Genomic DNA, 57671 nt, shown 5'->3' with positions numbered 1-57671 from the left:
GAAAAACTAGAGAATAGCTTAAGTGTATTATTTTTACGCTTTGCTCGTCCTGTTGCAGAGGCACTGATTCGTTGTCCCCTTAAGAGTGATATTCGCCACAAAATTATCAAAAGTTTAGGAGTAGATATTGAAATTATTGATAACTACTATACGGGTGAAGAAATTGCATTTAAAGTCCTTAAAAAATATGCAAAACATGGTTCTGATTTGCTATTTAATCCTGAACTTCGGCAAGAAGTATTAGGAGTTAAAGAAGTAGCGCCACAAATTTCTGATCTATTAAAGCAAATCGTAGCAGATGTTTCTAATGAGCTAGAATTTCCACAAGAAAGAGAAGAAGCTGAAGCGGTAGTTTTTGAGGTACAACATGATATTAATGCGCTTGAGGAATATTTACGCTATGCAATTTTTGATGCAGCAGGTTTTGAGTCCTACTGTATTCAAGAATTAAAAGGTTTAATTGATAGTTTTAGAGATAAAAAAGGGACTTGGAATGGGGTTGCCATCAATGAATGGAGGCAAGGAAATTCACTTCTATTTGCTGAAATTCCTGATAACTTGAAGTCACAAGAATCGAATTTAGAAGTCAGTGAACGATTAAGACAATTATCCATTGCCTTAAAAAGAAATCATTCACTAGCGGGATTGTAGGCTGTATAATACGAGACAAAGAGGAAATATATAAATTCAACATTATTGTAATGCCATAAATTGTCAATTATCCCTATTTGCTGTTATCTAAAAATCTTCTTCTAACGCATTCCCATGATCGCGTAACCAATTTTTGGCAAGTTGATAATTTGGGACTTGGACGGCGACTATATTCCAAAATGTTGGAGTATGATTACTTTCTAACAGATGGGCTAATTCGTGAACAATCACATAATCTATGACAAACATGGGGGCTTTAATCAGTCGCCAGTTGAAATTTACGTTGTTCTTGGACGTACAGGAACCCCAACGATATTTGCTATCTGTGATTTTGGCTAGGTTAAACTCTACACCCATATATACTGCATGAAGTTGAACGCGAGGTAAAATCGTTTCTTTGGCTTGTTGGATGTACCAGTTCTTAAAAACTTCACCGCGCCGCTTTGCTTGTGCTTTGGGTACTAAAAATCGATTATTAATAAATTGAATTTCCTCACTACTTTCTGATAGTTCCAGTTGATAATTACGCCCCAAATAAGGCAAAGATTCACCATTAACTAATTCTTTCCCTGGTGGAGATAGGGGCGGATGATACTTTTGTTCGTGGTGGGTTTTTTCATAAAGCCATAGTTTTCTTGATTCTACAACTTCCTGAATTTTTTCGAGGTCTGTCCCCGTGGGTGCTTTAACAACAATAGAGCGATCTCGCTCAACCGTAATAGTTAGCTTTTTGCGTTTAGGAGAATAAACAATCTCGTAGTCAAGTTTCATTTTAGTTGAGTCAGTCTAGTTTAATCAGCGTATAAAATAGTATCATTATTTTTCTTGGCTAATTCCATTACTCGCGAAATAATATGCTTGTAATTTTGAACGATTTTGGGTAATTTTATAAAGTCAGATGATAAGAGGATTTTTTTAATCTCAGATTGGAGTTTATTAGAGGCGGGAATACTTTCCCAGAAACCTGTTAGTTGCAATTCTTGTTCGATTACTATGAACACTTGTTGAGTTAGTGCTACGTTCTGGGCAATTTGATTTTCATCTAGTTCTATATCGCCAAAACATTCACTTTTGAACATCCGAAAAAATGGCATTTGTTTTTTCTTGTGCAATCCATAAGTAGGCTCATTTTCGGCATTTTTAAGGCGCTGACGTAGTTTTTCTAACTCTGCGTAGATTGTCTGCCAGTTGTCTTTGAATTGTTCGAGGATTTGGGCAAGGGCGGCGGCAAAAGAGGCTTGTAGGTCGGGGTCATCATCTAGTTCGATATCAATGTGGTGACGAATAGCGTGTTCGACGACGGCAGCTTTGGTTTTAGTACGATCTCGCTTGCTGACTTCACGCTCAAAGTTATCATCTAAAATCGAAATCGGCTGAATTTTGAGATCGATACCTTGGGAAATTAGGTAAGCATCGGTAATTGCTCGTAGTTTTGCGGGGATGCCTTTCATACTCAGGCGAGAATCATGAAAGTGTCTTTCAGCTTGGATGTTGATGTTAGTTAATACCTGATAGTCAGACATAAACGCAAGGGCTTCTTTAGCCGGGAAAACTAAGTTAAGACTACGAGTAAATTGTTTGAATGCTAGAATAAACTCAAAGCGAATATCTTCATCATAAAAAAGATCAAAAAAGGCATCAACATCGGTTAGGTCAGTTAGTCCATTTTCGGCAAGCATTGACCTAATCGCCCGATGGTCTGTTTCTAATTGGCGTATTTCTGCTTCAGGAAAACTGAGGGTATCTTTGACTTCTTTTTGTTCGCGTTCGTCGTAGTTATCGAGTGCTTTTTTGAGGTGATGTCCCACGCCTACATAATCGACAACAAAGCCTTTTTCTTTATCCGCACCACTGACACGGTTAACACGGGCGATCGCCTGTAACAAACTATGAGCTTGAATGACTTTATCGAGATACATCACCTGTTCGATAGGGGCATTAAAGCCTGTCAATAGCATATTATTAACTATGACAATGCCGATTTCACCCGTAATCCCACTATCTTCGCTATCAAAGGGTAGTTTAAAGCTTTTGATCGTAGTCTTGTGTTTGGAAGAGTTAGAGTATGCTTTGAGGTGGGGTAGATCGTTGTGATTATCAGAAATAACTACATCAGTCTTGAGTTTTTTGAGGCGATCGAGGTTGAGATTATGGGGGTTAGATTGCTCTAATTGAGTAATATTATCGGCTAGGGCAAGATCGAGGTGAGTTTTATAGCGGACGGCGGCTTCGCGAGAGGTGGCTACGACTTGGGCTTTATAACCATTAGGAAAGATTGATTGCAGATAATGGGTAATGATATCCTTGGCTTTGGCGGCGATGGTTGATTCGGCTTCTAGGTAAGCATCGCGGGAACCATAGCCCAAGATTTGAAGGCGCTCGGTAAGGTTGTATTCGCTAAAAACATCTGCAAAGGTGTTATCCATACCTGTTTGATCTGGTACTTCGGCGTTATGGGTACGGCCTTCGTAAACTATTTCTAAAGTGACTTTATCGGCAATTGATTGACGCATGGTGTACCTGTCGATGTAATCGCCAAAAACATCCTCGGTTTTGTCGATGGGGGTTCCAGTGTAGCCGATGCGAGAGGCGTTAGGGATGGCTTTGTCGAGATTGGCTCCCAGGAGGCTATATTGCGATCGGTGTGCCTCGTCGGTCATTACTAGAATGTTGGTGCTGGGGTTGAGTTCGGGAAAAGTTTCCTCTAAATCACGTTCTTGGAATTTATGGATCATTGCCATGACGAGATCCGAGGAGTCGCTACGCAGGAGTTCCTTGAGTTTGGCAATACTGTCGGCGGGTTTGACGGTGAAACCGATGTTTTGACCTGTTTCTGCCAATTGTTGCTCTAATTGGGTGCGATCGGTGATAAATACTACTTTCCACTGGGAGAGGTTGGGATGGCGGTACATGGCTCTTACCATAAACATCATGGTGAGGGATTTGCCTGAGCCTTGGGTATGCCAAATTATGCCGCTACGCGATCGCGGGGTTGTGCCTTCTAGGAGGCGCTGCACGGCTTTTTTGACGGCGCGAAACTGTTGATAGCGCCCGACAATTTTGATGGTTTCGCCTTTGTCATTAACGGAGAAAAGGGTGAAATTACGAATGATTTCGAGGAGGTTATGATGGTCAAGCATTCCCGCCACGAGACGCTGCTGATCGTTGGGGCTACTGGCTCCATGAGGTAGGTCTTCAAGGGTGCGCGGGTAGGGATCTGCCCAACGATAAAAGTATTTTTCGATGTGGGTGGAAATGGTGCCAAATTTGGCTTCGTTACGACAGGTAACTATTAGAAACTGGTTATACCAAAACAGAGGAGCGCTACCTTCACCTTTGGCTCCGCGCTGTTCGCTATAGCGCATTAGTTGGTCTATTGCTTCGGGGATTGCGTCGTGTACTTTTGGGGATTTGCACTCAATGACGACGACGGGTAAGCCATTGAGAAATATGACAATATCGGGAATAATATGGTGTTCTGTGCCGAGAATGCGGATTTTGAATTGGCAAATGGCGATAAAGGAGTTATTGCTGGTATGGGCAAAGTCTATAAATTTGACGGTGGGGCTTTTTTCGCCTGTTTTGCGGTTTTCGGAGACGCTGGTATTTTCTTGGAGTAGGGTGAAGAAATGGCGGTTATTTTCGAGGAGGTTGTTACTGGGAAAGTTAGCGGTAAGTTGTTTAATGATTTCTTCGATTTGGTCTGTTTCGAGCCAAGGGTTAATTACCTGAAGTTGTTGGCGCAAAATTGGCAATAGGACGACTTCGGTGAAGTTTTCGCGATCGCTATCTTGGGGTTTTTGGTGTTTGTCGAGGTCGCGCACTTCCCAGCCTAAGCCATGTAATTGATCGAGTAATGGCTTTTCGACGTGGTTACGTTCATCGAGTTTGATCGCGGTTGGGGTTTTATCTGGTTGCATAGGGTTCATGGGATAAATTGAGTGGCTATGTCTACCAAATTACCTGTAAGTATTGCCAGTTTTGGATTTTTTCGTCTTTTGAAACTAAGGGCGCTTTGTGTACTAAGCTACTGGCGACAATTAAGCGATCTGAGGGATCGCCATGAAAGTCTCCGGGTAATCGGGTTGAAAGCACGGCAATCTCAGGAGTTAATGGCAGTAGTTTTACTTTGGGACGTTGCAGCGCTACATCGATCCAGACTTGCACATCCATTGATAACCCAATTCTCCCTTTTGATACTAGCATTGCCAATTCCCAACAACTGATCGCGGGAATGCCAATAATATCGGTTTTGTTAATAGCATCAAGGGCTTTTGTAGAAAGATTTATAGACTCATTTGTCCACCAAATCCAAGCGTGGGTATCTAAAATAATCATTGTTCGACATCCCAGGAGACATTAATGGGTGAAATCAAGTCATGCTCAAATATGACGCTACCTTTTAAGGGATTGACTTGGCTAAGGTTGGTAAGCGGTGGGTCAGTTCCTAATGGTTGTTTTAATGCCTGAATGATGCGATGCAAAATTTCAATATGGGCATCATCTACTGTGTCAATTTCAAGTTTTAACTGTTCGCGGTTAATCATGGGTATCTCCTAAAGTTTTGCTGTTTTGGGTGGGTTTAATCGTTTCAACGGTGAGGGTTTCGCGGGGTGGTGGTTACGTTCATCAAGTTTGATGGCTGCGGGTGTTTTATCGAGTTGCATTTGTTTTATTTCTCTCCATTTAGGTAAGCATCAATGTTTTCCGAAAAATCAGCAGGGGCAGAAATTTTAATTTCTCTGAGGCGTGAGAATAAAGAGGCATTGTTTTGTGGCGGTGTGGGTATATTTTCAGTGTTGTCTTCTTCTAAGACTATGACACGAATAATTTTGCCTTCCCATGTATGACTGTACTGGGTAGGAATGGTAACAATGCCGTTGTGGATGGTGGTTTTAAATTCAATGGCTTGCATAATTTAACCTTGATGTTGTTTGAGAATGCTCGGAGTCTTGATATGTCAAGCTTATCATAATGATTTGAGGGTATAGCGAACTCATAGGCTGGCTGGCTCCCTTTCTTTGAGGAGGTTGGTAACGCGGACTTTACCAGTTAGGAGGTCTTGCATAAGTCCAGTTTTTTGATGTTGAAGTTTGTTTAAACCACTTTTAAGATTTGATATTGAAGTATCAAAGTGTGACAGCATTTTAGAAATACGCTCTTGTTCCATTGGTTTAGGTAATGAAATTTTTAGAGGATGTATATCATTACGGTTTAGTGATGGAGAACCTGATTTAGTACCGAATCGTTCAAGCTCTAAATATAAAAACAGATAATAAATATATTTTTGATTGTTTCCAAAAAAATTAGTTACATACAGACTTGTATCGTGCGCCCAAAAATCTACATCAAGATAATAAACATTTCCTATAGAGCCTTTTCTTCCCACAACAACATTAGGACTATCTGATGTTTTAATATTATGAAACCCAATAACTCCAGATGATGCAATAACTGGATAGTCCCCAGCTATAAACTCAACTTCTCTAATATCATGTCCACGTTGTAAAGAGGCAATTTTCCCAATTGTTTCAACTTCCCACTCTATAGGAATACGCCCGATCGCGGAATCTTTAAACTCATGGGTGGCTTCGCTGCGGATGTTGCCATTTTCATCAATGCCTTTGGTGAGTAAGTCCTGCATCAGTCCCGTTTTGATGCGTTGCTGCTTGGCGATGATGGCTTCGGTTTGGGCGATAGCGCGATCGATTGTCGAGAGAATTTCAGCAATTTGTTCTTGTTCTTCTTCTAATTCTGGAAGAATTAGCTTGATTGACCTTAATGCAAACTGATTTAGCTTTGCTCTTGTTCCGCCAACAATAAACGGCTGAATATCCTTATGCTCTAAAGAATAAAAAATATAATCTTGAGAGTAACTTTGCTTTGCTCTTAGTATATGAGCGTGATTATTAACCCAACTTTTTCCAGATATTTTATAAGCGATTGGTCGTGTGGCAAATTCATCAAAACAACCGCCATCCTCAGCTATTAGAATTAATTCTTCATCAAAAATATAATCATCAATGTAACCCTGAAGACCATTTGCGCCATAGTAAGGAATATCTCCTATTCTGGTTTCACGTTCTTCTGCATTAATAGGAATCCTTTTGCTATCTAAAATTTCGCAACATTCTTCAATCGTTGCAACTTTCCATCCTTCTATATTCATCACGCCAAATCCCCCAACTTACTCAAAAACTCATTTAACTCCACCAAAGTCTCCTCTCGCTTCGCCTTGTAATGTTGATATGTATTCTCAGAAAGTTTATTCATAGAGAAAGAGCAATAGATTGGGTTGGCAAGTCCTGAATCTTTATCAACTGCTGGTCATTGGTTAATAATGTTGCCTCTAAGCTAAGAGTTGTCGCTACGATAATGGCATCAGGTAGTTTTAGTTTGTATTGTCGTCGCCATTGAATGGCTAGATTTTTGATCGAATCATTAATATTAATGATTGTCAAATGACTTAAAAAATTATGAATTTGCTGTGCTTCAGGACTACTTAATCCGGGATAAGATAACAGTTCCATCTCCGTAATGATCGAAACAAAATAAAGACCAGAGGGTAAGGGCTGACCTAAGCGATTCCCTAGATGATAGAGCGCAACATTGGTATCTAAAACCAAACTAGGCAACGTTAGAGCCATGCGTTTCTTGCCTCGCGTTGATACTCTAAAGGGTCAAGCGTTAATTTAATACTGCCAGCATAGGCCCCTAATGCCTCAGAAGAGCCTACACCATTTTTGGGGCTAACCTCCCGATCGTATTGTTGTAATAATGCCTCAATTCTTTGCCAATCTTGGTAATTAATAATCACCGCCACAGGGTTAAAATCCTCATCTGTTACAATTTGCTTTTTAATTAACCGCATAATTTTGATATTCCTTAAATTAATTTAGATACCCAAGTTTAACCAAAAACTCATTCAACTCTCCTAAAGTTTGCGATCATTCCACCTCTAACATTTCCACATTATCTACGGAATAAACAGCCTACCAACGCCCATATAGTTATCTATATTGATGGCAATCTCCACCAAACGATCGACACATTGCTCTCGATACTCAGTCTCATCTATACGACTTATATCTCCAATCGTCACAATCGGAAAAGAACTTAAAGAATTATGATCGCGCATTACCTGCTCCAAAGAATCTTTACCCTTCATATTGCGATTGGCAGTCAAAACCATCATTTGATTTGCTTGAGCATAATCCCAAACGACGCGATCGCTACTATTTTTTGATAAACCAGCCTCCCTAAAAGTGACAAACTCAATATTAATTAGATCCAGCCAACCACGCTTAATCAAAATACCAAGCAGGACAACAGCATAGCCATCTAAATTAAAATCAACCAAAAAATTTACGCCCAAACCAAACCACGCTCCTTTTTTTGCTGTTCCAATCTTGCTAAAAGCTCCAATTGTGAAGCAGTGCGTGGCTTAGTGGCAATTCGATCAAAATGTTCACGATTTTTATCTTGCCAATATTGATAAATCTCCTCCCGCGTCGCCCGTACCTCTTGATATTCAGCCTCCACCTCAACAGGATGATCCGCAATGTAAGCCAAAGCCACATTTATTTCCGCATCCGTCAAATTAAAGCGATCGCGGATCAACTTCGGCGGATAATCAGCCCTGAGTAAATCCATCACATCATACAAAGAGATCCGAGAACCAGAAATAGTTAGCCCGCGCTCAGTACGAATAATATCTAAATCTTGATTACTCATCTGAAGTTAGCTCCTAAATTATGGAAAAGTGATATAACCTAGCTTAACCAAAAATTCGTTCAACTCTCCTAAAGTCTCCTCTTGTTGGGCCTCCAACTCCCGACTAGAAACCGCATACTTATCCCAAAGCTTCTCAACCAAGGCAATCAGCGCCCTTTTTGCCCCATTCAAATAGCGGGTTAATTGCTCACTCACCCAATCATAGAGCTTCTGCAAAATCAACTCCTTCGCCTCCTCTGTCGTCAAGGGCCCACCAATCGCCACCAATAACCCATCAATGCGTGTCAGCCGTTTCTCTAAGGCCTCCCGATCCTTAGTCAACCGCGCCAGTTTCCCTTTATCATTTTTGTCATTAGGTTTTAGCCCCGCCATTTCCGCCATTACCTGCTGAATCAATCCCTCAGTTTCTGCTCGAAACTCCTCCCCACCAACCCGTTTTAACCGTAACTTTATATCTAACTCTGTCTGCTTCTCCTTTACCTTCGCCTTCAAATCCTTGATCTGCTTCTCAATCTTGGCGATCGCCTCATATTCAGCCTTATATTTTGCCAACTCCCGCGCCGCCGAAATACTTAGCACATTATTAATATCATCCATAAGATCGTCTATCAAATCCTTCAACACCTTCTTAATCAAAGTCGCCGTTACCGTCTCATCCTCCTCTGATTCATAACTCGCCACCTCCTGCGCCGTCTCAATCGCCTCACTCAGTTCCCCCTGGGCCCCACTAATTTGCCCTTCCAAATCCTCAATCGCCCTCACCTCATCCTGAAAAAATGCCCCAATCAAATACTCATCAGGGATTAGCGTATGATGCCAACCAGTATTAACGATCGTTTTCAAATCATAGCGAATCTGTTGCCACCAATTGACAAACACCCCCGCCGCCTGAAACTCATCCAACACCCCCAACCCAATCAGCTTATCCTTTAGCCCCGTCAGCAACTCCCGCCGCACCTCTGGCATTTTCTTGCCTTCGCCCAACTGGGCAAAATCATCCCGTGCTACCTGCCACCAGTTTTCTAGGGCCTTATAGTGTTGATTAATAGTATTTTGGAGATTAGCATCAGCTTCCAACATTGCCTTAATCGCCGACTTAGCCGTAATTTCTGCCACAAACGCCAAACAGCCCGATCGCGACGGGCAAAACAACGTCTTAGATTCCACCTTAAACCGGGCAAAATCTACCGCTTGGGCTGCAACTTCCGACTGGGGAATCCCACCGATTAAGTGCGCCGTCACATCTTCGGGTTCAGGTTCGGGCGTATTATCTACATAGCGGCGAATATTCAGATTAGACCTCTTAATTTCTAAGGGTTGATTATTAAGAACCATTGTGGTCGTTGAATTATATTCAAACCCAATGCGTTCATAAAATTTTTGTTGATGGGTTGTCATCAAATAAATTCGTTCAACTCGACACATTTTAGGATGACTTAAGACTGTTTGAACTAATTTTCTGCCTAATCCACTCCCTTGATATTTAGGATGAATCACCACATCCCAAATACTAGCTCGATAAATACCATCGGAGGTGGCTCTAGCAAACCCAATCATTTGTTCATAATCCCAAACTGTAACTACAGGCTCGCTATTTTCAATTGCAATTTTTAGGTCTTCTGGGCTGCGATCTTTTGCCCAAAATGCAGCAATTTTAAATAGGGTTTGAAGTTGGTTTAAATCAACCTTTGAACGACAATCATCAAAGAGAATATGATGGTTATCCGGTGAGATGTTTTTCATAGATAATAACCCTTTAAATTATTTTGAGCAACTAATAAATGCCCATGACTGTTGAGAGAATATGAAATTTTAACTAATTCAGTTGTATGAACTGAAACACTAAAATATTTAACATATTAGAGTTGTTTAATTGTGTGGCGAATTTAACAAAATCCCAAAAAATACTTCTCTTTTTCAAGAGTGATGAGATTCAACTATAGCAATCCTAAATGAGTTATGATATTGATATTTTTCTTGACCCCTCCCAACCCTCCCCTTACTAATGGGAGGACTAGGGAGGGGTTCTATATTATAAAAAACGGGCTAATATAGCCCGCTTCAGAATTCAATAAAACCAGGTTTTTATTAATTAAGCTTCAACAGCCACAGGTTCAGCTTCAATCACAGGATAAACACTAATTTTTTTGCGGGTTTTGCCTTTACGTTCAAAGCAAACCACACCATCAACTTTAGCAAATAAAGTATCATCACTTCCGATACCCACGTTATTACCCGGGTGGAATTTGCAACCCCGTTGACGCACTAAAATATTACCAGCGCGTACCGCTTGACCGCCAAAACGTTTGACACCCAAGCGCTGGGCGTTAGAGTCACGACCGTTACGAGTGCTACCCGTACCTTTCTTATGAGCCATTTTATTCTCCTAATTAAATGATCAGTATTTCAGATATTCAATCACAATCTAATTTTATGCTTCTGTTGTTGCAGGTTCTGCGGGTTCTTCTTCCCGCTTCGCCACCACAGACCCATTTAGACTAATAGATTCAATCATCAAACGGGTAATTTCTTGACGATGACCTTGTTTTTTGCGGGTTTTCTTTTTCGGACGCATTTTATAAACGATGATTTTGCGTCCCCGCAGATGGCGCAGTACAGTCCCTTCCACGGTAGCCCCATTCACTAAGGGCTGGCCAATTTGAACTTCACCATCATGATTGACTAACAGAACTTTATCAATGATAACGGATTCATTTTCATCGACGGGTAACAGTTCAATATCGTAGAAACGACCGGGTTCTACTTTGATTTGTTTACCGCCTGTTTCAATAATTGCGTAAGTCATGTAATTTTGGGTTAAGGTTGCCGTACAGGTAGCTCAACGGTTCAAAGTGTTTTCACCCTCTCAAGAGCCAATTCACTTTCCCCTGTTTTGAGCCTTTGCCATGTCTGCACCTGTTCCGAGCAAGGTTTAGACACAATCTCCTATTATCGTTGATGAGTGGTATTTCTGTCAAGTCCCAAACCGTAGTAAGCCCTTCAGGGCTTCAAGTCCCCAATCGTAGTAAGCCCTTCAGGGCTTCCCCCAACCGTAGTAAGCCCTTCAGGGCTTCCCCCAACCTTCAACAACAATTAGAGAAAATTAATTAACTTTCACTTTTACTAACAGTTGGATTCTGTATTTGTTCAGAAGATTGCTCAGTAAATAGGGTATCAATATCAATGGCTGCGTAGCCTTTTGTGGCTAATAACTTTAGCATTGAACCCAGTTGAAACCAAATTAATAATGCAGTTGGAATTACAACCACTAAACCCATAACTCCCGCAATCCAATAGACGCCGATAAAGACGGCTAAACTCGAACTGACGGAGACTAGAATTAATAGGGTCATCCCCAAATAAGCAATAATTAAATTGGGTGTTTTATAATTAATAGAAGTCGAAGGTTGGGGGCTATCACTCCAGAGGGAAACCTTATATTCTAACATATCTTTAAAGATTATGCCCCATAACAGGGCTAAGACCGTTGAAGCAACAACAACAATATAAATCGGAGAAACGACAAGAGGTTCAGAAATCATATTAATGACAAAAATGGATGTTTTTTTACAATTCGTTACATAGTATAGCAGAAATCCGTAGAGACGCGCCATGGCACGTCTTAGAGACGCGCCATGGCACGTCTCTACTAAGGTTTTTTGATCAAAATCTGGCCATTATTATCAATTTTTAAAGGGGTTTTAGGAAAGTCTTTTTCGGTAAGATTCCGAATTAAATTAATACTTTTATCACGATTATCTAAATTGGGAATCCCTTGGGAGTCTAACTGGACAGGAATAATTTTACCCTCAATAAAATCTCCTTGAGGATTAACTTTTGCTTCCAAAATCAAAGAATATCCTAACTCCCCACTGGTTGATAAAGTTCGATATCCCATAAAATTACCAAGAGAATAAGCAATTAATTTTCCTTTATATAACTCCAAAGCCCTGGGAACATGGGGGCCATGTCCCAATATTAAATCAGCCCCAGCATCAATCATACTATGGGTAAAGAGAACCAAATTTCCGCGATTTTCCCCATAGAAATATTCCGTTTTATTCCTCACATTTAAAGCTCCAGTTCCCTCCGCCCCACCATGAAAAGAAATAACCACAAAATCGGCATTTTTTTGAGCTTGTGCCACTAATTTTTTCCCTGCTTCAATCTCGCTTAAATTATTATGATAATCATAATTACTAAAAGCAATATAAGCTGTTTTTACCCCTTTAACTTCATCATAAACAATTTTTCCCTTTTCTCCTACAGCCTTCATCCCTAGCTTATTAATATTTTTAATCGTATCTTTAAACCCGGTTTCAAAAAAATCAAAAGAATGATTATTAGCCACACTTAAAATATTAAACCCCGCATCCTTAAGTAAAGTCGTATATTCGGGAGGAGTCCGAAAAGCAAAGACTAACCCGCGACCGATATTTTTTGCACTATTAGGATATTTAGTTAAAGTGCTTTCAAAATTTCCAAACACAATATCCCCTTTCAATTCCGATTTAACTCCCGAAAATAAAGCGGCTTTATTAGCAGGTAATTTATTAGAAGGGTAATTCGTCCCAGGAATAATATCACCGACGGCGCGAATGGTAATTCTTAAATCTGGACTAATGGGATTTTCTAGGGTTTTTAGAGCTAATTGAGATACTTGATTGAGATTTTTTAGGGTTGCGGTTGTGGAAGTTGGGTTAGGTGTGGTAATGTTTTCTGCTGAAAAAGAAAAGGCGGGAATTTGAGCTAAACTTGAAGATATTGCTTGGGGGATTTCCGTTAAAAAAGTATTAATTTTTTCTTGATTTTGATTAAATAGAATTCCCGATAAAGGCAAAACCATTAAACTAACAGAACCCACAATTAACCAAGGCTTAGAAATAGAAACTTGAGGTTTGGGAAGGGCAACTTTTAGGGCAGGAAAGGTCACTTTCGGAAAGGATAACCCTATCTGCTGATTTTTTGGAGGTTTTGGAGGTTTTGGAGGTTTTGGAGGTTCTGGGATAAATTCCCGCAAGACTAGGGTTTGTGTCCAGCCGGATTTTTTTTGACCGCGACAGATTCCAGAAATTGTCACCGACCCAATTACAGGGGATTGTAACCGCATTAACCCATTTTGGACAACCCGAACACTCCCTTGAATATCAGGAAGTTGTTCAGACACCAAAACAACCTGGAGATGGTGGTCTTGACGAGTCACCTTTGCGCTCACGCCCTTAGATTGTAACGCTTGATTGATTAAAATTGCGATCGCTTTGGGATCGCCAGTTTTTGCCAAGGCGATAGTCTGATAGTCACTCACTCCGCTTTCCTCACAGCCACTTTAATATCTTATGATTAACTGGTATTTTAGGGTCAATATCAACTTTATGTTTTTTTAGCTAACTTTCCCTTAGCACCCGGCTCAGAGCGAGTACAATGATCAAGAGTTTATCGGATCAGGGCTTTAAACAGAATTTTCAGTATTATTTTTATTAAGCAGATCTTGGGAGGATATAACCTTGGCCGTTCAGTATAGTTACGATAACACGAGCAATCGCTCACCCCATTGCATTCTGATTACGGGGGGGGCGGGGTTTATTGGCTCAAACTTTGTGCATCATTGGTTTAGTGCCTATCCCGATGACCGAATTGTGGTTTTAGATGCTTTGACCTATGCGGGAAATCTGCAAAATATTGTTAGTTTGGAACATAACCCTAATTTTCGATTTGTGCAAGGGGATATTTGCGATCGCCCTTTAATTGATAGTTTATTAAAAGAAGAACAGATCAATACTATTGCCCATTTTGCCGCAGAATCCCACGTTGATCGGTCAATTATTGGCCCCGGTGCTTTTGTACAAACCAATGTAGTCGGGACATTTACTCTTTTAGAAGCCTTCCGTCAATATTGGATAGCCCAGGGTAAACCGGAACATTATCGGTTTCTGCACGTTTCTACCGATGAAGTTTATGGAAGTCTTGGCCCAAATGATCATGCTTTTACTGAACAGACTCCTTATACTCCTAATAGTCCCTATTCTGCCTCAAAAGCGGGAAGTGATCATTTAGCGAGGGCCTATTATCATACCTATGGAATGCCGACAATTATTACTAATTGTTCTAATAATTATGGCCCCTATCATTATCCTGAAAAACTAATTCCGTTAATGTGTATTAACGCTTTATTAGGAAAACCCCTTCCGGTTTATGGCGACGGTGAAAATGTGCGAGATTGGTTGTATGTTTTAGATCATTGTCGGGCTTTAGATGCGGTGATTCATAACGGAAGACCCGGAGAAACTTATAATATTGGGGGAAATAATGAAGTTAAGAATATTGATTTAGTTAAAATTTTATGTCGGATTATGGATGAATTGGCTGTCCATTTACCCGTAAAACCTTCTAAGCAATTAATTACCTTTGTTAAAGATAGGGCTGGACATGATCGAAGATATGCCATTGATGCGACTAAAATTAAAACAGAATTAGGCTGGGCTCCGTTAGTAACTGTTGAAGAAGGGTTACGTCAAACTATTGGCTGGTATTTAACCCATCGGACTTGGTGGGAACCCTTATTATCAGAAGAATATCAAGCCTATTATCGACAGGTTTATCCTTCCTCCAAATAAAGGAATTTGTATGACTTGAATTAAAGTAGAGACGTTGCATACAACGTCTCTACTTTAAATTTATTTAGAGAAATGGGGGTTGTTTTTAACTTGATTCTAAAAATCATTCAATTCCGCAATTATATCTAAACTATCTTTGTCTTTATTAGCTTTAGGAATAGGATGAATAATATTCTCTAAATATAATTTACCCTCTTGATAAGATATATAGAGTTTCCAGTTTTCGGCATCATCAATTTTTGCACAATAAAGGGGAATTTGTGTTCCCTTGATGCGTTTGAGTTTGGTTTTATAAAACCGTTGATGGCGATAGCAAGATTCGTCTTGAAGTTCGGCTAAAACCTCCAAAAATCGACCTCGTAATTGCAAAGGAAGCAGTTTTAAAGCTTTGCGAATAATCCCGCGTTCATCAATGAGTGATGGTGGCGACTGTAACATGATTTGATTTGACCTCCGTTAAGGGTTTGGGTGGTAAGAAAGACTGATAAATTGATTCTCCAACTTGTTGATAAATTTCAGCTACAAACTGACTATCAACTACTCTAAATAAAGTAATAATTATCCGATCAAATATAGGGTCATTATCAACAGTTAAAATCACTCGCAGGTAATAGTTAACAATAAAAGAATAGAGAGATGACCCATAATCCTCCAAGCCATCAAATTGATGAAATTGATGCAGTCGTCTTTCGCGATCGCTTTTACCTTCTAATAATAAGGCGGAATATTCATGAAGCTGTTGCACAATAATATCATGTTCCGCTTCACTATGGGTCTTTAAATCCGCCTCAAATTCTTCCGTAGACTCAAATATAATTTCCATGACCTCAACTCCCAAGCAAACAGTCCAAGGGTTATCCAGAATTGTTGATAATATTATCTTAAAATAGACCAATAGCGGTTTTATTTTTATATGGGACTGAATAACCCCGTCATCAAGTCAGAATTGAAGGTTGATTCAGGAGATTGGATAAGGTATAAGTTAACTTATCCCCTATCCCCGCGACCCAATTTTCATCCTGTTGGGTATAACTTCGAGGAGCATTAGCTCCCAGAATTAAAACGCCGTAATTACCAAGGGGTTGACAAATCACACCCTGGGTATTTTCGGGTAAATAATCAAATTCAATTCTACCCGGATATAGGGCTAAATTGACTAAATAAATCGGTTTTTGTTTATCTATCACTCGTTGTAAAATTGGCCCAGGTTTAATATCAGGATTATTTCCTAATACTCCTCGCCTTAATAACACTTCCCCCTGATAATAAACTACAATAGAACGGGTGACGGTATTAGTTAATAATAAATGAGAAGCCCAGGCTAATTCCGCTTGAACTAATTCCGGTAAATCCGGTTTTAATTCAAAGCCTTGTTCTCCGATTAAATCCACAGCATCCGGTGATTTTGGTTGAATTTGTTGCCACAATAACCCCGTTAAAATCAACACCGCACTTAAAATCACCCCCAAGGCATCGGAACGGGCTTGAGAGTTAAATAATTCGGGGGTCAAGAGCCGATTGATTAGGAGGAGTACCCCACCCAAACTACCCGCAAAAATAGGCAGTAATCTTAATATCTGATTTCGATCTGATTTTGCCATGATTCTATTTTAATTTTTCAAAATATAGTGGGGAATAGGGATCGCGGATTTAAGAGAATTACGCAGATTAACACAGATTAAAATCCGTGAAATCCGTGAAATCCTTTTAAATCCGTGATCGGGAATAGGTAATTTAAAAATTAAAGTCCCCCTGTTTTAAGGGGGATTTAGGGGGAGCAGAATCCTGTTTTTAGCCGACTTCTCCCGGTTCAATAATCCGTTGGAAAAGATAGCCTGTTCCTCTTGCGGTTAAGATTAATTCGGGATTACTCGGATCATCTTCTAACTTGGCTCGTAGGCGAGAAATATGAACATCTACCACCCGGGTATCGACGTGACGTTCTGGAGTATATCCCCAAACTTCTTGTAGAATTTCAGAACGAGAAAAAGGTTCACCAGAACGACTAACTAAGAGTTCTAATAAACTAAATTCCATCCCGGTTAAACGGATGCGTTCATCTCCCTTGTAAACCTGTCGTTTGTTAGTATCAATTCTAATATTACTAACCTGAATGACACCGGAACTGGGAATACCCGAAGTTCCATTTTTATCAATGCGGCGTAATACCGAGCGAATTCTAGCTTCAAGCTCCTTGGGAGAGAAGGGTTTAACCACATAATCATCCGCCCCTAACTCTAGCCCCGTAATCCTATCCGCTACATCCCCCAATGCTGTTAACATGATAATAGGAATATCGGATTCCTTGCGTAACTCCTGACAGACCCCATACCCGTCTAATTTGGGCATCATTACATCTAAAACCACTAAATCAGGATTGGTTTTGCGGAAGGTCTCTAGGGCTTCTTCTCCATCGGCGGCGGTTACGACATCGTAACCAATCATGGAAAGGCGAGTTTCCAAAATCCGGCGGATACTAGCCTCATCATCGACAACCAAAATTTTTTCCTTATGATTTTCCAATGGATTTCAACGCTCCCTTAGTTGGATTAAGTTACAGTTTTGATCAAACAATAGTAAGACCAGCCACTAATATCGGTAATCAGTTATCAGTTATTAGTAAAGAAAAGAATGATCAGCCACCAATAGCTGAAAAAACTAAAAAACCCTAACAACTCTTACACGGATTACGGATTACTGATAACTGATTATACTGATAACTGATAACTGATTACTGATAACTGATGACATGGCAAAGTCTCGTACCCTTTATGTTTGTAACGAATGTGGAGCCGAATTTCCTCAATATTTTGGCCGATGCTCCGCTTGTCATGCCTGGAATTCCCTAGAAGAACAAGTTGAACAACCCGCGCCTACGCCTTCCCAACGCTTTAGTTGGAGTCACATACCGGGAGAAAACCCAGAGGGTCTACCGTCGGTAACTAAACCCGGACAACCCCGTGCTTCTTTTCTATTATCCCAAATTTCCGATCAATCCCAATCTCGAATGCCATCGGGTTATGGAGAATTAGATCGGGTGTTGGGGGGTGGAATTGTGCCGGGTTCTTTGGTATTAATTGGGGGAGAACCGGGAATTGGTAAGTCTACCTTGTTATTGCAAGTCGCCCATATTCTCTCCCACACCAAGCGGGTGTTATATGTGTCGGCGGAAGAATCGGGACAACAGGTAAAATTGCGATCGCAACGTTTAGAAGTTGCTGCTGATAGCGAAACCGAAACCGAAACCGAAACCGAAACCGAAACCGAAACCGAAACCGAAACCGAACCAGAAAATGGCAATCAACAACCTCCAACCCCAACAGCAGATCCCTTTACCGAACAACTTAAAAATCGTCACCCCAAGACAGAATCTGCGACTACTGCCATCACCGAACAAGACTTATATTTACTTCCTGAAACCGATTTAGAAGTGATTTTAAGAGAGTTAGAATCCCTAAAACCGCAGTTAGCAGTAATTGATAGTATTCAGACGGTTTTTTTCTCCAGTCTGACCTCTGCACCGGGTTCGGTGGCGCAGGTGCGTGAATGTACTTCCGCCTTAATGCAAGTAGCTAAACGGGAAAATATTACCCTATTAATTGTCGGTCACGTTACCAAAGATGGGGGCATTGCTGGGCCGCGGGTGTTAGAACATTTAGTAGATACGGTATTATATTTTGAAGGCGATCGCTTTGCCTCCCATCGCTTATTACGCTCAATGAAAAACCGTTTTGGCGCCACCCATGAAATCGGGGTATTTGAAATGGTCGCCCATGGATTAAAAGAAGTTTCTAATCCCTCAGAATTATTTTTAGGAAATCGAGATGACTTTTCCCCCGGAACCTCAACGGTGGTAGCCTTAGAAGGAACTCGGCCGATTGTGGTGGAAATTCAGGCTTTAGTTAGTCCGGCTAGTTACGGTTCAGCGCGACGGGCGACAACCGGGGTAGATAGTAGTCGATTATTACAAATTCTAGCGGTTTTGGAAAAACGGGTAGGGATTCCCCTGTCTAAATTGGATGCTTATGTGGCGTCGGTGGGGGGGTTAAAAGTTGAAGAACCTGCGGCAGACTTAGGGATAGCGATTGCAATTGTAGCGAGTTTCCGCGACCGGGTAGTTGACCCCCGGACGATTTTAATTGGGGAAATCGGTTTAGGGGGACAGGTGCGCCCGGTGTCTCAATTGGAATTACGGTTAAGGGAGGCGGCAAAACTGGGATTTAAACGGGCGATTATCCCTAAAGGTCAGAGTCCGGCCGATTTAGGGTTACAAATTATTCCGGTAAGTAAGGTGATTGATGCGATTATTGCTTCCATCCCCGCCCAACCTCCAACCATGAATGATGAATTCTGATCGCAGGCCAATTAAATCAAGAAAAGCATCTAATTTCAAGAGTGAACTATTAGTATATTTCTCCGATTAGATATGTTAAAATAAAAATGATTCACGGAGCGTTTAGGGTGAAATCTATAGATACCACAGTTTTTAAATAACTAGATTTTCTCAAACAATCAGTGTATTTACGGAAAATCTGCGTTAATTATATACATAAATTAAGACTTAAGTGGTAATCAAAAATAATCTCTACCACTAATATTTATGATCAGCTTACTCACAACCAAAATGAAATTCCTTAAACGCACTCAGGTCAAAACTAGCCGATACTTAGTTATAGTTAGTTTCATAGCAGTATTTTATTGGATAGTTGGCAAGGTGACGGTTGAATACTTAATGTTAGGTTCCACCGAAGCCATATTCTGGCCGAATGCGGGAGTCGCCCAAGGAATTATTCTGTTGTGTGGTTATCAATATTGGCCAGCAATTACCCTGGGGGCGTTTTTTTCCCTAATTGCCACTGACCAAATGCCTCTGTTTATTGGGGTATTGTCTAGTTGTGGTGTGACGTTACAAGCCTGTTTAGTTAGTAAATTACTCCATCGCATTGACTTTTCTCCCCAACTCAAACACCTCAAAGATGTTCTGGGACTAATTATTTTAGCGGGAATGATTGCTACGCTGATTAATCCCACTCTTACTATCCTCACAGCTTGTTTGAGTGGTTGGCTACCTTGGGAAGATTTTACCCAAATTTGGATTGGTGGGTGGTTAGGAAGTGCTACTGGGGTATTAGTTATCACCCCAGTATTATTAACCTGGGGTAGCGAATTTCAACGGTATTACTATCGCTATCAAACTCCTGCTTCCCCAGTCTGGTCTTTTCTCAACGCCTTATCCCAAAGTTTATCCCTGGGTACAACTAGATTACGCCTTTCTGAACGCTCTCCTGGGGATTTTTGGTTACGTCAGTTAGAAGTTGGGGTTTGGTTGTTCCTGTTATTGGGCCTAAATTGGTTTGTATTTTGTTCTCGAACTCGGTCGGCATTTATCGGTTTTCCCCTGGAATATCTGCCTTTTCCGTTTTTTGTTTGGGCTTCCTTACGATTTGGTCAACGGGGAACGGCTATTGGTCATTTGATCACGGCTAGTTTTGCAGTTTGGGGAGTAGTACGGGGAAGTGGGCCGTTTATTAGTCGTAGTACGGATACCCCTCAAATTTTTTCTCTACAAGCCTTTATCCTGATTATGGCAATTACGGGGTTAGTTTTGGCCGCCACGGTGACAGAACGCCAACAAGCAGAAACTCGCCTCAGAAACAGTGAAACCAGTTTAGCAAATGCTCAACGGATTGCTAAGTTGGGTCATTGGGATCTGAAAATTAGCAGCTATGAATTATTTTGGTCGGATGAACTCTATCGGATTTTAGACACAACCGCTAAGTATGTGAAACCGAGTTTTCCCCAATTTTTGGAATTTGTTCACCCAGAAGACCGCAGTTATGTCCAAAATTATCTTGATCAAGCCTTATTTCAACAAAAACCTTATTGTATTGATTATCGGTTGAAATTAGCATCGGGTAAGGAACGAATTGTTTTTGAACAGGCGGTAATTACTCCTAGTCATATTACTAGCACAATTCAAGATATTACAGACCGAAAACAGGCAGAAATTGCTTTAAGAGCTAGTGAGGAAAGATTTTCAAAAACCTTTAGTGCTAGTCCAATTGGGATTAGTATTATGACTCTGGATGATGAACTATTTTTAGATGTTAATGATAGTTTTTTACGTCAAATTGGTTGGGAGCGAGAGCAGGTACTAAATCACACCCCGGAAAAACTGGAAATGTGGGTTAATTCTCAACAACATTTTCAACTTAAAAAACAATTAGAATATCAAAATCAAATTGGTAATGTTGAGTTGAAAATTCGCCAAAAATCAGGAATCATTAGAAATTGGTTAGTTTCTATTGAATTAATTGATTTAGGTGGAGTTCCCTGTTTATTAATGATGGCAAATGATATTACCGAGCGTCAACAGGCGGAAGAATTGAAAATGGCTAAGGAAGCCGCCGAAACTGCTAACCATGCTAAAAGTTTATTTTTAGCTAATATGAGCCATGAATTAAGAACTCCCCTGAATGCAATTTTAGGTTATAGTGAATTATTAATAGAAGATGCCCAAGAGTTACATCAAGATGAATTGGCCGGAGATTTAAAAAATATTTATGTAGCGGGACAACATTTATTAACTTTGATTAGCGAAATTTTAGATTTCTCTAAAATTGAAGCGGGTCGGATGAATTTTCATTTAGAAACCTTTAAAATTGCTACCCTACTTTGGGAAGTGGAAACTACTGTTGCTCCTGCTGCGGATAAGAATTCTAATCAGTTTATCCTAGAGGCGGAAGAAGGTATAGACTTGATGCACACCGACTTAACTAAAGTTCGTCAATGTTTATTAAATCTTCTGAGTAATGCCTGCAAATTTACAGAACAGGGGAAAGTGATTCTGAAAGTTTGGCAAGCAGGAGGAGACGGGTCTAATCAGAATATTGATTTGATCTTAGATCCAGAATTTATCACGGTTAATGATGAAGAAATAACGAATAGTGCTTGTTGTCTTCCTGATGTTCCAAAAAGCTGTTCAACGGTGATTATTTTTCAAATTATAGATACCGGAATTGGCATGAGTCCTAAACAGTTAGCAACGGTTTTTAATCCCTTTACTCAAGCAGATGAAACCACAACCCGCCGTTATGGAGGTACGGGTTTAGGGTTAACTATTACTCAAAAATTATGCCAAATGATGGGAGGAGATTTATCCGTAATTAGTGAATTGGGAAAAGGTTCTACATTCACGATGAAACTACCCAAAATCCTTCGTTGTTTACCCGGATAATCAGTTATCAGTTATCAGTTTAAGAGTTAATATACTATTAAGTATTCACATCCTTAATTAAAAGTGATCATTGATAACTGTACTGAATTATAGTTGCCAAAAGGAAGTTCAGTACATGACTAAATTATCAAGTTCCCGTTGCATTGCTGTTTTCACCTGTTGATAACAAACATCTACATACTCCCTGTCATTGGCCGCGTCTCGTCCATACCGTTCAAATTCAATCGCCGGACAAATGTGAATCTTGATTTTTGCCGGAAGCGGAAAATTCGGTAAAGGGCCAATTCCTATCCCCCAAGGTAATCCTAAATAAATCGGAAATACCTCCGGGTCAAGATCCAATAACCAAGGCATTCCCAAGTTGTGTAGTTGTTTTACCCAGTCGTAAATATCCGCCAGCACAATTAAAGTATCGTGGGCACCCGACGAAATCACCGGAACAATCGGGGCTTTCTCCCGCAGGGCTAACTTAATAAACCCTTTACGACCAGCAAAATGAATTTGGTTGCGTAACGCATGGGGCCGAAATACATCCTCACCCCCGCCCGGATACACCAACACCGTCGCATCCTGTCGCAAAGCTGCCATTCCCATACGCGGATGGGCGATAACAGCCCCGGAACGCACGGCTGATGTTGCTACTTCTGGGGCCACCTGCCAGACTTTCGGGTGCATCAGTCCATAGAGTGATCTTTCGGTTCCGAACTGACGACACCAAGCGTATAAGCCCATAAACATATCTGGGGCGGCTAAACCCCCGTTATGGGAACCCACCAACAACATCTTATTTTGGGGCGGGAGATTCTCCCAGCCGGAGGTTTGGACTTGAAAATAATTGTCATAGAACCAACCCAAAAACGGCATCAGGGATCGGATATATTCAGGATCACGATCCTGTAATGACCAACCGGTGAAACGGGGATTCTCGTTTGGGTTGGGAGATGGATTACTGTTGAAGAAGGGGTTTAAAATCACGGAACGGTAAACTTTGCCTCCGTCAAGATACTCTGGTTTTGAGGAAATTTGATCTTAATTAAACCACAAAAAAGCCGGGAATGGGCAAAAAGATTTCATCTCGTAGTGAAGCGTTTACGCCTCAGAATAGCCCTAAAGGGCTTACTACGAATTTCTTCTGTTGTATTAAAATAGAAATAACCGCCTAAATATTGTACCTAATCCTTAACGCTTATGAATTCGGCTATCGAGGTCAAAAATTCAGCTTCAATTCCTTCGTTAAACCCCGTTGTGGAAACGCAAAACTTGGGGAAATTTTATCGCACGGGTTTTTGGATGAATCAAAAGATTGAATCCTTAAAAAACTGTAGCTTAAGCATTAATGCGGGAGAAACCTTTGGTTTATTAGGACAAAATGGGGCAGGGAAAACCACCTTATTAAAAACTTTATTAGGGATTGTCCGCCCGACTTCGGGATCGGGTATATTATTAGGTAAACCCATTGGCGATCGCCATGTTAAACAACGGGTAGGATATTTACCAGAAAATCCCTATTTTTATGATCATCTCACCGGATGGGAATTTTTAGAATTCGCCGCCGGACTATTTCAAATTCCGAAATCTATTCAACGTCAACGCATTCCCCAATTATTAGATTTAGTCGGGTTAGCAAAAACCGCCGCCATTAAAAAACAAATGCGCCAATATTCTAAGGGAATGTTACAACGGGTGGGAATGGCGCAAGCTTTAATTAATGATCCAGAAGTGGTATTTTTAGATGAACCGATGTCAGGACTTGACCCGATGGGACGGTATCAAATTCGGGAAATTATCTTATCTTTAAAAGCACAAAATAGAACAGTTTTTTTTAATAGTCATGTTTTATCCGATGTGGAAAAAATTTGCGATCGCATTGCTATTTTAGCAGAAGGTGAATTAATTAGCATGGGTTCTTTGGATGATTTATTGGGAACAACTCAAACCTATATTGTTAAAGGAAAAGGCGGAGATATTAATATTCTGCAAAATTGCATATCTGATTTAGAAAGGGATCAAGATTATTGGGAAGGACATTTAAAGGGTGATCCAGAAGCGTTTTTTGTGGTATTAAAAGAAATGAATGCTCAACTATTGAGTTTGAATTTATCTCGATTAACCCTAGAAGAATTTTTTATGCAGAAGTTAAAAGAAAGGGGGATTCATGCCAGTGGTTAAAGGTAATATTTCAACTATAGCAATCCTAAACCAATCGTGGTAGGGAGTAATTCATGAATTACCCCTACAGTCAGGGTTAAATTTGAAAAAATCTGTTCCCCATTACCTATTCCCCATTACCTATTACCTATTCCCCGTTCCCTTCTAATACTTTTATTATAATATTAAGAATTGGATACGGGGTTAATTTCAGAGGGCGACTGAGAGAAAAATAATTTACTAATCCAAGTTGTCAGGATATGAGACAATAATCCTAACGGCCCGGCAAATAAACAAAAAGCTAGGGAATGGGTAGTCCAAATCCCGGTTTTTTGTCCATCCCAATAAATCCAACGTCCGACAAATAAATCCATAACCAAAAAGTGAATCCATCCCGTTGCTGCGGCGTTTTCATCGGCAAAGAAATGGGCAATATCTGATAATTTGGGATTAGATAAAGCGGCGGCATTCTCGGGAGTAATACTACTAACAAACAGGTATAAATAAACGCAGGCTAACAACACAAAGGGAAAATAGGACTCCATGACTTTTCGGGTAACTCCCCAGTTAGGCAAAATAATTATTAATGCCCAAAAGGGAAGGACGAAAATATTGGCGACGTTAAAAATTTGATCAATTGCAATAGTCATGGTCAGAATTTCTCAGATCAAGGGTTAAAATATTCCTATTCTAAAATATTTTTAAAATTTCAGCCACTTTCGGGAAATTTATGTTATGCTACGGGCAAGTTAATCTAGCTGACTTTTTGCTATGAATGCTCACGATCTGTTTCTGTTATTGATTTTATTGTTCCCAGGTTTAGCCCTATCTATTATTATTATGGGAAGCTTTGCCGCCGGAGGTTAAGAGGTATTTTTTACCCCACTATCGGGTGCGTAGGCTCTATGGAACACGCACCATTGGATCATTTTTGATTTATGATGAGGCAGAGCCTCAATATAGCATTCCAATGCAGAGCATTGGAACGAGGGATTAGGTTTTTTTTAAAGATTGGATTTGTTGGCGAAATTGATCTATTTCATCAAATAAATCCGATTGATTTAAGGTTGTTTCTTCCCCGGTTTTTAACCATTTTAACTTCAGAGTTTGCTGTTCGGCTTCCGCATCTCCTAATACTAAACAAGCGACAGCACCACTGCGGTCAGCCCGTTTAAACTGTTTACCGAAGGCACTTCCACTTAAATCTAGTTCTACCGCAAAGCCATTTGTCCGCAATTTTTGAGCTAAAATTAAAGCCTGAGATTCGGCTAAATTGCCCTTAGAAACGATATAAAAATCTAAGGTAGAACCAGAAAGAGAGTTCAATTGTTGTAACAGAATCACTAACCTTTCTAACCCGATCGCCCAACCGACGGCCGGAGTTTCTGGCCCCCCTAATTCTTGGACTAAACCATCATAACGACCGCCCCCACAAACCGTTGCTTGGGCACCTAAATCATCAGAAATAATTTCAAAGGCTGTATGGGTATAATAATCCAATCCTCGGACTAATCGCGGGTTTAGACTGTAGGGAATTTCTAACGCTGTTAATAGCTGTTTAACCTGTTCAAAATGGGTGCGGGAATCATCTCCTAAATATTCTAAAATACTCGGAGCATCCTGAACAATTTCTTGGGTGCGGGGGTCTTTACTATCTAAAATTCTTAAGGGATTTCGAGATAATCGATCCTGAGAATCGGGATCTAATTCGTCTTGATATTGGCTTAAATAATCAACTAAAGCTTGACGATAGACTTGGCGATCGCTTGAATTTCCGACGGAATTTAAGTTAAGGTTTAAATTCTTTAATCCCAAGGTTTTTAATAAATTTGTGGCGATCGCAATCACTTCCACATCAGCCCTAGCATCCCGACTTCCTAACACCTCAACCCCAATTTGATGAAACTGTCGTTGACGTCCGGCTTGGGGTCTTTCATAACGAAACATCGGCCCAGTATACCATAACCGTTGCGCCCCAGATGTGGCGTGGAGTTTGTTTTCAATCAAGCTGCGAACGACTCCGGCTGTTCCCTCTGGACGCAGGGTAACAGAGCGTTCACCTCGGTCAACAAAGGTATACATTTCTTTCCCGACAACATCCGTCGCTTCCCCGATACCCCGTTCAAATAAAGCCGTTTGTTCAAAAATTGGGGTGCGAATTTCTTGATAATTTGCCTTAAATAAAACATCCCTAGCAATAGATTCAACCCATTGCCAATATCCTATTTCATCAGGCAGAATATCCCGTGTTCCTCGTAATGCTTTAATTAGTTCCATTGGTTTCTCAATTAATCGTTAGTCCTGTGGCGGATCGATTGTTTCCCAGACGCCATAACGATCGTTATAATACGCCAAAATTTGATCAATCTGTTCACGAATTTCTGGATTTTGGCTGTGATCATATTCAATCCATAAACTACCCACTTGACTTTGGGTATAATCAAATTCTGGCGGGATTTGATCGGGACTAATCTGAGTTGGAATTAACCCCGTGTCCACTCCTTCCACCTGTCGTAAATGGGCAGCAACTTCCCGATAAACGGTTAAGGGAAGTTTCGGACAGCGAAATTGATAGCGAAGTTTTTGTTTTTGTTTAACTGTTTGCATTCAAAATTAACCTATTTTTTTCTGCTATTCTACTGAAGAAGAAATGATCACTTCTGTTTCATCCTCAGTGGTCACAACTGGTAGAGAACAGCAATTAATATCATCCAGACAAACCTTGCCCCATTGCAACGCCCAACGCACTAATGAAACTCGGTTATCGGTGGCAGTTTTTGTCAGAATGTTACTAATATGATTGTCAACGGTACGCTTACTAATTTCCAGTTTTTCTGAAATTTCTTGATTGGTTAATCCACTAGCCACTAACTCTACGACTTGCACTTCTCTATCTGAGAGAGAAACAGGTCTGCGAGAATTGCTTTCCGTCATATTAGCTTCCAATTTCTGCATAACTACCTATTTATTATTCTAAAGGGAACCCGTCAACAATATCCTTTATTTGATCAAACTCAGGAATTTCTAATTAACTCTGGGTTTACAAGACATAACTGGTATATGTCAAATTTAGCAGAAATGCTTATCACTTTTTTGTTAATTTTTCTTGATTTCGGCTGTACTTAACCATTGACTGTCAACCGTTACTTCTTGGTTGTTACTTCTTCGCGAGGAAGGACGCCCCACTCCCCCTGCTCCCCCTGCTCCCCTGCCCCTCAAGAACAGGTACGGTAAACACGCCAAAAAAAATTTGTCAAGCTATTGCAATATTTTTTAACTATCTGTTACAATCGTTTACATAAAGAACAAACTAAGTCAGCTTAGGAGAAAAATAATATGTTTACAGTTTTAATCTCTTTATTCATCGTCGGTTGGGTTGCGGCTGCTGTGATTGGGACTCAGGCTTACTTCCTGGGTGAACAAACCAAACCCATTCACCAACGGAACTGGAATTCTGCCTCCTTCGAGCAAATTGCCCAGTCCGTCACTGGCCAAGAAACTGACTACGCTGTTCGCGTCCCCGCCTATAGTTTGGATGCTTACGCCAGCAATAATTTAAGTAATTAATTTTCTAAACTTCAAGCTAAAAAGACAAAAAATAAGTAACGTTTTTACCCCCTCAATTAGTGGAAAATTGAAGGGGTATTTTTTGTAAGAATTAAGTAGAAACTGGGTTAAAGTTAACGTTTCAATGAGATCCAGATATGACTCAGTTCGATAATTAAAATAGTAGCCCAAACCAAAATACTAATTCCGGCGGCTGCGGCGGCAATATCTTTAATTATCCGAATTCGTTCATCTAGCTGTTCTTGCATAAAATCGCATAGGGCTTCGATGCAGCTATTAAACAATTCAGCAGTGAGCATCAGTCCTGTTCCTAACAGAATCAAAGTAAAATCTATCCATTCACGAAAAACAAAGCAAAGACCTAATACAAAGATAGATAAAATCATCTTATAGGCAACGCTAAAATCGGACACAACTGCAAAATAGAGTCCTGATAAGATAACTTTAAACTTTCGGATCGGATGATAGCCAGGTGGACGAAATTTTTTACTCATAAATATTAATCAAAATTACTGAAAGACTCCTGAGAATAAACCTCCCATTGGAATCAGAGCAAATCGAATAGTTGATCCGGCGTTAGTTTGGACAGATGAATTAAATTCAACTCACGGCGAGAAGCTCATTCAGCTTACTTAACCCAGAACTAATATCGGGAGTCATCACTAATACAATACTTTTCTTCTCTTTCGAGCCATTTAGCCATTGCCCAAGCTTCTTGAAATCTTATATCCGCCATAGTCAGACCATAGTTTCTACATAAATCTTTAAACTCTTGATAGGTAGAAGGTTGCTTAGTAAAAAGTAACCACATTAGTGCAGTTTCTGCCGTCAAATCTGTTAATCCACCCTGTGTATGAGAAGGACGACGTATAACATTACATCGCTTACAACGTAGAGTCATATTTTCAAGATTGTCAGCATTGTCACCTAATTCTTGTCTAGGTATAATGTGATCAGCTTGAAGTTCAAGTCTTGTCCCACAATCTATACACTTGCCACTTTGATCAAAGTGCCACTTTCTTACGGCCTCCCAGCATTTTCGCTTAGGATATTGACTTTGAAAAGTTTTTTTACTAGCTATAGATGTACCCACTTGCGAAGGATTTAGATGACCCAAAACTAGGGAGCAGACTTCTTTTTGTGAAATTAAACCGCGATTAATCAAATCATTTAGGAAGTTACACCAATCCTCATCTGACCAATTTTTGCTATCGTCAGGGTATTGACTGATTTCCATTTTCTAATTCCTCTATGAGAATGTGAATATCAATTTCGAGTGTCCTACAAATATCCAGAGTCTCCAAAAAATCGAGCCGTCGCACACCATTTTCATATTTGGAGACAAACGTTTGATCTTGACCAACTAGCATCCCAAGCTCGGCTTGAGAAAGTCTCCGTTTCTCCCGCGCACTTCTTAAAATGCCAAGCAATTGAATATACTCATCTCGAAAAATGGTCTTTGGGTGTCCTTTATTTCCCTCGGTGTTTATGTTGCAGTCATTTGACCTACTAAACCGATCTGACCGATCTGATAAAGCCATGCGAAATTGACATTGAGGCAGTGTTCAATATAACCTTGACATGACAGTCAAAATATGCGAAAATAGCATAAAAAGTTATGAAGATGCAGTAAAGCAATAAAATCTTTGCATAGTAAAGGTTTCAATTCTGTCAGTAAGGATCAATGTTATGTCAACTGAAATGGAAAGAAAAGTGCTGGTCAATAAATTGATTGCGAATTTCCAAGAATGGACTTTAACTAGCTGGAAGCCTTCTGAGGATATGCTACAGGCGCTAGAAGAATACTTAGTTTTCTTTTCTCCAAAAGATATTCGTGATGTCAATTATATAAAACAATCCTTAATTTTTGTCATCAATGAAAGACTGGAATTGAACAGAAAGGTATATCGATATTTTATCGATCAAGCAGCCAAGAAGGGAGAAATATTTAACTATCATCAAAAATTAGAGATAGAAGAAGCCATCAATCGTCCTGAAATTAATTTCAATGAATGGGTTTCTGATATTTTTAAACACCATCAACACCTAGAATATCTTTTAATTTTAGCAACTGAAGTTGAAACAGAAAAAAATAGAGATTTTATTGACTTAGACAAATTATTAAAAGAAAAAGAAAAATACATAAATATAATTGAATCTATTTTTTGTTCATATATTTTCTATTGTGTATCTGAAGATACTATTCATAAAGCTGTTAATAAAAATTGTCAAGAGAGATATTTTGAAAACTATTGGGAACATCTTAAATATTTCCATAGTAAGCAAGTTGCTAGAGATCAGGGACTTTCAATAATTGATGTCGATAATTTTTTTGATGAACTTCAGGATTATGATAGACTACTAAGTCAACTTATTGATAAAATCACTAAAATTTATGACGAATTAACAAATCATTGTTATTTAGCAATAATTATAGGAGATAAATTTTCCTGCAAATGGAGCTTAATTGCAGATATCACAATTTTTTGTGAAAAGTTTTTAGAAAGACCTATTGATCGCACATACTTCAGATGGCAGGAAGTAGAGCGTCAAACCATAGATTATATTAAGAATTTAGATCGGAAAACCTGTGAGTTTCAGAAAGGTAATGAGGGATTTACCTATAAAGACTGTTATCTTGTTTATATAGATCAGCAAGAAAAAAGTGTTCTTCTTTTTGAAAAGAATGAACGGGATGAAACTCTGATTCCTTGTCCTAAGTGTAGAACATTCAAAGTTCAAGGTAATTCCTACCCTATACTTGGTGTCAGAAGCTTTGAGTGTAAAAATCTGTTTTGTGGCGATAAGAGCAAATACAATAGAGGAAAACGTTATTCCCTGGCTTCTATTATCAGGCAACAAGCTATCCTAGATAATAGGAATATAATTCCAAAGGAAATTCTAAAAAAATGGAGAAGAGATATAGTAAAAACTTCTTCAATTGCCGATATTTTTTTATTCTTAATAAAATCTTATTCATTGTATGGTGATACTGTGGTCATTTATTCTAATCAAGAAAGTCTCGAAAATGAAATTTTTGGAAGAAATATAAAATCCCAAAGTTCATATTTTATATACAATGAAATTTTAGATAATAAACTAGCAAAAGAATATAGAGAACTTTCATTTTTTAAGCGATTTATCTGTGATCAGGAACATGAAAAACAATGTTTAATTTCAAATCTATCTAAGGTTCCATGGGTAACTTTATATCAAGGAGATGCCTTTCATGTGCTTCACCAATTAAACAGTGAATCTATAGGGGGTGCAGTAACATCGCCTCCATACTATAATGCCAGAGAATATTCTCAGTGGTCTAATATTTATTGCTATTTGTACGATATGTACAACATATCAAAGGAGGTTTTTAGATGTTTAAAGCATGGATCTCCATACTTATTCAATATATTTGACTACTTTGATAATGAAAATATTATAGTTTTTTCGGATATGGGTAAAAAAAGAATTATTTTAAGTAGCTATATTAGCTTTATTTTTAGGCATATTGGTTTTACCCATTTAGGAAACATTGCATGGGATAAGGGAGAAATTGAGGGTAACAGAAATTTCAATCAAGGTAATGACTCTCCTTATTATCAGGCTCCCTTAAATTGTTGGGAACACATACTCATATTTTCTAAGGGTTATCCCTCTTTCGATCTATCTAAACTACCAAAAGTTATTCAAGAAAAACCTGTAACAAAAATGGTTGGAGGTAAAAATATTTATGGTCATAGTGCGCCATTTCCTGAAGCACTTCCCAAACTTCTTTTTTCCATTGTGCCATCTGAAGATATCATACTAGATCCCTTTGCAGGGAGTATGACTACGGGTAGGGTTGCTGCTAGAGAATCTCGTGCATCTATTAATATTGAGTTACATCAACATTACTGTGATCTATCTCTAAACTTACTTAACACTCAGATTAGTAAACCTTTACAGGGGAGCTTGTTTGATACGGAAATTTTTTGTAATTAATTTTAATGATAGTATCTGAAACCTCACGGAGTCAGGACTTACGCAAATTTGGGGATGTAACCCTATATGTAGTAGGGGTAATTCATGAATTACCCCTACCGTCAGGGTTAAATTTGAAAAAATATGACAACTCAAATAGGATTGCTATAGATAGATTTGTGTTGAGAATCAAATTTTATTCAGAACCCGCCCCGACAATTTATTGTTGTGTATAGGAATTAAAAATATGCCAACATTCAGTGGCGATCGCCCAATCTTCCTCTGTATGAACTACTAATATTTTAACCTTTGAATCTGCTGTTGAAACTTCTTGATCAACTGGGTGAGAGGCATTTTTTTCTAAGTCTAATTTTAAGCCTAAAAACTCCCATCCTTGACAAGCAACTTCTCGAACTTTTTCGGCGTGTTCTCCGACTCCGGCGGTAAAAACTAAGGCATCTAAACCGCCTAAATTAGCTAACATTTGGCCGATTCCCATTTTTAAGCGATGAATATACATCTCAAAAGCCAGCTTTGCTTGAGCATTTCCAGCGTTCATTTCTGTTAGAATATATCGCAGATCGCCCGACTCTCCAATAATACCTTTTAACCCAGATTCTTTATTTAAAATTTGATTGATTTGCTGAATATCATATTTATATTGACTGATTAAATATAATACAATGGATGGATCAATAGAACCGCTTCTGGTTCCCATCATTAATCCTTCTAGTGGGGTAAATCCCATGGTTGTATTAATACTAATTCCATCTTTAATAGCGACTAAGGAACAGCCATTCCCTAAATGACAGGTAATTAATTTTAATAATTCTAAGGGTTTTCCTAGAATTTTTGCGGTTTTTTGAGCGCAATATTTATGGCTAGTCCCATGAAATCCATAGCGTTTGATTCCATCTTGAAAATATTGATAGGGAATGGGATAAACCGTGGCATAATCGGGTATAGTTCGATGGAATGCCGTATCAAAAACCGCGACTTGGGGAACATTCCCTAATAGGGTTTCTACGGCTTCAATTCCTTCTAAATGGGCAGGATTATGACTGGGAGCGAGGGGAATTAAATCTCGAATTATTGACTTTACCTTTTGATCAATTAATGTTGCTTCTGAATAGTCTGAACCCCCATGGACAACTCGATGACCAACTATTGTAATTTCTGACAAATCATTTAATACTTTGGTTTCCCCTGAAATTAGGGTATTAAATAATTGAGCGATCGCATCTTGTTTAGACTTTAAATCTAAGGGATATTCTTGTTTCGCCCCTGGAGTTTTTACGGTCATCAAACCTAATTCTTTTGAAGCTGTCCAATCAATATTGGCTTCCCAAATCGGGTGTAAGGGATAGTCGGGTAATGCTGGTTCTTTAATTTCATACAGACAACTTTTTTGAGAACTTGAACCCGCATTTAATACTAAGATTTTCATAAGATTAAGTTAAGTAGAATTAACAGACAAATTAAATTTGTGTTCTAAGTTCCAATAGAAGACCGTAAAGTTTCATCTAAATGACACCGATCTGCTAAAGTATGTAATAACGGCCCGCGAGAAGATAATTCTACTATACTAACAGCCCCCGTTGGCATAGCAATGCGATCGCGAAATCTACCAATATCAATTCCTAATAATTCACATAACATAATTCTAATCGTGGCTTTATGAGATACAATTAGAATATTACCCGATGGATAACGTTCTTCAATTTCTTGAATCACATGGGAAGAACGGCGAGCAATATCAATTCCTTTTTCCCCTCCTGTTGGCGCATTCCAACCCGGATCAGTTAACCATCTAACATAATCATCATGGTAATTTTCATTAACGGTTTGGGGAAGTTTTCCTTCCCATTCTCCATAGGCAATTTCTTTTAAACCTTCTCTAAATTGCATTTCTAAACCCACTACATCACACAACGGGTTAGCTGTTGCAATAGTTCGTTTCATCGGACTAATAAATACAGCCGTCCAAGGTAAATTCTGATAAGATTGGGCAAATTGCTCGGCCATTTTTAAGCCATTTTCGGTTAATTCGGGATCTAAATTTCCACAATAACCCCCTTGTTGACTATAGGTGGTTTCTCCATGTCGTAGAAAATACAATTTAACAGTCATAATTTTGATAAAACAATAGAATTCATCCTAACCCCCTAAATCCCCCTTAAAAAGGGGGACTTTGAGTTCAAGTTCCCCGCTTATTAAGCGAGGGATCTCTTTTGCATAAAAAAGGGGGGTAGTTTAATTTTCAGTTAGCTTAACATATCAGATTCTCAAAAAGTCCTTAACTTTTTATAATTTAATCTTAATCTTCTATTAATATTTTCGATCTGGGAGCAAATATTAAAAAAATAGGAAGAATAAAATATAATATCTCTAAATTCAAAAAGCCGTGCTATCATTTAAAGCAATTTTGACATGAGGGTATCGTTCAAACAGCAAACAGCAGTTTAACGATATCTTAATGATCTCAATTCTTGAAAAACTAAAAACCTTTATAACAGTCAGGACTTATGGTATCTGCACCAGATAGACCCATGGAGACGAGTAACCCTCTGAGTGAGGATGAACTGCGTAAGATTGATGCCTACTGGCGAGCTTGTAATTATCTAGCCGTTGGCATGATTTATTTACGAGAAAATCCTCTGTTAAAAGAATCTCTAAAGCCCTCAGATGTCAAACATAGATTATTAGGACATTGGGGTTCCAGTCCCGGGTTGAGCTTTATCTACATTCACCTCAACCGACTGATTAAAAAATACGACCTGGATATGATTTATCTGGCTGGCCCAGGTCACGGCGCACCTGGGGTATTAGGCCCGGTTTACCTAGAAGGAACCTACTCAGAAATTTACCCCAATATCAGCGAAGACGCCGAGGGGATGCAAAAATTCTTTAAACAATTCTCTTTCCCCGGCGGTATTGGTAGCCACTGTACCCCGGAAACCCCCGGTTCCATCCATGAAGGGGGAGAGTTAGGATATAGTTTATCCCACGCCTACGGGTCTGTATTTGATAACCCCGGCTTAATCTCCGTTTGTGTGGTGGGAGACGGAGAAGCGGAAACCGGAGCCCTAGCAACTGCTTGGCATTCTAACAAATTTCTCAACCCAATTCGGGATGGGGCGGTGTTACCCATTTTACATTTGAATGGCTACAAAATCGCCAACCCTACTATTTTATCGCGGATTAGCCATGAGGAATTAGAAGCCCTGTTTAAAGGTTATGGCTATAAACCCTATTTTGTCGAAGGGTCTGACCCCGCCTTGATGCACCAAAAAATGGCAGATATCCTAGAAATAGCCATTACCGAAATTAAAGTTATTCAAGCCGAAGCTCGGTCAACGGGAGTGGCTAAACGTCCCCTATGGCCGATGATTATATTGCGGAGTCCCAAGGGCTGGACTGGCCCGGCGGAGGTCGATGGTCATAAAGTTGAAGGTTTCTGGCGTGCCCACCAAGTCCCCATGGCCGATGTCACCACCAACCCGCCCCATCTGGAGTTGTTAGAAAACTGGATGCGGAGTTATAAACCCGAAGAACTGTTTGACGAAAATGGCTGTTTAATTCCCGAACTGAAAACTTTGGCCCCCAAAGGCACAAAGCGAATGAGTGCCAGTCCCCATGCTAACGGGGGTGTGCTGCGAAAAGACCTGCGGTTGCCAGATTTTCGTAGCTATGGTGTTCCGGTGGAATGCCCTGGTAAGTCAGGGGTGGAAAATACTAAGCCTTTGGGGAATTTCCTGCGGGATGTGATGGGGAATAATCTGCAAAATTTCCGGGTATTTGGCCCCGATGAAACTGCCTCTAATCGCTTAAATGCGATTTATGAGGTTAGTAAAAAAACCTGGGTGGGGGACTTTTTACCAGAGGATTCAGATGGGAGTGAACTGGCAACCGATGGCCGGGTGATGGAAATGCTGAGTGAGCATACCTTAGAAGGCTGGTTAGAAGGCTATTTACTTACCGGACGCCATGGATTTTTCCATACCTATGAAGCCTTTGCCCACGTTATTGATTCCATGTTCAACCAACACGCGAAATGGTTGGATATTTGCCGAAATGAAGTGCCTTGGCGAGCGCCGATTTCTTCTTTGAATCTGCTGTTATCTTCAACGGTTTGGCGTCAAGATCATAACGGGTTTAGTCATCAAGACCCGGGCTTTTTAGATGTGGTAACAAATAAAAGTGCCAGTGTCACCCGGATTTATTTACCACCCGATGCTAACTGTTTATTATCCGTTGCCGACCATTGTTTAAAGAGTACCAATTATATCAATGTGATTGTGGCAGATAAACAGAAACATCTGCAATTTTTGACAATGGATGAAGCCATTAAACATTGTACAAAAGGGATTGGAATTTGGGAATGGGCCAGCAGTGATGACTGTGGAAAAGATCCTGATATTCCTGATGTGATTATGGCGGGTTGCGGGGATGTGGCGACGATGGAATCTCTCGCAGCTACGGCAATTTTACGCGAAGAAATTCCCGATCTAAAAGTTCGGTTTGTCAACGTTGTAGATTTATTTAAGTTACAACCGGATACGGAACACCCCCACGGTTTATCCGACCGAGATTTTGATAGTTTGTTTACGACGGATAAACCAATTATCTTTAATTTCCATGGCTATCCTTGGTTAATTCACAAGTTAGCCTATCGTCGGAAAAATCACGCGAATCTGCACGTTAGAGGGTATAAAGAAAAGGGGAATATTAATACTCCCTTGGAGTTGGCAATTAATAACCAAGTTGACCGTTTTAATCTGGTGATAGACGTAATTGACCGAGTACCTAAATTGGGTTCGGCGGCAGCCTATGTCCGGGAACGGATGAAAAATGCGATCATCGAAAATGTCAATTATGCCCATGAACACGGCATTGACAAAGATGAAATTGTTGACTGGAAATGGCCCTTTTAATAACAATCCTAGAAACCAGGTTTCTCTGTTAAATTGCTTGTGAGAAATCAACATAACTTCAGAAACCCGGTTTCTGGTAGCTTCCACTTAGTTGTTAGAAACCGGGTTTCTGTGTTCAATTTGTTGTCAGAAATCAGGATAACTTCAGAAACCCGGTTTCTGGTAGCTTCCACTTAGTTGTTAGAAACCGGGTTTCTCTAGTAGATTTGTTGTAAGAAATCAGGATAACTTCAGAAACCCGGTTTCTGTATACCCGCACTAAGTCCCCAGAAACCCGGCTTCTCATTATGAACATATATTAAGATCCGTCTAAAACCCCCATGAAACGGGGATTTTGACGTATATTCTTGCTTTGTATCCCCTGTTTTTGTATTAATTTTTTCTCGAAATTAAGTAATTTCACGGGATTTGATCGGTTTACAACAATTAAAAATTACCTTTAACTGAATGACGTTAAAAATGGCTCTTAATCCTTGCCAGAATTAGGTTTTAACATTTTTTATGGATGACACCTCACTTGCTTTTTTGATACTTAAAAAATATTAGTAATAAGCTTATTTTCGTGATATAATACTTTTTATTGAGATAGAAGGCTTAACTAGGCCTCTGAGAGTAAATGGTATTTCTACCAGAGTCTATCTCCACCCGTTTATTATCAGTATAGGAGCATTATGGATACGAATTTTAGCTCAGACCGCGTAATAGTCAAACTAAAGCCCGGAGCTAATTCCAATGAAATTAGCAACTTACAGGCGCAAATCGGAGTCACAAAAGTTAGCACAGCCTCACAACTTGGGATTGACATTTGGCAGATTCCTTCAGGAACAGTTGAAAAAATAATATCGACTTATAAGAATGATCCCCGCTTCGAGTACATCGAGCCGGATTATATCATCACCCTTGAAGATGTCGAAAAACCGAGTTCTGCTACAGAAAGTTCAGAAAAAATTACTCCCCAAGCCACCACTCCTAACGATCCTGGCTATTCCCAACTTTGGGGACTGAATAACACCGGTCAAAGTGGGGGGACAGCCGATGCTGATATTGACGCTCCCGAAGCGTGGGATATTCAAAAGGGCAACCAAAACTTAGTTATCGGTGTGATTGATACCGGCGTTGATTACAACCACCCGGACTTATCGGCGAATATCTGGACAAATCCAGGGGAAATCGCCGGAGATGGCATTGATAACGACAATAACGGATATATAGACGACACTCGCGGCTGGGACTTTGCCTATAACGACAATAACCCGATGGATGTGCACGGACATGGTACCCATGTTTCGGGAACCATTGCGGGAAAAGGCAATAACGGAGTTGGGGTGACAGGGGTTGCTTGGAATGCCAAGATTATGCCACTTAAGTTTTTAAATGATAGTGGTTCGGGCTATCTATCTGATGCGATTTTGGCCATTAACTATGCAACGGCGAAGGGAGTCAAACTTACTAATAACTCTTGGGGAGGCGGGGGCTACACTCAAGCCCTATCCGATGCCATCAATACCGCCGGACAACAGGGAGCTTTATTTATTGCCGCGGCGGGTAATAGTTCGCAAAACACAGACACAACCCCTGCTTACCCGGCCAGCTACGACCTAGCTAACATCATCTCAGTTGCCTCAACCACCCGCACCGATGGATTGTCCTGGTTTTCTAACTACGGAGCCACCACTGTAGATTTAGGCGCTCCTGGTTCGGATATTTATAGCACTCTTCCCAATAGTAGCTACGGGACTTATAGTGGGACATCAATGGCATCTCCCCATGTCACCGGGGCGGCGGCGTTGCTGTGGTCTCAAAATCCCACTTGGACGGCACAGCAGGTTAAGAATCGGCTCATGTCAACTGGGGACTCGATTTCTGCCCTCAATGGCATAACTGTCTCAGGGAAGCGGTTGAATATTTATAACGCTTTAATGAGTAGCAACCTCCCCACTGTCACCGTCAATGTCAGTCCGGTGACAGTACAGGAAGATGGTTCAGGGAATTTAACCTACAGTTTTAGTCGCAGTGGAAATTTAACCTCTGCTATGACGGTTAACTTTGGGGTCGCGGGAACAGCTAATGCGGCTGCGGTTGGGAGTGACCCAGCCGACTATACGGTATTAACCAACAGCGCAGTGAAATTTAGTCCTAGCACAAAAACAGGGACAATTACCTTTGCTGCTGGCTCTAGTACGGCTCAGTTGGTAGTTGACCCCACGGCTGATACCCTAGCAGAAAGCCAAAACGAAACCGTTGTTTTCAACATCAACTCCGGTACAGGATACATTGGGGGAACTCCTAATACGGCAACAGGAACAATCGTTTCCGAGGAAGTTTTGCCAATTTTCACCAACCCCAATAGTATTACTATTCCGTCGAGCGGCAGTGCCTCGCCTTATCCATCAACGATTAACGTTTCCGGTGTCAGTGGGAACATTGCCAATATTCAAGTCAGCTTAAGCGGTTTATCCCATACTTGGCCAGATGATGTGGATATGTTTCTGCGGGGGCCTGGGGGACAAAAAGTTATGCTCATGTCCGATGCTGGGGGAGGATATAGCTCACGCTTAAATAATGTCAATCTAACTTTTCGTGACAGCGCTTCAGGGACATTGCCAGATGGGTCTCAAATTACATCAGGAACCTATCGTCCAACTGACTACGAAGTCGGTGATACCTTCCCTACTCCCGCACCCGCAGGCCCTTATGGTACGGCGTTGTCCGCATTCAATGGCACAAATCCCAATGGGGCTTGGCAGCTATTTGTGCAGGATGATGTAGGATGGGATAGTGGTAGTATAGCTGGCGGCTGGAGTTTAACGATTCAAAGAACTTCCACCATTAATGGCACTGCTGGCGCTGATAACTTAACCGGAACTGCTAATGCAGATGTCATCAATGGATTGGCTGGTAATGACACTCTTAATGGATTAGCAGGAAACGACACTCTCAGTGGAGATGCTGGAAATGATACCCTTACAGGGGGACTCGGCGCGGATAAATTTATCTACAATACTAATGCAGCCTTTACGACTACTGCGGTAGGTGTAGATACAATTACAGACTTTAATATCTCACAAACCGATCAAATTGTCTTGGATAAAACCACTTTTACCAGTATTAGCAGTGTTGCGGGAACTGGGTTTTCTGTTGCCAGTGAATTTGCTAAAGTTACTAGCGATGCTTTAGCAGCAACCAGTGCAGCAGATATTGTGTATAACACTACAACCGGAGGATTATTCTACAATCAAAACGGTACAGCCGCAGGTTTGGGTACAGGGGCTCAATTCTTAACCTTAACCAATAAACCTGCCTTAACAGCAACTCAATTTTTAATTCAAGCCTAATTCTCAATTGTAGAGACAGAGAAACCGGGTTTCTGGTAGAAATTCGGTTTCTGAGATTATAGCATTTTTATAAATGAGAACTAAAACCGATAATATATTCCTTGAGAAAGATGTTAAATTAATATTTTTTGTTAGGAGCTAAAAAGCGATTTTGTGCTAAACTGCTGATGACAAATTTTATATTGATTTACCATGAGTGACTTAATTGCGATCGCCTACGATGACGAATACAAAGCCGAAGAAGTCCGTATGACTTTGATTAAATTACAAAAAGAACATTTAATCGAATTAGAAGACGCTGCCGTAATTGTCAAGAATGCTGAAGGAAAAGTTAAACTCAACCAAGCCATTGATTTAACCACTGCGGGTGCAGTCAGTGGCGGATTTTGGGGTTTATTAATTGGGACATTATTCCTTAGCCCCCTGTTGGGTGCAGCCGTGGGAGCCGCTGCTGGAGCCGCCAGTGGTGCTTTAAGTGATATTGGGGTGGATGATAAATTCATGAAATCTTTAGGGGAAACCTTACAACCGAAAACCTCTGCCCTCTTTGTATTAGTGCGGAAAGTCACCCCCGATAAAGTCTTAGAAGAAATCGCCCCCTATGGTGGAACAGTGTTAAGAACTTCTTTAACTAAAGATGAAGAAGCTCAACTACAAGAGGTTTTGAGTACCCGAGGCGTGTCCGTTTAATTCAATTTTTTAATCCCATTTGATCGGATTAAATTCCAGGGTTAATAGGTAGAATTATCAAAAAATTTTGATGGGTGTGTGGCCGCTGGGTGACGCACCCATTTTTCAGTAATCAGTAATTAGTCAATATTTAGACTGTTGATTAATTAAATTTGCTATACTCTGTTGTGATTAGCGACCTAAATAGAGGACGGAAAACAATGGGACAAACTCTACTCGAACAACTACGGGAAATCACCGTTGTAGTGGCGGATACCGGAGATATCCAAGCCATTGAGATGTATACCCCCAGAGATGCAACCACCAACCCCTCCTTAATTACTGCCGCCGCCCAAATGCCCCAATATGAAAGTATTGTGGATGATACCCTCAAAAAAGCCCGTCAGGATTTGGGGGGGAGTGCAACGCATGCTGAAGTGGCAAATTTAGCTTTTGAAAGGTTAGCCGTTGCTTTTGGATTAAAGATATTAGCTATTATTCCCGGGCGCGTCTCCACGGAAGTCGATGCTCGGTTATCTTATGATACGGAAACCACCATTGCTAAAGGTCGTTATATTATCGAGCAATACGAAGCGGCGGGGATTTCTCGCGATCGCATTTTAATTAAAATTGCCTCAACTTGGGAAGGGATTAAAGCAGCCGAAGTCCTAGAAAAAGATGGGATTCATTGTAATTTAACCCTATTATTTGGCATTCATCAAGCGATCGCCTGTGCAGAGGCTGGAGCGACCTTAATTTCTCCCTTTGTCGGCCGGATTTTAGATTGGTACAAAAAAGACACCGGACGAGATTCCTACCCCCCCGCAGAAGACCCCGGAGTTCTATCTGTCACCCAAATTTATAACTATTATAAAAAATTTGGCTATCAAACAGAAGTGATGGGGGCTAGTTTCCGTAATATTGGGGAAATTACCGAGTTAGCCGGATGTGATTTATTAACAATTTCTCCCGCTCTATTAGAAGAATTACAATCAACTATTGGCGACCTTCCCCGCAAACTCAATCCCGAAACCGCCGCCAGTTTAGACCTAGAAAAAATCTCCATTGATCAAGATACCTTTAACCGAATGCACGCCGAAGATCCGATGGCTTCGGAAAAATTAGAAGAAGGAATTAAAGGGTTTTCCAAGGCCTTAGAAGCCCTAGAAAAATTCTTAGCTGAACGTCTAGCTCGTTTAGAAGGAGAAGAAGTAATTAGTCATGCAGCTGAAGATATTTTCCGCGCCTATGATTTAGATGGCGATGGCTATATTACCCGGGAAGAATGGTCAGGAACAGACGCCGTATTTGATGCCCTCGATCAAGATAATGATGGTCAAATTACCGCCGAAGAAATGGCCGCCGGGTTGGGGGTATCCTTCAATTTAGCCCCGGTTTAAATACCCAAAACTTGAGGAAAAACTGTAGAGGCGTGCCACGGCGCGTCTCTCTCTACTGTATGTTTATTCAAGTTCAACAATCTCTCCCCTCACGGGTAATAATTATACTAATATGAGTCCATTAATTCCCGATTCTATTTTCAACTCTCTAATGGCTGATTATTCTGAAACAGCACCCGCTTTAGAGGATTTACAACGAGAGTTTGCAACTAACCTGCTCTATCTTCAAGGTCAATTACCCACGACCGCAACCCCCCAAGAATTATATCAAGCGTTAGCCTATACTATTCGACAGTTTTTAATGCCCTCCTGGGTGAAAACAACTCAAAATTATTCCCAAAATAAAGTTAAACAAATTTGCTATTTTTCTACTGAATATGCTTTAGGATCTCATTTAGCTAATCATTTAGTTAATTGCAATTTATGGGAACCATTCCAAGAATCTTTAAAAGCTTTTAATTTAAACTTACAAGACTTAATTGATCAAGAAATAGAACCCAGTTTAGGCTATGGAAATGTTGCCCAATTACCTATTGATGAATTAGATTCTCTGTCTACCTTGAATCTGCCCGCTATTGCCTATGGAATTCGTTATGAATTTGGTAGTTTTGATCAAGAAATTTATCACGGTTGGCAAGTCGAAAAGATTGATAAATGGTTGCGGTATGGAAATCCCTGGGAAATTGCCCGTCCCGAGGCTACGGTAAATGTGCAGCTAGGGGGTTATACGGAAGCCTATTATGACCAAAAAGAACGCTATCGGGTGCGTTGGATTCCCCAGCGTTGCATCAAAGGAGTTCCATATCATACACCGATTTCCGGTTATCAAAGTCATACTGTTAATACCTTAATATTATGGAAAGCAGAACCGATTGTTTCCTATAATTCTCAAGATTTTAATATTGGCGATTATTACGGAATTGTTCAGGGAAAACCATTCGTTGAATTACTCACAAAAGTATTATATCCCCATGATGAAAAAATTCAACAAAAACAACTGCGTTTAGAACAACAATTCTTTTTTGTCTCCTGTTCTCTCCAAGATATGATTCGGAATCATCTGGCAACTGGAGAAAATTTAGAGACATTTCATCAACACTATTCTATTCAACTCCATGATACGGCTAGTGCGATCGCGATCGCAGAATTAATGCGATTATTTGTTGATGAATATAGCTTAGAATGGGAAAAATCCTGGTCAATTACTAGACAAACCTTTACCTATCTTAACCCAACTTTATTACCGGAAGCTCAGGAAAAATGGTCTGTGGGATTATTAGGAAGTTTATTACCCCGTCACCTAGAAATTATCTATGAAATTAATAATCGATTGTTAATTGGAGTTCGCAGTCAATATCCGGGAGATTTTAATAAATTATCTCGACTTTCTTTGATTGATGAAACAGGAGAAAGATATGTTAGAATGACTCATTTAGCTTGCATTGGAAGTTATGCGATTAATGGAATTTCTCTCTGGCAAACCGAACGTTTAAAACAATCAATTATTCCTGATTTTTATGAATTAACACCGGAAAAATTTAGAGCAATTAGTAGTGGGATTACCCCTCGGCGTTGGTTGGTTTTAGCCAATCCCCCTTTGGCCGAATTAATTACCTATAAAATTGGCAATAGCTGGATTAAAAATTTTGCGGATTTGGAGCGTTTAGAATCAGAATTAGATCAGGTAGAATTTCGTTTAGCTTGGCGAAATATTAAACAGGAAAACAAACGAAAACTGGCTGATTATATTCAGCAGAATTGTGGAATTACGGTAAATCCTGATTCTATTTTTGATATTCAAATTGAACGAATTCAAGAATATAAACGTCAACATTTGAATATTTTAAAAATCATTACCCTCTATAATCGAATTCGGAAAAATCCCGATCAAGATTATGTTCCCCAAACCTTTATTTTTGCAGGGAAAACCGCCCCCGGTTATGTGATGGGGAAATTAATGATTAAATTAATTCATGCGGTGGGTGAAGTGATTAATTCCGATCCGGTGGTTGGCGATCGCTTAAAAGTTGTATTTATTCCGAATGTTAATCAAACTTTAAGTCAATATATCTATCCCGCCGCCGATGTCTCCGAACATTTAGCAATGGCTGGGAAAAAAGCCGGGGGAATTGCAATTTTGAAACCTGCTTTTAATGGAGCCTTAACATTAGGAATTGTAGATGGAGCTAGTGAAGAATTACGCCATGCAGTGGGAGCAGAAAATTTCTTTAATTTTGGATTAAGTTTAGCTGAAATTGAAGTTTTAAAAGCTAAAGGTTATAATCCTTGGAGTTATTATCATGAAAATGAAAGCCTACGAGAAAGTATTGATCAAATAGCGTCGGGTTATTTTTCCCAAGGCGATCCGAATCTGTTTAAAACCTTAATTGATGCCCTATTATATCACGATGAATATATGGTTTTTGCTGACTATAAATCCTATATGGATTGTCAAGATAAAATCAGCCAAACCTATCGAGATTGGGAAACCTGGACGAGAATGTCTATTTTAACTGTCGCCCGTTTAGGTCGTTTTTCCTCTGATGGAATTGTCCAAGCCTATTGTCAAAATGTTTGGAATATTAATCCAGTTTAGGATAATATCAATTTAAGGGCTTGCTAGAGGATATTTTAACAAAGATGAGATTAAGTTAATTTATTGGTCATAAATTATAGGTAATATTTTGTTAAAAATTATTGCAAAAACTTGACTTAACACCGCCTTGAAAACTACTATTGTATATCCTCAGTATTAGGAGGGAAAAATGATTACTTCAGAACCCATCATTTTAAGTTTTAAAAATGTCACCTTCAGCAACGAGCAATTTTATCAACTTTGCCAAGATAATGAAAATTGGCAACTCGAACGAACTGTCAAAGGAGAATTAGTAATTATGCCCCCTGTTGGTGGAGTCAGTGGTAATCGAGAATCAGATTTAAACGGCGAACTTTGGTTTTGGAATCGTCAAACTCAACTAGGGAAAGTTTTTAGTTCTTCTACTATATTTCGCTTACCTAATGGTGGCGATCGCTCTCCTGATGTGGCTTGGGTGGCTAAGGAACGTTGGGAATTACTAACAGCAGAAGAACAAGAAAAATTTCCCCCAATATGTCCTGATTTTGTGATGGAATTGCGTTCTCGCACTGACTCCCTAACCCAACTCCAAGCAAAAATGCAGGAATATCTTAACAGTGGTTTGCGCTTAGGTTGGTTAATTAATCCCCAAGAACAACAAGTAGAAATATATCGTCCTAATCAAGCTCTTGAAATCGTCAAACTACCCACAACTTTATCAGGAGAAAATGTCTTACCAGAATTTATTTTAAACTTACCTATTTTTTGATTGTTTTGCTTATTGACTACCAAATTCACCTTAAAATAACCATAGGAGTCTATTCAAAATGGTTCAATTATTAACTAAAACCTATTCCTTTGAAGAATATTTAGCTTATGACGATGGCACGGATAACAAATATGAATTAGTTAATGGAGAATTAAAACTTATGCCTACTGCCAGTGGTTTTCATGCTTTGATCTTACATTTTATCTTTAAGATTTTAGAACAAGAAATTGACAACCTTAAACAGCAGTGGAAAGTAATGCCTGGTACAGTAGGAGTAAGAACAGCTAAAAAGAAATCAAGGATTCCTGATTTAGTCATTTTGTCAGAAAGTCAATGTCAAGAACTCCGAAAAATGTCCGCCGCCGTTTTAGAAGCACCTCCCCTGTTAGCCGTAGAAATTGTTAGTCCGGGTAATTCTGATGATGATTACCGTTATAAGCGTTCTGAATATGCGGTTAGAGAAATTCCTGAATATTGGATTATTGACCCAAAAACAGAAAAAATCTCGGTTTTATTATTAGTTTCTGGTTTTTATGAAGTTACAGAATTTACAGGTGAACAGGAAATTAAGTCTTTACTTTTTCCTGAATTAAAGTTGACATCTAAACAGGTTTTTCAGGTATAAATTTTGTTATTTATAGCAATTGCCACATCAACCCTATTTCTCCTTATATTTCTATTCAGGTTTAACCCCATGAATTACTTGTAAACTTCCTCCAGCATAAAGTTTAGGGAGATTGACATTAAAGCCAATTTGTGATAATAATTGAACCAAATCTGTTTCTAACAATTGCCAAGCCGTTTCCGTTTCAAATAACCAGAGAAACATGGCTACCCCCGGCCAAAATATCGGATTAGTCGGGGAATGGAAATCAACCAGGGTAAAAATCCCTCCCGGTTTCAGAACGCGGTAAACCTCATTAAGAATTTGCTGCAACTGTTCGGGGTTCATTTCGTGCAGGGCGGCGCTGGTGTGCACCAGGTCAAAGCTGTTATCGGCAAAGGGCATATTTTCCGCAAAGGCTTCAACATATTTTGCTTGAGGAACATTCCTCTGGGCGCGTTTGAGGGACAACGGAGACCCATCTAAGCCCGTGACATCCTGGGAATATTCCACTAACACCGCCGTTGCTTGTCCACTCCCACAGCATAAGTCCAGAACTTTAGTTTCCGGTGTCAGGGTTAACCCCGTTAAGGGTAACTTCCGAAACCGACGTTCACCGCCCACGCTCAAGGCTGCCAGTCGGGAAATGGTATCATAGAGCCATTGATAGCGGTAACTTAAACTTCTGAGAATAGTTGCCATGTTAAGAACAATTTTTATAAATTAAAAGATCGACTAACCCACAAGGACAATATATTGTTAAGATAGTTAACAAATCTTAGGATAGGAAGTATCCGCTATGGGACGAGTCGGAGTCTTACTGCTAAATCTGGGCGGGCCAGAGCAACTGCAAGATGTTCGCCCCTTTTTGTACAATCTATTTTCAGACCCAGAAATTATCCGTTTGCCCTTTGCTTGGATGCAAAAACCTCTGGCTTGGATGATTTCAACTTTGCGCTATCAGAAGTCCCAGGAAAATTATAAGGCGATCGGGGGCGGTTCTCCCCTGCGGCGAATTACGGAAGAACAAGCCATTGCCTTACAAGGGTCTTTACAGGAAAAAGGTCACGATATCCGGGTGTATGTGGGGATGCGCTATTGGAACCCATTTACTGAAGAAGCGGTGGCCAAAATCAAACGGGATCAAATCGAAGAATTAGTTATTTTACCTTTATATCCGCAATTTTCAATTAGTACCAGTGGTTCTAGTTTTCGAGTTTTAGAAAAACTTTGGGAACAAGATCCCAGTTTACAAAAAATTGATTATACAGTAATTCCTTCTTGGTATAATCGTCCAGGTTATTTACAAGCAATGACGGAATTAATTGAGCAGGAAATTGAACATTGTGATCATCCTGAACAGGTGCAAATTTTCTTTAGTGCCCACGGTGTTCCGGTTAGTTATGTCGAAGAAGCTGGAGATCCCTATCGGGATGAAATTGAAGGCTGTACGGCGGCAATTATGCAGACCTTAAACCGTCCTAACCCCCATGTTCTCGCCTATCAAAGTCGAGTTGGCCCGGTGGAATGGTTGAAACCTTATACGGATGAAGTTATTCTTGAATTAGCCAAAGAAGGCGTTAAAGAATTAGTCGTGGTTCCGATTAGTTTTGTATCTGAACATATCGAAACTTTAGAAGAAATTGATATGGAATATCGAGAACTGGCTGAAGAAGCTGGGATTGAAAAATTCAATCGAGTTCCGGCATTAAATACCCATCCGGTGTTTATTAATGATTTAGCAGAAATGGTTATAGAAGCTTTAAATGCTCCTAATATTAAGTTCTCCGATGTCGCACATCCCGGCAAAAAAACCAAGATGTATCCTCAAGAAAGTTGGGAATGGGGACTCACCACCACCGCCGAAGTTTGGAATGGTCGGTTAGCCATGTTAGGAATGATCGGCATATTAATAGAAATTATGACCGGACAAGGCCCCTTACATTTCATTGGGTTGCTGTAAACGGGGTTTGGGCGTTTGGCTGTTGTGGGTTGGCGGTTGATAGTTTATCTATAGCAACCGCCTTAGTTTAAAAATAATCACCATGATCGAGTTCTTGCCTTATCTGATGAAATATCTTGATAGGGCTGTGCGATCGCATTTAGGAATATTATGGGTGAGAATTGAATCTTGTTGCGGAACCCTGCCCTACTTATAGCTTAGATCACGCTTTGGAGAGCATAATGTTAAAAATTAGTGTTGAAAACTTAGGAGACAACTTGAAAGCTCTCTTAGAAAGAGTAGCTCAAGGTGAAGAAATCATCTTAGTTGATGGGAGTAGAGAAGTTGCTAGACTTGTTCCACCAAAAACAAGACAAGAATGGGTATTGCAAAGAAAAAGATTTCGAGACTCTGTACTCTTGACAGGTGAATCGTTGAGGGTGACAATTATTCAAGCCAGAGAAGGAGAACGGTATTGATTTATTTGGATACGAGCGTGTTAGCTGCTTTTTACTGGCCAGAAGCACTCAGCGAAATAATAGACGATTTATTAAACAATGAACCCGAACCCGCATTGAGTCAATTAGTAGAAGTTGAATTATTTTCGGCACTCTCTCGAAGGGTGCGAATGGGAGAGATTTCTCAGGGGGATGCGAGAACAATTTCAGCCCATTTCCAATCGGATTTAGACGATGGTTTTTATCATTATTTAACGGTTGAAACTGTTCATTATAAATTAGCGCGTGATTGGATCAGTAGATTTGATATTCCTTTACGAACTTTGGATGCTTTGCATTTAGCGATCGCATTTTCTTATGAAATTTCTTTAATAACAGCAGATGAAGGTTTAGCTGCGAGTGCCAAGGTATTAGGAGTTCCAGTCCAAATTTTAAGACTTTAGCGCGATCGTTTTTATTGTTTGAATACAGGTTAATAGTAAAAATGCGATCGCTTCAACGATCCTCGCCTTCAAAAATAGCGATCGCCTTTCTAAATCGGAAGGGCGATCGCTTTTAAGAGGGCGGGTTTAGCAAGGTTATTGATAAGAATTGAATATTATTACAGAACCCGCCCCTACAGTTTGTTAAAAAAATGCGATCGCATTTGACAATGATTAACAATTCAACCGTAGGGGGTCTTTAATTATTAGTAATTATCTCCCTAAACCCGCCCAATTCCTTTGGAGTTATTACCTTTGGTTGGAGAATTAATCGCCAAACATTATGCCAGTGGTTAAGATAAGATAAACTCGGATTCGTATTCGAGACAAAAGCTATTAAAACAGGAGTTTTTAATTCATGTGTGGAATTGTTGGTTATATTGGGACTCGAGTTGCCAGTGAAATTCTCATGTCCGGGTTAGAAAAACTAGAATATCGGGGTTATGATTCGGCGGGTTTAGCGACAATTTGGGAAGGGAATATTCATTCTATGAGAGCTAAGGGAAAGCTCCATAACCTCCGGGAAAAATTAGCCCATGTTGAGATGCCCTCTAGTATTGGGATTGGTCATACACGCTGGGCAACCCATGGCAAACCGGAAGAACGGAATGCCCATCCACACCTTGATCCTAAAGAACGGGTAGCCGTTGTCCAAAATGGGATTGTAGAAAATTATCGGGAATTACGAGAAGAATTAAAAGCCAAAGGTTATGAGTTTAAATCCGATACGGATACGGAAGTAATTCCCCATTTGATTGCTGATTTTTTAGCAACTCAAACTTCTGAAAAAATATCTTTTTTAGAGGCTGTGCGTCAAACGGTTAATCGTTTAGAAGGAGCCTTTGCGATCGCGGTTTTATGTGCAGATTCTCCCAATGAATTAATTGTGGCTCGTCAACAAGCTCCTTTATCAATTGGTTTAGGTCAAGGAGAATTTTTCTGTGCATCGGACACCCCGGCTTTAGTTCCCTATACCCAAGCAATTTTAAGTTTAGAAAATGGGGAAATGGCTCGTTTAACGCATTTGGGTGTAGAGGTTTATAGTTTTGCGGGAGAACGTTTACATAAAGTTCCTCGGATTCTTAATTTGAGTCCGACTTTAGTTGAGAAGCACGCTTTTAAACATTTTATGTTAAAGGAAATCCATGAACAACCGGGAGTTGTTCGGGATTGTTTGCAAGCCTATTTAGATCCAGAATTGGAACTAGAACCGGAAAAAACCACTGAAAAATCTAAAGCCAAAAAACGACCTTCACCAATTCATTTAAGTGTTCCTTCAAGCTGGTATCAAGATTTAGAACAAATTGAAATTCTAGCCTGTGGAACCAGTTGGCACGCCAGTTTAGTCGGGAAATATTTGTTAGAACAAATCGCAAATATTCCTACGGTGGTACAGTATGCTTCTGAGGCTCGTTACGCACCAACTCCTCTGCGACCTAATACTTTAACGATTGGGGTTACACAGTCAGGAGAAACGGCTGATACCTTAGCATCTTTGGCAATGGAACAGCAACGGCGGATAAATTCCCCGGCAAAATACGCGCCTAAACTATTAGGAATTACCAACCGTCCTGAAAGTTCTTTAGCCCAATTAGTTCCCCATATTATTGATACCAGAGCCGGAATTGAAATTGGGGTGGCTGCAACCAAAACCTTTGTCGCTCAATTAGTTGCCTTTTATTTATTGGCTTTAGATATTGCTTGGCATCGTCAAAGTTTACCCGAATCTCGGTTACTTGAAATTATCAAGGATTTACGACAACTTCCGGCTCAAATGGAACAGTTGTTACAGGGTCAAGAAAAATATATTGAGGAGTTAGCATCTGATTTTAATGAAACCCAAGATTTTATCTTTTTAGGACGCGGAATTAATTTTCCAATTGCTTTAGAAGGAGCATTAAAATTAAAAGAAATTAGTTACATTCATGCGGAGGGATATCCGGCGGGAGAAATGAAACATGGCCCCATTGCTTTGTTAGATGAAAAAGTGCCCGTAGTGGCGATCGCCATGCCGGGAAATGTGTATGAAAAGGTAATTTCTAATGCTCAAGAAGCTAAGGCGCGAGATGCCCGTTTAATTGGGGTGATACCGATAGAAGAACTCGAAGCCAAGGAAACCTTTGATGATGTTCTAGCTGTTCCAATCGTTGATGAAATTTTATCCCCGATTCTAACCGTAATTCCCCTGCAATTATTAGCTTATTATATTGCAGCCCGACGGGGTTTAGATGTTGATCAACCTCGGAATTTAGCTAAGTCGGTAACGGTTGAATAAGGGTGTAGTGAATCATCTGGGGATGTAAAAACGAAATCAACGGATTGACGGAGACAGGACTTACGCACAAGACCAAAGAAACCGGGTTTCTAGCCCTGATTTTGCGGATGAAATCGGTGATTTCTCGTTCAGAAACCAGGTTTGGTGCGTAAGTCCTATTCCCTATTCCCTATTCCCTCCCCCCGTGCACGGGGGGTTTGGGTTTAATTTAGGAGAATTCTCTCTTGACCATTCTTTTACTATTTTGCTTAAATCCTTCTCGTCTACTCCTCTCATCACCCTCCTTATTGTTGAATAAGATGGCATTCCTTGGCTATAGATATTGAATGTTCTTTTCAGGATAACTTCGTTGGCTTTGACAAAATATTCCATCTCTCGATATCCTTGATGCCCTGACATCACCCCTAAAACTACTACTAATAGCACTTCCCATAAACTATACCTTTTTCCCTGATTTTTTCGGAAATCCTTGACTTCTTTTAAATTTTCTATTAAACTTGTTAGCATCTTTATTTTAGAAAAAAATGGTGATCGCTCTCCATTTTATCAGGTGGCGATCGCTCTTTCTTTACTCTTTTTCACCTGACTTTGAAACAGCCCTGAGGGCTGTTTCATGTTTGAAAATTATAGCCTACTTTTGGGTCATAATTCTCAAACATGATAGCTATTTTCCGAATAATTAATATTTCATATAATTGCTATATTAATATTAATTATAGGAGGTATTATCTAAGCAGCATAAATATTCTTATTCCCTATGGAGTAAGACTTACATTCCCGATTTTTATCTATTTTTCCTAAATTAATTGCTCTATTTTTTCATTTTTAACTTTCGGATTAAGAGATAGCCACTAATTTCTCCCAATGATTTCCTAACCACCTTCTTCCCTCTGTTATTGACAAAAATCCTAAACCTCTGAAAATATTCAATCCTAGGGTGTTGAGCAGTGCCCAATTAGTCGCGGCTTGTACTTGATGAATTTTCATACTATCCTCTTTAAATAACACATCTTTTACCCAATGAACTTGATTCTCAATCCCCCAATGCCCTTTAATTTTTTTGGAAAAAAAATCCGCCTTTTCCCAGATACTACTTATATAATAAACCGTTTCTCTATAAGGCTTTTTTCCTCTGTATCCCCACCTTTCTACCTGAATTATACTTTGAATATGTTCCCAAGGGCTTTCAATTTTTATCGAATTTTTAAACACTGATACCCGACGAGTTATTTCTCGTCCATGACCCCTCTCTTTTTGAGTATCTATACTTTCAGCTTTCGTCGTTTTTGTAATTTTTTCAATTTGATTATACAGTTTGATTTGATTCTTTTTAACCGCGATTAAATAATCGTTTTCACTCTCGATAATCTTTCGGACTGTGGTGACATTACAATGTAACGCATCCGCAGTTATTAACTTTCCTTTTAGACCACATTCTTCTATTATCCCTTGGGCTACAGCTTGTTCTGAACCGGTTTTACTCTCGAACTTTTCCGTCGCTAATACTAATCCGGTTTCTTGACTAAATAGAGATACCATTATTACCATGTTTTGCTGCTGATTGCCTGGGTCTTTTACCGTACTTCTTAAACTTTTTCCATCTATTGCTAATCCCTCTATTCCCGGGGGTTTGGGGGGGCTATTCCCTGTTCCGTACCGCTATATAGTTTTTAACTCAAATCTCTAGTAATATTTTGAAATAGCCAATAATCCTGATATTCTAATAAAATAAACTCCATAGCCTCCTCAAACTTGATCTCTAAATCATAATTTTGAATATCTAGGATCATTTGATAAAACAACTCAAATAAAACTCTATGGTCTGGATTCCAAAGCATTAGTTTTCCATTTTTAGAATGTTGAAGTTTTTCTAGCTCAAATAGACTTTTCTCACCACTAATCGGATAATCACTCTGATCTCGACATAGAATAAATTTAAAATTGGGTTTCAAAACCAATAATTCATTCCAGTTTTTCATCCGATGGAAAAAGGGTGCTCCACCTAAATGTAAAAATCCCACGACAAAACTATGGGTTTGAGTTTGAATAATTAAATGTTCAGGAATGACTCGTTTTCCTAAACGTAAAATATCAAAACTCAAGGGAGAAATCACTAACATTAAGGATTCTAAAATTGTGATTAATTTCCCTAAATCATCGCTATCGGCAAGAATTTTAGGCTTGGATAAATTAGCTTCTAAACAAATTCGTTGCGCCTTTAAATAATTTTTGAGTTGACGTTTAGCCGCAGAATCAAACGAGGGGACAAATCCAAATAATTCCCCATTAAATATTTCTAAATTTTGCTGATTTTTCTCACCAAAAATTTTCGCAATTTGAGTCATTCCCTGTTTCATTTGTTCCAGTTCAATTTCTAACTGTTTTAACCGTCTTTCTACCTCACTTTCATCGGTTTGTAATACTGGAATTAGTTGATGTTTTGGGAGAGGAATTCCATCGACTTTATAGCGGTAATAATCCGCCGCCACATTTAAGACTGTCCGAATAGAAATATGATTTAAAATTGCAGTAATTTCATCCACTTCAAATAAATCATCTAGGGTGACATCTAACCCTTGTAATTTTAAATTCAATAACTGTTTTAACTCTTGATTGGAAGGACGATTAAGAAACACTTGGGACTGGGATACCCGATCAATAATTGACCCATCAAAAACCTGTTTAAATTGTTGCCAGCGATCAGGAAATAGGTTTAAAATAATTAAACTATTCGGAACATGGGTAAAAATCTCTTTAATCGCGGTTCCAAAACAGTGTAATAATCGTTCATTGTGTTTTAATCCTAATCCCTCCAACTGATCAAAAACAATGATTAAAGGTTCATCTAAGAGGGATAAACACCCCAAAACCTTCAATGCTTCTAAAGATGCTTCCTCCCGGCTCAATTCATCTTCCCAGGAGGGTAAACCCACCCGGTCTAATTCTTCTTGGGGGAGATTATTCATTGCTAACCATTGGGTAATAATTTGACGACGGTTAAAGTCGGTATAGCCACAAAATTTCACAATTCCTTGTAAAAATTTAGGGGCGTAACCCGCGGCGGAAAAGTTATTATTCCACCACTCCAAAGCCCGTTTTTCAATATGTTGCCAAAATTCCCGTTTTGTTTTGGTTTCTGCTTGGGATAAGTCGGTAAATAGCTTTAAATTTCCCCCTTGAATCAGTTGTAATATCTTTTCGTCTTTTTGGGTTTTTGAGGTAAAATAGTTATCAGTAGATTTAATAATTTCCGAAAAACTATTAGCCAATAAATACTCAATTTGAGTATGAATACTATTCGGAACAATTTGGATTAAGGATTCTAAAATACGACTATAGGTATGGAATAAAACCGTATCAGGATTATTAGGTTGGCGGATAAATAATAATCTATTTTTAGTTAATAAATCCTTGGCTAATCGCATCATTAGATGGGTTTTTCCTGATCCGGGTTCCCCAATCACAATTGCTCCTTTGGTTTGATGATTGAAGTCTAATTTAATATCCCCTAAAATAGCTTTTAAGCGATCGCATTCTTCGGCAAAAATCCCTCTAAAATCCGGGTGATCCTGAAAGGGAGTATCAACACGACTGTTTCCAAAAGGGTTGGGTTGGGTTTTTAATTCTTTTTTAAGAAATTCATTCACAATATGTTTATAAAGTTGATAGGTAAATGACGCATCATATTTAGCTCTATGGGCAGAATCTTTGATAAAAAATTGACCCTCTAATTTAAGTCTTAGATGTTTACTTAAAGCCTCTAAAGAATGACTATTTAATTGCGGTAAATAGCGTTGAGCTAGTTCAAAACTACACTGAAAATCTAATTGAGGGGCAGAAATTCCCACCGCTTTAAATGAATTTCGCAAGATTTCAATATCATGTTGAGCATAATGACAAATAATAATTTGAGATTGAGCAATTTCCAGAAATTCTGTTAAAAGTAATTTTAACGGTTTAGTCAGATGGGCAATTTTAGGACTTTGGGGATGATTTTCCACAAAGGCTTCATAAATTAATTCTCCTTGATCATTAACAATCGCTAATTCTCTTAAAATCGGTTGTCCTTCCGTATCAATAACAATAAAGTTTTTTTAGTTTTCATAGCAATTAATGAGAATAAATAATCTGTAAACGTAGAATTAAATGATCGAGATCACAAGATCCCCTAGACTGCTCTCACTTGCTTCTATGTTCATTGTCACTCAAATTGAACGTTATCATCACAGAATTTTAGAGATGAGCGTCCCTGATTTAACCGGGAAAATACGGAATAATTAAATTATTGAGTTGATCTCTATTTTTTCAACCGTTAAGGACTTGAAGGGTGATTATGAAAGTTTATCCCAAACCATTGCGCTCTAACCCCTACAATAGTTACCGCGACCCGAAAACGGGACGCTGGTTAGTTGTCAAACCCCTGGAGAATTCGGCTAAAATGGATTAAGTGTAACGTTTTGTAAATCCGTGAGTTAGACTAACAGACGGACTACTAAAACGAACTTAACCCTTTAGACGGCTAATCATTGTGACCCCAAAACGAATTTTAATCTGGTATCGAAACGATTTACGACTACATGACCATCAACCCTTATCCTCAGCATTAAACACTCAAGCACAGATTATTCCTGTGTATTGTTTTGACCCTCGACAGTTTACTCAAACCTCCTATGGATTCCCCAAAACGGGAGCATTTCGCACTCAATTTTTATTGGAAAGCGTTGCGGATTTACGTCAATCTTTCAGAAAGTTAGGAAGTGATTTAATCCTTCGTCTAGGGAAGCCAGAAATAATTATTCCTGAATTAGTTAAAATCCTCAATATTGATGCAGTCTATTATTATCAAGAAGCCACTTCCGAGGAATTAAGCATAGAACAAAATTTAAAAACTGCCTTAGCTGCTTTAGGAGTTGTGGTTAAATCCTATTGGGGTGCAACACTTTATTCTATAACAGATTTACCCTTTTCTATTCCTCAACTTCCAGAAATTTTTACTCAATTTAGAAAGCAAGTTGAATCTCAATCAATTATCAATAGTCTTTTTACTTCTCCTAAACAATTACCCCATTTACCTGAAATAGAAACAGGAAACTTACCCAATATTCAAGATTTAGGTTTAGAAACACCTGTTTTTGATTCTCGGTCAGTGATGAAATTTCAAGGTGGAGAAACCGCAGGATTAGACCGTTTAAAAAATTATATTTGGGAACAGGATTGTCTCAAAAATTATAAAGAAACCCGCAATGGAATGTTAGGAGCAAATTATTCTTCTAAGTTTTCCCCATGGTTAGCATTAGGTTGTTTGTCTCCCCGACTAATTTATAATACAGTTCAAACCTACGAAAAAGAACGGGTAAAAAACGATTCAACTTACTGGTTAATTTTTGAATTATTATGGCGAGATTATTTTAAATTTATTGCTTTAAAACATGGGAATAAAATATTTTATCCCCAGGGTCTACAAGGAATTTCTATTCCTTGGAAAGACAATCCAAAACAGTTTGAACAATGGCAACGGGGAATCACAGGTTTTCCCTTAGTAGATGCGAATATGCGGGAATTATTAACAACAGGATTTATGTCAAACCGAGGGCGGCAAAATGTAGCCAGTTTCCTCACCAAAAATTTAGGAATTAATTGGCAAAGAGGGGCAGAATGGTTTGAATCTTTGTTAATTGATTATGATGTGTGTAGCAATTGGGGTAACTGGAATTATAACGCTGGAGTGGGAAATGATGCCAGAGGATTTCGCTATTTTAATATTCTCAAACAATCCCAAGATTATGACCCCAATGGGGATTATATTAAACATTGGCTGCCGGAATTAAAGGATTTACCCCCGTCAAAAGTTCATCAACCTTGGAAATTATTGCCCGTTGAACAAAAACGCTTTAGGGTAATTTTAGGCGTTGACTATCCTCAACCCATGGTTGATTTAGAACAATCGGTTAAAGTGAATCAATTGATTTATGAAACTGCGGTTAGAAAAAACTTAGGTTAGCTGAATTTTATAGCAGGGAACAGCCCCCCCAACCCCCCGTGCACGGGGGGCTAGGGGGGGGAGGGAACGCCGGATCAGGGAACAGCCCCCCCAACCCCCCGTGCACGGCAGGCTAGGGGGGGGAGGGAACACCGGGGGAAATCACTTCACCGTCTGGGTTCCAAGATCCGTCTGGTGTCCTAACTGCCTTGGCGGTTGCTATAACTGGGTAACGGATATTTTTGCGATTGATTAATTCTTCTCCGTTGCTAATTGTTTTTGACAAAATTTATAGGCAGAATAGGCTAAAGTTACCACCCCCATAATAATTGCCGATTCA

Annotated in this window: 49 protein-coding genes and 3 pseudogenes (1 of these 52 only partly in view); 19 read left to right on the top strand and 33 right to left on the bottom strand. The window is 39.6% G+C overall.

Features of this window, described 5'->3' with window-relative positions; all coding sequences use genetic code 11:
* On the top strand, positions 1 to 651 hold the 3' portion of the coding sequence (locus AC559H_RS14260) for a hypothetical protein (protein ID WP_237746364.1). 192 nt of this gene lie to the left of the window's left edge; only the last 651 of its 843 coding nucleotides appear in the window; the start codon falls outside the window, past its left edge; its stop codon occupies positions 649 to 651.
* A gap of 87 nt (positions 652 to 738) precedes the next feature.
* On the opposite strand, the gene AC559H_RS14255 is transcribed toward AC559H_RS14260, so the two are convergent.
* The 15 genes and pseudogenes from AC559H_RS14255 to AC559H_RS14185 form a co-directional block, all read right to left on the bottom strand.
* On the bottom strand, positions 739 to 1422 hold the full coding sequence (locus AC559H_RS14255) for a M48 family metallopeptidase (RefSeq protein WP_026796063.1): 684 nt from the start codon (positions 1420 to 1422) through the stop codon (positions 739 to 741).
* A 20-nt stretch (positions 1423 to 1442) separates the two neighbouring features.
* Positions 1443 to 4571, bottom strand: a complete 3129-nt coding sequence (locus AC559H_RS14250) for a type I restriction endonuclease subunit R (RefSeq protein WP_026796064.1) — start codon at positions 4569 to 4571, stop codon at positions 1443 to 1445.
* A 31-nt stretch (positions 4572 to 4602) separates the two neighbouring features.
* Positions 4603 to 4989, bottom strand: coding sequence for a type II toxin-antitoxin system VapC family toxin (locus tag AC559H_RS14245; RefSeq protein WP_026796065.1), 387 nt, complete (start codon positions 4987 to 4989; stop codon positions 4603 to 4605).
* Positions 4986 to 5198 (bottom strand): hypothetical protein, encoded by a 213-nt coding sequence (locus tag AC559H_RS14240; RefSeq protein WP_026796066.1) that lies wholly within the window; start codon positions 5196 to 5198, stop codon positions 4986 to 4988. The genes AC559H_RS14245 and AC559H_RS14240 overlap by 4 nt, the downstream gene beginning before the upstream one ends.
* Before the next feature lie 125 nt (positions 5199 to 5323).
* On the bottom strand, positions 5324 to 5566 hold the full coding sequence (locus AC559H_RS14235; RefSeq protein WP_051319644.1) for a hypothetical protein: 243 nt from the start codon (positions 5564 to 5566) through the stop codon (positions 5324 to 5326).
* A gap of 81 nt (positions 5567 to 5647) precedes the next feature.
* Positions 5648 to 6820 carry a restriction endonuclease subunit S gene (locus AC559H_RS14230; RefSeq protein WP_051319645.1) on the bottom strand — a complete coding sequence of 391 codons (1173 nt, stop codon included), beginning with the start codon at positions 6818 to 6820 and terminating at the stop codon, positions 5648 to 5650.
* 100 nt (positions 6821 to 6920) lie between these two features.
* On the bottom strand, positions 6921 to 7298 hold the full coding sequence (locus tag AC559H_RS14225; protein WP_026796067.1) for a type II toxin-antitoxin system VapC family toxin: 378 nt from the start codon (positions 7296 to 7298) through the stop codon (positions 6921 to 6923).
* A complete protein-coding gene (locus AC559H_RS14220) occupies positions 7289 to 7522 on the bottom strand; it encodes a RelB antitoxin-like protein (protein WP_026796068.1) in 234 nt (77 codons plus the stop codon). Before AC559H_RS14220 ends, AC559H_RS14225 begins: the two co-directional genes overlap by 10 nt.
* Before the next feature lie 105 nt (positions 7523 to 7627).
* A complete protein-coding gene (locus AC559H_RS14215; protein WP_026796069.1) occupies positions 7628 to 8026 on the bottom strand; it encodes a DUF5615 family PIN-like protein in 399 nt (132 codons plus the stop codon).
* Positions 8017 to 8385: a DUF433 domain-containing protein gene (locus AC559H_RS14210; RefSeq protein ID WP_026796070.1), complete on the bottom strand. Its 369-nt coding sequence runs from the start codon at positions 8383 to 8385 to the stop codon at positions 8017 to 8019. Before AC559H_RS14210 ends, AC559H_RS14215 begins: the two co-directional genes overlap by 10 nt.
* 1308 nt (positions 8386 to 9693) lie before the next feature.
* A pseudogene (locus tag AC559H_RS14205) lies at positions 9694 to 10128 on the bottom strand (GNAT family N-acetyltransferase); the annotation flags it as partial.
* Positions 10129 to 10477: 349 nt separating this feature from the next.
* The gene (gene rpmA / locus AC559H_RS14200) at positions 10478 to 10762 is read right to left on the bottom strand and encodes a 50S ribosomal protein L27 (RefSeq protein ID WP_026785598.1); all 285 of its coding nucleotides are present in this window, start codon (positions 10760 to 10762) and stop codon (positions 10478 to 10480) included.
* 54 nt (positions 10763 to 10816) lie between these two features.
* Complete coding sequence (gene rplU, locus AC559H_RS14195; protein WP_026785599.1) at positions 10817 to 11191, bottom strand: 50S ribosomal protein L21; 375 nt, start codon at positions 11189 to 11191, stop codon at positions 10817 to 10819.
* Positions 11192 to 11492: 301 nt separating this feature from the next.
* Positions 11493 to 11927: a hypothetical protein gene (locus tag AC559H_RS14190; protein ID WP_026798531.1), complete on the bottom strand. Its 435-nt coding sequence runs from the start codon at positions 11925 to 11927 to the stop codon at positions 11493 to 11495.
* A 107-nt stretch (positions 11928 to 12034) separates the two neighbouring features.
* Positions 12035 to 13690, bottom strand: a complete 1656-nt coding sequence (locus tag AC559H_RS14185; protein WP_026798530.1) for a CapA family protein — start codon at positions 13688 to 13690, stop codon at positions 12035 to 12037.
* A 199-nt stretch (positions 13691 to 13889) separates the two neighbouring features.
* Between AC559H_RS14185 and rfbB the strand changes: the two genes are divergently transcribed.
* The gene (gene rfbB, locus AC559H_RS14180; protein WP_026796074.1) at positions 13890 to 14999 is read left to right on the top strand and encodes a dTDP-glucose 4,6-dehydratase; all 1110 of its coding nucleotides are present in this window, start codon (positions 13890 to 13892) and stop codon (positions 14997 to 14999) included.
* A gap of 96 nt (positions 15000 to 15095) precedes the next feature.
* Here rfbB and AC559H_RS14175 read toward each other — a convergent pair whose 3' ends face one another.
* From AC559H_RS14175 to rpaB, 4 genes are all read right to left on the bottom strand, one after another.
* Positions 15096 to 15437 carry a hypothetical protein gene (locus tag AC559H_RS14175; RefSeq protein ID WP_026796075.1) on the bottom strand — a complete coding sequence of 114 codons (342 nt, stop codon included), beginning with the start codon at positions 15435 to 15437 and terminating at the stop codon, positions 15096 to 15098.
* On the bottom strand, positions 15409 to 15822 hold the full coding sequence (locus AC559H_RS14170) for a hypothetical protein (RefSeq protein WP_071782735.1): 414 nt from the start codon (positions 15820 to 15822) through the stop codon (positions 15409 to 15411). Before AC559H_RS14170 ends, AC559H_RS14175 begins: the two co-directional genes overlap by 29 nt.
* Before the next feature lie 112 nt (positions 15823 to 15934).
* Positions 15935 to 16600: a cofactor assembly of complex C subunit B gene (locus AC559H_RS14165; protein WP_026785604.1), complete on the bottom strand. Its 666-nt coding sequence runs from the start codon at positions 16598 to 16600 to the stop codon at positions 15935 to 15937.
* A gap of 190 nt (positions 16601 to 16790) precedes the next feature.
* Positions 16791 to 17522 (bottom strand): response regulator transcription factor RpaB, encoded by a 732-nt coding sequence (gene rpaB / locus AC559H_RS14160; RefSeq protein ID WP_026785605.1) that lies wholly within the window; start codon positions 17520 to 17522, stop codon positions 16791 to 16793.
* Positions 17523 to 17748: 226 nt separating this feature from the next.
* Here rpaB and radA point away from each other — a divergent pair, with 226 nt between their 5' ends.
* Both radA and AC559H_RS14150 read left to right on the top strand, forming a co-directional pair.
* On the top strand, positions 17749 to 19353 hold the full coding sequence (gene radA / locus AC559H_RS14155) for a DNA repair protein RadA (protein WP_026796076.1): 1605 nt from the start codon (positions 17749 to 17751) through the stop codon (positions 19351 to 19353).
* Between the two features lie 270 nt (positions 19354 to 19623).
* A complete protein-coding gene (locus AC559H_RS14150; RefSeq protein ID WP_026796077.1) occupies positions 19624 to 22236 on the top strand; it encodes an MASE1 domain-containing protein in 2613 nt (870 codons plus the stop codon).
* Between the two features lie 108 nt (positions 22237 to 22344).
* On the opposite strand, the gene AC559H_RS14145 is transcribed toward AC559H_RS14150, so the two are convergent.
* Entirely contained in the window at positions 22345 to 23211 is an 867-nt protein-coding gene (locus AC559H_RS14145) for a lysophospholipid acyltransferase family protein (protein WP_026798529.1), read from the bottom strand.
* A 213-nt stretch (positions 23212 to 23424) separates the two neighbouring features.
* On the opposite strand from AC559H_RS14145, the gene AC559H_RS14140 reads away from it, so the two are divergent.
* On the top strand, positions 23425 to 24405 hold the full coding sequence (locus AC559H_RS14140; RefSeq protein WP_026796078.1) for an ABC transporter ATP-binding protein: 981 nt from the start codon (positions 23425 to 23427) through the stop codon (positions 24403 to 24405).
* A 164-nt stretch (positions 24406 to 24569) separates the two neighbouring features.
* Here AC559H_RS14140 and AC559H_RS14135 read toward each other — a convergent pair whose 3' ends face one another.
* From AC559H_RS14135 to pedR, 4 genes are all read right to left on the bottom strand, one after another.
* Positions 24570 to 25034, bottom strand: coding sequence for an ABA4-like family protein (locus tag AC559H_RS14135; protein ID WP_036832857.1), 465 nt, complete (start codon positions 25032 to 25034; stop codon positions 24570 to 24572).
* A gap of 343 nt (positions 25035 to 25377) precedes the next feature.
* On the bottom strand, positions 25378 to 26661 hold the full coding sequence (gene hisS / locus AC559H_RS14130; protein WP_026796080.1) for a histidine--tRNA ligase: 1284 nt from the start codon (positions 26659 to 26661) through the stop codon (positions 25378 to 25380).
* Positions 26662 to 26679: 18 nt separating this feature from the next.
* Positions 26680 to 26991 (bottom strand): hypothetical protein, encoded by a 312-nt coding sequence (locus AC559H_RS14125; RefSeq protein WP_026785617.1) that lies wholly within the window; start codon positions 26989 to 26991, stop codon positions 26680 to 26682.
* A 24-nt stretch (positions 26992 to 27015) separates the two neighbouring features.
* Positions 27016 to 27318, bottom strand: a complete 303-nt coding sequence (gene pedR, locus AC559H_RS14120; protein WP_026785618.1) for a photosynthetic electron transport-dependent transcriptional regulator PedR — start codon at positions 27316 to 27318, stop codon at positions 27016 to 27018.
* 402 nt (positions 27319 to 27720) lie between these two features.
* Between pedR and AC559H_RS14115 the strand changes: the two genes are divergently transcribed.
* Positions 27721 to 27951 carry a photosystem II protein, Psb35-related gene (locus AC559H_RS14115; protein WP_026785619.1) on the top strand — a complete coding sequence of 77 codons (231 nt, stop codon included), beginning with the start codon at positions 27721 to 27723 and terminating at the stop codon, positions 27949 to 27951.
* 113 nt (positions 27952 to 28064) lie between these two features.
* Here AC559H_RS14115 and AC559H_RS14110 read toward each other — a convergent pair whose 3' ends face one another.
* The 3 genes from AC559H_RS14110 to AC559H_RS14100 form a co-directional block, all read right to left on the bottom strand.
* A complete protein-coding gene (locus AC559H_RS14110; RefSeq protein ID WP_026785620.1) occupies positions 28065 to 28445 on the bottom strand; it encodes a diacylglycerol kinase in 381 nt (126 codons plus the stop codon).
* A gap of 149 nt (positions 28446 to 28594) precedes the next feature.
* Positions 28595 to 29188 carry an HNH endonuclease gene (locus AC559H_RS14105; RefSeq protein WP_026796081.1) on the bottom strand — a complete coding sequence of 198 codons (594 nt, stop codon included), beginning with the start codon at positions 29186 to 29188 and terminating at the stop codon, positions 28595 to 28597.
* Positions 29166 to 29492, bottom strand: coding sequence for a helix-turn-helix domain-containing protein (locus AC559H_RS14100; protein WP_051319647.1), 327 nt, complete (start codon positions 29490 to 29492; stop codon positions 29166 to 29168). Before AC559H_RS14100 ends, AC559H_RS14105 begins: the two co-directional genes overlap by 23 nt.
* Positions 29493 to 29640: 148 nt before the next feature.
* Here AC559H_RS14100 and AC559H_RS14095 point away from each other — a divergent pair, with 148 nt between their 5' ends.
* Positions 29641 to 31929 (top strand): DNA-methyltransferase, encoded by a 2289-nt coding sequence (locus AC559H_RS14095; protein ID WP_202806351.1) that lies wholly within the window; start codon positions 29641 to 29643, stop codon positions 31927 to 31929.
* 199 nt (positions 31930 to 32128) lie between these two features.
* Here the strand turns inward: AC559H_RS14095 and AC559H_RS14090 are convergent, their stop codons facing one another.
* Complete coding sequence (locus tag AC559H_RS14090; protein WP_026785624.1) at positions 32129 to 33355, bottom strand: acetate kinase; 1227 nt, start codon at positions 33353 to 33355, stop codon at positions 32129 to 32131.
* A gap of 44 nt (positions 33356 to 33399) precedes the next feature.
* On the bottom strand, positions 33400 to 34038 hold the full coding sequence (locus AC559H_RS14085) for a histidine phosphatase family protein (RefSeq protein WP_026796083.1): 639 nt from the start codon (positions 34036 to 34038) through the stop codon (positions 33400 to 33402).
* 395 nt (positions 34039 to 34433) lie between these two features.
* Here AC559H_RS14085 and AC559H_RS14080 point away from each other — a divergent pair, with 395 nt between their 5' ends.
* The 7 genes from AC559H_RS14080 to AC559H_RS14050 all read left to right on the top strand — a co-directional run bounded on the left by AC559H_RS14080 (position 34434) and on the right by AC559H_RS14050 (position 46215).
* On the top strand, positions 34434 to 36842 hold the full coding sequence (locus AC559H_RS14080; RefSeq protein ID WP_026796084.1) for a phosphoketolase family protein: 2409 nt from the start codon (positions 34434 to 34436) through the stop codon (positions 36840 to 36842).
* A 671-nt stretch (positions 36843 to 37513) separates the two neighbouring features.
* Positions 37514 to 40177, top strand: coding sequence for a S8 family serine peptidase (locus AC559H_RS14075; protein ID WP_051319648.1), 2664 nt, complete (start codon positions 37514 to 37516; stop codon positions 40175 to 40177).
* A gap of 192 nt (positions 40178 to 40369) precedes the next feature.
* Positions 40370 to 40867, top strand: coding sequence for a DUF1269 domain-containing protein (locus tag AC559H_RS14070; protein ID WP_026796085.1), 498 nt, complete (start codon positions 40370 to 40372; stop codon positions 40865 to 40867).
* A 200-nt stretch (positions 40868 to 41067) separates the two neighbouring features.
* Positions 41068 to 42246 (top strand): transaldolase, encoded by a 1179-nt coding sequence (locus AC559H_RS14065; protein WP_026796086.1) that lies wholly within the window; start codon positions 41068 to 41070, stop codon positions 42244 to 42246.
* Between the two features lie 151 nt (positions 42247 to 42397).
* Positions 42398 to 44842: a glycogen/starch/alpha-glucan family phosphorylase gene (gene glgP / locus AC559H_RS14060; RefSeq protein WP_237745581.1), complete on the top strand. Its 2445-nt coding sequence runs from the start codon at positions 42398 to 42400 to the stop codon at positions 44840 to 44842.
* A gap of 169 nt (positions 44843 to 45011) precedes the next feature.
* Entirely contained in the window at positions 45012 to 45590 is a 579-nt protein-coding gene (locus tag AC559H_RS14055) for a Uma2 family endonuclease (protein ID WP_026785631.1), read from the top strand.
* Between the two features lie 58 nt (positions 45591 to 45648).
* On the top strand, positions 45649 to 46215 hold the full coding sequence (locus AC559H_RS14050; RefSeq protein WP_026796087.1) for a Uma2 family endonuclease: 567 nt from the start codon (positions 45649 to 45651) through the stop codon (positions 46213 to 46215).
* Positions 46216 to 46266: 51 nt separating this feature from the next.
* Here AC559H_RS14050 and AC559H_RS14045 read toward each other — a convergent pair whose 3' ends face one another.
* Positions 46267 to 46896, bottom strand: a complete 630-nt coding sequence (locus AC559H_RS14045; protein ID WP_026796088.1) for a class I SAM-dependent methyltransferase — start codon at positions 46894 to 46896, stop codon at positions 46267 to 46269.
* A gap of 97 nt (positions 46897 to 46993) precedes the next feature.
* Between AC559H_RS14045 and hemH the strand changes: the two genes are divergently transcribed.
* From hemH to glmS, 4 genes are all read left to right on the top strand, one after another.
* Positions 46994 to 48157, top strand: coding sequence for a ferrochelatase (hemH, locus tag AC559H_RS14040; protein ID WP_026785634.1), 1164 nt, complete (start codon positions 46994 to 46996; stop codon positions 48155 to 48157).
* Between the two features lie 221 nt (positions 48158 to 48378).
* On the top strand, positions 48379 to 48615 hold the full coding sequence (locus tag AC559H_RS14035; protein ID WP_026796089.1) for a type II toxin-antitoxin system Phd/YefM family antitoxin: 237 nt from the start codon (positions 48379 to 48381) through the stop codon (positions 48613 to 48615).
* Positions 48612 to 49037 carry a PIN domain-containing protein gene (locus tag AC559H_RS14030; RefSeq protein WP_026796090.1) on the top strand — a complete coding sequence of 142 codons (426 nt, stop codon included), beginning with the start codon at positions 48612 to 48614 and terminating at the stop codon, positions 49035 to 49037. The genes AC559H_RS14035 and AC559H_RS14030 overlap by 4 nt, the downstream gene beginning before the upstream one ends.
* 397 nt (positions 49038 to 49434) lie before the next feature.
* The gene (glmS, locus tag AC559H_RS14025; RefSeq protein WP_026796091.1) at positions 49435 to 51351 is read left to right on the top strand and encodes a glutamine--fructose-6-phosphate transaminase (isomerizing); all 1917 of its coding nucleotides are present in this window, start codon (positions 49435 to 49437) and stop codon (positions 51349 to 51351) included.
* 204 nt (positions 51352 to 51555) lie between these two features.
* Here the strand turns inward: glmS and AC559H_RS14020 are convergent.
* From AC559H_RS14020 to AC559H_RS14010, 3 genes and pseudogenes are all read right to left on the bottom strand, one after another.
* A pseudogene (locus AC559H_RS14020) lies at positions 51556 to 51858 on the bottom strand (transposase family protein); the annotation flags it as partial.
* 330 nt (positions 51859 to 52188) lie between these two features.
* Positions 52189 to 52986: pseudogene (locus AC559H_RS14015) on the bottom strand (ISAs1-like element ISPlr1 family transposase); the annotation flags it as partial.
* Between the two features lie 35 nt (positions 52987 to 53021).
* Positions 53022 to 55391, bottom strand: coding sequence for a 3'-5' exonuclease (locus AC559H_RS14010; RefSeq protein WP_499007577.1), 2370 nt, complete (start codon positions 55389 to 55391; stop codon positions 53022 to 53024).
* A 488-nt stretch (positions 55392 to 55879) separates the two neighbouring features.
* On the opposite strand from AC559H_RS14010, the gene AC559H_RS14005 reads away from it, so the two are divergent.
* Positions 55880 to 57352: a DASH family cryptochrome gene (locus tag AC559H_RS14005; RefSeq protein ID WP_026796093.1), complete on the top strand. Its 1473-nt coding sequence runs from the start codon at positions 55880 to 55882 to the stop codon at positions 57350 to 57352.
* The last annotated feature ends 319 nt before the right edge of the window (positions 57353 to 57671 follow it).

The sequence above is a fragment of the Planktothrix prolifica NIVA-CYA 540 genome (assembly GCF_963864145.1).
GTDB lineage: Bacteria > Cyanobacteriota > Cyanobacteriia > Cyanobacteriales > Microcoleaceae > Planktothrix > Planktothrix agardhii.
This window is presented reverse-complemented; position numbering and strand designations above follow the sequence as displayed.

Excerpts from the sequence above, each read along its gene's own strand:
- AC559H_RS14255 (WP_026796063.1), bottom strand. The coding sequence starts at position 1,422 with ATGAAACTTGACTACGAGATTGTTTATTCTCCTAAACGCAAAAAGCTA.
- AC559H_RS14250 (WP_026796064.1), bottom strand. The coding sequence starts at position 4,571 with ATGCAACCAGATAAAACCCCAACCGCGATCAAACTCGATGAACGTAAC.
- AC559H_RS14245 (WP_026796065.1), bottom strand. The coding sequence starts at position 4,989 with ATGATTATTTTAGATACCCACGCTTGGATTTGGTGGACAAATGAGTCT.
- AC559H_RS14240 (WP_026796066.1), bottom strand. The coding sequence starts at position 5,198 with ATGATTAACCGCGAACAGTTAAAACTTGAAATTGACACAGTAGATGAT.
- AC559H_RS14235 (WP_051319644.1), bottom strand. The coding sequence starts at position 5,566 with ATGCAAGCCATTGAATTTAAAACCACCATCCACAACGGCATTGTTACC.
- AC559H_RS14230 (WP_051319645.1), bottom strand. The coding sequence starts at position 6,820 with ATGAATATAGAAGGATGGAAAGTTGCAACGATTGAAGAATGTTGCGAA.
- AC559H_RS14225 (WP_026796067.1), bottom strand. The coding sequence starts at position 7,298 with ATGGCTCTAACGTTGCCTAGTTTGGTTTTAGATACCAATGTTGCGCTC.
- AC559H_RS14220 (WP_026796068.1), bottom strand. The coding sequence starts at position 7,522 with ATGCGGTTAATTAAAAAGCAAATTGTAACAGATGAGGATTTTAACCCT.
- AC559H_RS14210 (WP_026796070.1), bottom strand. The coding sequence starts at position 8,385 with ATGAGTAATCAAGATTTAGATATTATTCGTACTGAGCGCGGGCTAACT.
- rpmA (WP_026785598.1), bottom strand. The coding sequence starts at position 10,762 with ATGGCTCATAAGAAAGGTACGGGTAGCACTCGTAACGGTCGTGACTCT.
- rplU (WP_026785599.1), bottom strand. The coding sequence starts at position 11,191 with ATGACTTACGCAATTATTGAAACAGGCGGTAAACAAATCAAAGTAGAA.
- AC559H_RS14190 (WP_026798531.1), bottom strand. The coding sequence starts at position 11,927 with ATGATTTCTGAACCTCTTGTCGTTTCTCCGATTTATATTGTTGTTGTT.
- AC559H_RS14175 (WP_026796075.1), bottom strand. The coding sequence starts at position 15,437 with ATGTTACAGTCGCCACCATCACTCATTGATGAACGCGGGATTATTCGC.
- AC559H_RS14170 (WP_071782735.1), bottom strand. The coding sequence starts at position 15,822 with ATGGAAATTATATTTGAGTCTACGGAAGAATTTGAGGCGGATTTAAAG.
- AC559H_RS14165 (WP_026785604.1), bottom strand. The coding sequence starts at position 16,600 with ATGGCAAAATCAGATCGAAATCAGATATTAAGATTACTGCCTATTTTT.
- radA (WP_026796076.1), top strand. The coding sequence starts at position 17,749 with ATGGCAAAGTCTCGTACCCTTTATGTTTGTAACGAATGTGGAGCCGAA.
- AC559H_RS14150 (WP_026796077.1), top strand. The coding sequence starts at position 19,624 with ATGAAATTCCTTAAACGCACTCAGGTCAAAACTAGCCGATACTTAGTT.
- AC559H_RS14140 (WP_026796078.1), top strand. The coding sequence starts at position 23,425 with ATGAATTCGGCTATCGAGGTCAAAAATTCAGCTTCAATTCCTTCGTTA.
- AC559H_RS14135 (WP_036832857.1), bottom strand. The coding sequence starts at position 25,034 with ATGACTATTGCAATTGATCAAATTTTTAACGTCGCCAATATTTTCGTC.
- hisS (WP_026796080.1), bottom strand. The coding sequence starts at position 26,661 with ATGGAACTAATTAAAGCATTACGAGGAACACGGGATATTCTGCCTGAT.
- AC559H_RS14125 (WP_026785617.1), bottom strand. The coding sequence starts at position 26,991 with ATGCAAACAGTTAAACAAAAACAAAAACTTCGCTATCAATTTCGCTGT.
- pedR (WP_026785618.1), bottom strand. The coding sequence starts at position 27,318 with ATGACGGAAAGCAATTCTCGCAGACCTGTTTCTCTCTCAGATAGAGAA.
- AC559H_RS14115 (WP_026785619.1), top strand. The coding sequence starts at position 27,721 with ATGTTTACAGTTTTAATCTCTTTATTCATCGTCGGTTGGGTTGCGGCT.
- AC559H_RS14110 (WP_026785620.1), bottom strand. The coding sequence starts at position 28,445 with ATGAGTAAAAAATTTCGTCCACCTGGCTATCATCCGATCCGAAAGTTT.
- AC559H_RS14105 (WP_026796081.1), bottom strand. The coding sequence starts at position 29,188 with ATGGAAATCAGTCAATACCCTGACGATAGCAAAAATTGGTCAGATGAG.
- AC559H_RS14100 (WP_051319647.1), bottom strand. The coding sequence starts at position 29,492 with ATGGCTTTATCAGATCGGTCAGATCGGTTTAGTAGGTCAAATGACTGC.
- AC559H_RS14095 (WP_202806351.1), top strand. The coding sequence starts at position 29,641 with ATGTCAACTGAAATGGAAAGAAAAGTGCTGGTCAATAAATTGATTGCG.
- AC559H_RS14090 (WP_026785624.1), bottom strand. The coding sequence starts at position 33,355 with ATGAAAATCTTAGTATTAAATGCGGGTTCAAGTTCTCAAAAAAGTTGT.
- AC559H_RS14085 (WP_026796083.1), bottom strand. The coding sequence starts at position 34,038 with ATGACTGTTAAATTGTATTTTCTACGACATGGAGAAACCACCTATAGT.
- AC559H_RS14080 (WP_026796084.1), top strand. The coding sequence starts at position 34,434 with ATGGTATCTGCACCAGATAGACCCATGGAGACGAGTAACCCTCTGAGT.
- AC559H_RS14075 (WP_051319648.1), top strand. The coding sequence starts at position 37,514 with ATGGATACGAATTTTAGCTCAGACCGCGTAATAGTCAAACTAAAGCCC.
- AC559H_RS14070 (WP_026796085.1), top strand. The coding sequence starts at position 40,370 with ATGAGTGACTTAATTGCGATCGCCTACGATGACGAATACAAAGCCGAA.
- AC559H_RS14065 (WP_026796086.1), top strand. The coding sequence starts at position 41,068 with ATGGGACAAACTCTACTCGAACAACTACGGGAAATCACCGTTGTAGTG.
- glgP (WP_237745581.1), top strand. The coding sequence starts at position 42,398 with ATGGCTGATTATTCTGAAACAGCACCCGCTTTAGAGGATTTACAACGA.
- AC559H_RS14055 (WP_026785631.1), top strand. The coding sequence starts at position 45,012 with ATGATTACTTCAGAACCCATCATTTTAAGTTTTAAAAATGTCACCTTC.
- AC559H_RS14050 (WP_026796087.1), top strand. The coding sequence starts at position 45,649 with ATGGTTCAATTATTAACTAAAACCTATTCCTTTGAAGAATATTTAGCT.
- AC559H_RS14045 (WP_026796088.1), bottom strand. The coding sequence starts at position 46,896 with ATGGCAACTATTCTCAGAAGTTTAAGTTACCGCTATCAATGGCTCTAT.
- hemH (WP_026785634.1), top strand. The coding sequence starts at position 46,994 with ATGGGACGAGTCGGAGTCTTACTGCTAAATCTGGGCGGGCCAGAGCAA.
- AC559H_RS14035 (WP_026796089.1), top strand. The coding sequence starts at position 48,379 with ATGTTAAAAATTAGTGTTGAAAACTTAGGAGACAACTTGAAAGCTCTC.
- glmS (WP_026796091.1), top strand. The coding sequence starts at position 49,435 with ATGTGTGGAATTGTTGGTTATATTGGGACTCGAGTTGCCAGTGAAATT.